At 56.3% G+C, this 57,671-nt stretch carries 54 protein-coding genes and 4 pseudogenes (1 of these 58 running past the window's edge); 37 read left to right on the forward strand and 21 right to left on the reverse strand.

The genetic code is table 11. The annotated features are described in order from the left end of the window. The 5 genes and pseudogenes from PSES9_RS25375 to PSES9_RS0116245 form a co-directional block, all read left to right on the forward strand. Positions 1-282: hypothetical protein (locus tag PSES9_RS25375; protein ID WP_010488696.1), on the forward strand; the 282-nt coding region annotated here is incomplete at its 5' end. A 163-nt stretch (positions 283-445) separates the two neighbouring features. After that, positions 446-1,978, forward strand: a complete 1,533-nt coding sequence (locus PSES9_RS0116235; protein ID WP_029529598.1) for a TolC family protein — start codon at positions 446-448, stop codon at positions 1,976-1,978. Continuing rightward, the gene (locus tag PSES9_RS0116240) at positions 1,959-2,732 is read left to right on the forward strand and encodes an efflux RND transporter periplasmic adaptor subunit (RefSeq protein ID WP_010488698.1); all 774 of its coding nucleotides are present in this window, start codon (positions 1,959-1,961) and stop codon (positions 2,730-2,732) included. Before PSES9_RS0116235 ends, PSES9_RS0116240 begins: the two co-directional genes overlap by 20 nt. Positions 2,733-3,399: 667 nt before the next feature. Continuing rightward, a pseudogene (locus PSES9_RS25725) lies at positions 3,400-3,900 on the forward strand (HlyD family efflux transporter periplasmic adaptor subunit); the annotation flags it as partial. A 189-nt stretch (positions 3,901-4,089) separates the two neighbouring features. Continuing rightward, positions 4,090-6,186: an HlyD family efflux transporter periplasmic adaptor subunit gene (locus PSES9_RS0116245; protein WP_029529599.1), complete on the forward strand. Its 2,097-nt coding sequence runs from the start codon at positions 4,090-4,092 to the stop codon at positions 6,184-6,186. A 50-nt stretch (positions 6,187-6,236) separates the two neighbouring features. Here the strand turns inward: PSES9_RS0116245 and PSES9_RS25080 are convergent, their stop codons facing one another. The 6 genes from PSES9_RS25080 to aroC all read right to left on the reverse strand — a co-directional run bounded on the left by PSES9_RS25080 (position 6,237) and on the right by aroC (position 11,096). Further along, a complete protein-coding gene (locus tag PSES9_RS25080; protein ID WP_157998249.1) occupies positions 6,237-6,386 on the reverse strand; it encodes a hypothetical protein in 150 nt (49 codons plus the stop codon). A gap of 407 nt (positions 6,387-6,793) precedes the next feature. Beyond that, positions 6,794-7,477 (reverse strand): acireductone synthase, encoded by a 684-nt coding sequence (gene mtnC, locus PSES9_RS0116255; RefSeq protein WP_010488702.1) that lies wholly within the window; start codon positions 7,475-7,477, stop codon positions 6,794-6,796. A 64-nt stretch (positions 7,478-7,541) separates the two neighbouring features. Next, the gene (locus tag PSES9_RS0116260) at positions 7,542-8,087 is read right to left on the reverse strand and encodes a 1,2-dihydroxy-3-keto-5-methylthiopentene dioxygenase (RefSeq protein ID WP_010488703.1); all 546 of its coding nucleotides are present in this window, start codon (positions 8,085-8,087) and stop codon (positions 7,542-7,544) included. A 53-nt stretch (positions 8,088-8,140) separates the two neighbouring features. Further along, a complete protein-coding gene (locus tag PSES9_RS0116265; RefSeq protein ID WP_029529600.1) occupies positions 8,141-8,755 on the reverse strand; it encodes a methylthioribulose 1-phosphate dehydratase in 615 nt (204 codons plus the stop codon). A 44-nt stretch (positions 8,756-8,799) separates the two neighbouring features. Continuing rightward, positions 8,800-9,951 carry an MFS transporter gene (locus PSES9_RS0116270; RefSeq protein WP_010488709.1) on the reverse strand — a complete coding sequence of 384 codons (1,152 nt, stop codon included), beginning with the start codon at positions 9,949-9,951 and terminating at the stop codon, positions 8,800-8,802. A gap of 53 nt (positions 9,952-10,004) precedes the next feature. Next, positions 10,005-11,096: a chorismate synthase gene (gene aroC, locus PSES9_RS0116275; RefSeq protein ID WP_010488711.1), complete on the reverse strand. Its 1,092-nt coding sequence runs from the start codon at positions 11,094-11,096 to the stop codon at positions 10,005-10,007. Positions 11,097-11,375: 279 nt separating this feature from the next. On the opposite strand from aroC, the gene PSES9_RS23795 reads away from it, so the two are divergent. Then, the gene (locus PSES9_RS23795; RefSeq protein WP_010488712.1) at positions 11,376-12,332 is read left to right on the forward strand and encodes an alpha/beta fold hydrolase; all 957 of its coding nucleotides are present in this window, start codon (positions 11,376-11,378) and stop codon (positions 12,330-12,332) included. An 84-nt stretch (positions 12,333-12,416) separates the two neighbouring features. Next, entirely contained in the window at positions 12,417-13,211 is a 795-nt protein-coding gene (locus tag PSES9_RS0116285) for a hypothetical protein (protein ID WP_010488713.1), read from the forward strand. 21 nt (positions 13,212-13,232) lie between these two features. On the opposite strand, the gene prmB is transcribed toward PSES9_RS0116285, so the two are convergent. Beyond that, on the reverse strand, positions 13,233-14,162 hold the full coding sequence (prmB, locus tag PSES9_RS0116290; protein ID WP_010488714.1) for a 50S ribosomal protein L3 N(5)-glutamine methyltransferase: 930 nt from the start codon (positions 14,160-14,162) through the stop codon (positions 13,233-13,235). Between the two features lie 451 nt (positions 14,163-14,613). Here prmB and PSES9_RS0116295 point away from each other — a divergent pair, with 451 nt between their 5' ends. The 4 genes from PSES9_RS0116295 (at position 14,614) to folE (ending at position 16,992) form a co-directional block, all read left to right on the forward strand. After that, a complete protein-coding gene (locus tag PSES9_RS0116295) occupies positions 14,614-15,213 on the forward strand; it encodes a cysteine hydrolase family protein (protein ID WP_010488715.1) in 600 nt (199 codons plus the stop codon). Positions 15,214-15,315: 102 nt separating this feature from the next. After that, positions 15,316-15,636 (forward strand): hypothetical protein, encoded by a 321-nt coding sequence (locus tag PSES9_RS0116300; RefSeq protein ID WP_010488716.1) that lies wholly within the window; start codon positions 15,316-15,318, stop codon positions 15,634-15,636. A 99-nt stretch (positions 15,637-15,735) separates the two neighbouring features. Then, on the forward strand, positions 15,736-16,296 hold the full coding sequence (locus tag PSES9_RS0116305; RefSeq protein ID WP_010488717.1) for a Smr/MutS family protein: 561 nt from the start codon (positions 15,736-15,738) through the stop codon (positions 16,294-16,296). A 147-nt stretch (positions 16,297-16,443) separates the two neighbouring features. Next, positions 16,444-16,992, forward strand: a complete 549-nt coding sequence (folE, locus tag PSES9_RS0116310) for a GTP cyclohydrolase I FolE (protein ID WP_010488718.1) — start codon at positions 16,444-16,446, stop codon at positions 16,990-16,992. Between the two features lie 60 nt (positions 16,993-17,052). Here folE and PSES9_RS0116315 read toward each other — a convergent pair whose 3' ends face one another. Next, a complete protein-coding gene (locus PSES9_RS0116315) occupies positions 17,053-17,820 on the reverse strand; it encodes a GntR family transcriptional regulator (RefSeq protein ID WP_010488719.1) in 768 nt (255 codons plus the stop codon). Positions 17,821-18,489: 669 nt separating this feature from the next. On the opposite strand from PSES9_RS0116315, the gene PSES9_RS0116320 reads away from it, so the two are divergent. Then, positions 18,490-19,839: an NCS2 family permease gene (locus PSES9_RS0116320; RefSeq protein WP_010488720.1), complete on the forward strand. Its 1,350-nt coding sequence runs from the start codon at positions 18,490-18,492 to the stop codon at positions 19,837-19,839. Positions 19,840-19,951: 112 nt separating this feature from the next. Next, entirely contained in the window at positions 19,952-20,578 is a 627-nt protein-coding gene (locus tag PSES9_RS0116325) for a LysE family translocator (protein ID WP_010488721.1), read from the forward strand. Between the two features lie 29 nt (positions 20,579-20,607). Here the strand turns inward: PSES9_RS0116325 and PSES9_RS0116330 are convergent, their stop codons facing one another. Together PSES9_RS0116330 and uraH are read right to left on the reverse strand one after the other, a co-directional pair. Continuing rightward, entirely contained in the window at positions 20,608-22,221 is a 1,614-nt protein-coding gene (locus PSES9_RS0116330) for an ABC-F family ATP-binding cassette domain-containing protein (RefSeq protein WP_029529601.1), read from the reverse strand. A gap of 310 nt (positions 22,222-22,531) precedes the next feature. After that, positions 22,532-22,885 carry a hydroxyisourate hydrolase gene (gene uraH / locus PSES9_RS0116335; RefSeq protein WP_010488723.1) on the reverse strand — a complete coding sequence of 118 codons (354 nt, stop codon included), beginning with the start codon at positions 22,883-22,885 and terminating at the stop codon, positions 22,532-22,534. Positions 22,886-23,297: 412 nt separating this feature from the next. On the opposite strand from uraH, the gene puuE reads away from it, so the two are divergent. From puuE to PSES9_RS0116395, 12 genes are all read left to right on the forward strand, one after another. Beyond that, positions 23,298-24,227, forward strand: coding sequence for an allantoinase PuuE (puuE, locus tag PSES9_RS0116340; RefSeq protein ID WP_010488724.1), 930 nt, complete (start codon positions 23,298-23,300; stop codon positions 24,225-24,227). Then, positions 24,227-24,742 (forward strand): 2-oxo-4-hydroxy-4-carboxy-5-ureidoimidazoline decarboxylase, encoded by a 516-nt coding sequence (gene uraD / locus PSES9_RS0116345; protein WP_010488726.1) that lies wholly within the window; start codon positions 24,227-24,229, stop codon positions 24,740-24,742. Before puuE ends, uraD begins: the two co-directional genes overlap by 1 nt. Before the next feature lie 69 nt (positions 24,743-24,811). Further along, positions 24,812-25,807: an allantoicase gene (gene alc / locus PSES9_RS0116350; protein ID WP_010488728.1), complete on the forward strand. Its 996-nt coding sequence runs from the start codon at positions 24,812-24,814 to the stop codon at positions 25,805-25,807. Between the two features lie 113 nt (positions 25,808-25,920). Then, the gene (locus PSES9_RS0116355) at positions 25,921-26,424 is read left to right on the forward strand and encodes an ureidoglycolate lyase (protein WP_010488730.1); all 504 of its coding nucleotides are present in this window, start codon (positions 25,921-25,923) and stop codon (positions 26,422-26,424) included. A 49-nt stretch (positions 26,425-26,473) separates the two neighbouring features. After that, on the forward strand, positions 26,474-27,796 hold the full coding sequence (locus PSES9_RS0116360; RefSeq protein ID WP_010488732.1) for a urate hydroxylase PuuD: 1,323 nt from the start codon (positions 26,474-26,476) through the stop codon (positions 27,794-27,796). A gap of 154 nt (positions 27,797-27,950) precedes the next feature. Further along, positions 27,951-29,306 carry a nucleobase:cation symporter-2 family protein gene (locus PSES9_RS0116365; RefSeq protein WP_010488734.1) on the forward strand — a complete coding sequence of 452 codons (1,356 nt, stop codon included), beginning with the start codon at positions 27,951-27,953 and terminating at the stop codon, positions 29,304-29,306. Positions 29,307-29,738: 432 nt separating this feature from the next. Next, positions 29,739-30,599: an outer membrane protein OmpK gene (locus PSES9_RS0116370; RefSeq protein ID WP_010488736.1), complete on the forward strand. Its 861-nt coding sequence runs from the start codon at positions 29,739-29,741 to the stop codon at positions 30,597-30,599. Between the two features lie 256 nt (positions 30,600-30,855). Further along, the gene (locus PSES9_RS0116375; RefSeq protein WP_010488738.1) at positions 30,856-31,233 is read left to right on the forward strand and encodes a DUF3302 domain-containing protein; all 378 of its coding nucleotides are present in this window, start codon (positions 30,856-30,858) and stop codon (positions 31,231-31,233) included. 2 nt (positions 31,234-31,235) lie between these two features. After that, on the forward strand, positions 31,236-32,195 hold the full coding sequence (locus PSES9_RS0116380) for an HlyD family secretion protein (RefSeq protein WP_010488740.1): 960 nt from the start codon (positions 31,236-31,238) through the stop codon (positions 32,193-32,195). A gap of 286 nt (positions 32,196-32,481) precedes the next feature. Beyond that, entirely contained in the window at positions 32,482-33,951 is a 1,470-nt protein-coding gene (locus PSES9_RS0116385) for an NCS1 family nucleobase:cation symporter-1 (protein WP_010488741.1), read from the forward strand. Between the two features lie 85 nt (positions 33,952-34,036). After that, positions 34,037-34,771, forward strand: a complete 735-nt coding sequence (locus tag PSES9_RS0116390) for an aspartate/glutamate racemase family protein (protein ID WP_010488743.1) — start codon at positions 34,037-34,039, stop codon at positions 34,769-34,771. 46 nt (positions 34,772-34,817) lie between these two features. After that, positions 34,818-36,167, forward strand: coding sequence for an NCS1 family transporter (locus PSES9_RS0116395; RefSeq protein ID WP_010488745.1), 1,350 nt, complete (start codon positions 34,818-34,820; stop codon positions 36,165-36,167). A 44-nt stretch (positions 36,168-36,211) separates the two neighbouring features. Here PSES9_RS0116395 and PSES9_RS0116400 read toward each other — a convergent pair whose 3' ends face one another. Beyond that, positions 36,212-37,033 (reverse strand): transporter substrate-binding domain-containing protein, encoded by an 822-nt coding sequence (locus PSES9_RS0116400; RefSeq protein WP_010488747.1) that lies wholly within the window; start codon positions 37,031-37,033, stop codon positions 36,212-36,214. 62 nt (positions 37,034-37,095) lie between these two features. Continuing rightward, positions 37,096-38,091 carry a GTP 3',8-cyclase MoaA gene (gene moaA / locus PSES9_RS0116405; protein WP_010488749.1) on the reverse strand — a complete coding sequence of 332 codons (996 nt, stop codon included), beginning with the start codon at positions 38,089-38,091 and terminating at the stop codon, positions 37,096-37,098. 204 nt (positions 38,092-38,295) lie between these two features. Here moaA and PSES9_RS0116410 point away from each other — a divergent pair, with 204 nt between their 5' ends. Next, positions 38,296-38,940 carry a TetR/AcrR family transcriptional regulator gene (locus tag PSES9_RS0116410; RefSeq protein WP_010488751.1) on the forward strand — a complete coding sequence of 215 codons (645 nt, stop codon included), beginning with the start codon at positions 38,296-38,298 and terminating at the stop codon, positions 38,938-38,940. A gap of 85 nt (positions 38,941-39,025) precedes the next feature. Here the strand turns inward: PSES9_RS0116410 and PSES9_RS0116415 are convergent. Further along, a pseudogene (locus tag PSES9_RS0116415) lies at positions 39,026-40,736 on the reverse strand (DEAD/DEAH box helicase). Between the two features lie 353 nt (positions 40,737-41,089). On the opposite strand from PSES9_RS0116415, the gene PSES9_RS0116420 reads away from it, so the two are divergent. Then, the gene (locus PSES9_RS0116420; RefSeq protein ID WP_010488756.1) at positions 41,090-41,932 is read left to right on the forward strand and encodes a crotonase/enoyl-CoA hydratase family protein; all 843 of its coding nucleotides are present in this window, start codon (positions 41,090-41,092) and stop codon (positions 41,930-41,932) included. Between the two features lie 101 nt (positions 41,933-42,033). Here PSES9_RS0116420 and PSES9_RS0116425 read toward each other — a convergent pair whose 3' ends face one another. Beyond that, a complete protein-coding gene (locus PSES9_RS0116425; RefSeq protein ID WP_010488758.1) occupies positions 42,034-42,807 on the reverse strand; it encodes a spermidine synthase in 774 nt (257 codons plus the stop codon). 167 nt (positions 42,808-42,974) lie between these two features. On the opposite strand from PSES9_RS0116425, the gene PSES9_RS0116430 reads away from it, so the two are divergent. From PSES9_RS0116430 to PSES9_RS0116450, 5 genes are all read left to right on the forward strand, one after another. Further along, positions 42,975-44,309, forward strand: coding sequence for a flavin-containing monooxygenase (locus PSES9_RS0116430; protein ID WP_010488760.1), 1,335 nt, complete (start codon positions 42,975-42,977; stop codon positions 44,307-44,309). Positions 44,310-44,318: 9 nt separating this feature from the next. Continuing rightward, the gene (locus PSES9_RS0116435; protein WP_010488763.1) at positions 44,319-45,260 is read left to right on the forward strand and encodes a bile acid:sodium symporter family protein; all 942 of its coding nucleotides are present in this window, start codon (positions 44,319-44,321) and stop codon (positions 45,258-45,260) included. Further along, positions 45,257-46,039, forward strand: coding sequence for an SDR family NAD(P)-dependent oxidoreductase (locus PSES9_RS0116440; protein WP_010488765.1), 783 nt, complete (start codon positions 45,257-45,259; stop codon positions 46,037-46,039). Before PSES9_RS0116435 ends, PSES9_RS0116440 begins: the two co-directional genes overlap by 4 nt. 140 nt (positions 46,040-46,179) lie before the next feature. Beyond that, entirely contained in the window at positions 46,180-46,911 is a 732-nt protein-coding gene (locus PSES9_RS0116445) for a sulfite exporter TauE/SafE family protein (RefSeq protein WP_010488767.1), read from the forward strand. Positions 46,912-46,937: 26 nt separating this feature from the next. Next, on the forward strand, positions 46,938-48,737 hold the full coding sequence (locus tag PSES9_RS0116450; RefSeq protein WP_010488770.1) for an N-acyl-D-amino-acid deacylase family protein: 1,800 nt from the start codon (positions 46,938-46,940) through the stop codon (positions 48,735-48,737). A 57-nt stretch (positions 48,738-48,794) separates the two neighbouring features. On the opposite strand, the gene PSES9_RS0116455 is transcribed toward PSES9_RS0116450, so the two are convergent. The 3 genes from PSES9_RS0116455 to PSES9_RS0116465 all read right to left on the reverse strand — a co-directional run bounded on the left by PSES9_RS0116455 (position 48,795) and on the right by PSES9_RS0116465 (position 50,364). Further along, a complete protein-coding gene (locus PSES9_RS0116455; RefSeq protein ID WP_010488772.1) occupies positions 48,795-49,439 on the reverse strand; it encodes a DsbA family protein in 645 nt (214 codons plus the stop codon). After that, positions 49,436-49,879, reverse strand: coding sequence for a disulfide bond formation protein B (locus tag PSES9_RS0116460; protein WP_010488775.1), 444 nt, complete (start codon positions 49,877-49,879; stop codon positions 49,436-49,438). Before PSES9_RS0116460 ends, PSES9_RS0116455 begins: the two co-directional genes overlap by 4 nt. 119 nt (positions 49,880-49,998) lie before the next feature. Next, complete coding sequence (locus PSES9_RS0116465) at positions 49,999-50,364, reverse strand: hypothetical protein (RefSeq protein WP_138943149.1); 366 nt, start codon at positions 50,362-50,364, stop codon at positions 49,999-50,001. Positions 50,365-50,624: 260 nt separating this feature from the next. Here PSES9_RS0116465 and PSES9_RS0116470 point away from each other — a divergent pair, with 260 nt between their 5' ends. Then, positions 50,625-51,971 carry a class II 3-deoxy-7-phosphoheptulonate synthase gene (locus PSES9_RS0116470; protein WP_010488779.1) on the forward strand — a complete coding sequence of 449 codons (1,347 nt, stop codon included), beginning with the start codon at positions 50,625-50,627 and terminating at the stop codon, positions 51,969-51,971. A gap of 52 nt (positions 51,972-52,023) precedes the next feature. Here the strand turns inward: PSES9_RS0116470 and PSES9_RS23800 are convergent. Both PSES9_RS23800 and PSES9_RS25730 read right to left on the reverse strand, forming a co-directional pair. Next, a pseudogene (locus tag PSES9_RS23800) lies at positions 52,024-52,982 on the reverse strand (response regulator). 2 nt (positions 52,983-52,984) lie between these two features. After that, on the reverse strand, positions 52,985-53,323 hold the full coding sequence (locus PSES9_RS25730) for an ATP-binding protein (RefSeq protein WP_443216060.1): 339 nt from the start codon (positions 53,321-53,323) through the stop codon (positions 52,985-52,987). Here PSES9_RS25730 and PSES9_RS25735 point away from each other — a divergent pair. Continuing rightward, positions 53,220-53,735 carry a hypothetical protein gene (locus tag PSES9_RS25735; RefSeq protein ID WP_443216061.1) on the forward strand — a complete coding sequence of 172 codons (516 nt, stop codon included), beginning with the start codon at positions 53,220-53,222 and terminating at the stop codon, positions 53,733-53,735. The genes PSES9_RS25730 and PSES9_RS25735 overlap by 104 nt on opposite strands. Before the next feature lie 158 nt (positions 53,736-53,893). Here the strand turns inward: PSES9_RS25735 and PSES9_RS25740 are convergent. Continuing rightward, positions 53,894-54,289: pseudogene (locus PSES9_RS25740) on the reverse strand (CBS domain-containing protein); the annotation flags it as partial. A gap of 297 nt (positions 54,290-54,586) precedes the next feature. On the opposite strand from PSES9_RS25740, the gene PSES9_RS0116485 reads away from it, so the two are divergent. Genes PSES9_RS0116485 through PSES9_RS24665 form a run of 3 tightly spaced genes read left to right on the forward strand, consistent with a single transcriptional unit; the run spans position 54,587 to position 57,007 of the window. Then, the gene (locus PSES9_RS0116485) at positions 54,587-55,981 is read left to right on the forward strand and encodes an ethanolamine ammonia-lyase subunit EutB (protein WP_010488783.1); all 1,395 of its coding nucleotides are present in this window, start codon (positions 54,587-54,589) and stop codon (positions 55,979-55,981) included. A 10-nt stretch (positions 55,982-55,991) separates the two neighbouring features. Continuing rightward, positions 55,992-56,807, forward strand: a complete 816-nt coding sequence (gene eutC, locus PSES9_RS0116490; protein WP_010488785.1) for an ethanolamine ammonia-lyase subunit EutC — start codon at positions 55,992-55,994, stop codon at positions 56,805-56,807. Between the two features lie 32 nt (positions 56,808-56,839). Next, positions 56,840-57,007: a DUF2897 family protein gene (locus tag PSES9_RS24665; protein WP_010488787.1), complete on the forward strand. Its 168-nt coding sequence runs from the start codon at positions 56,840-56,842 to the stop codon at positions 57,005-57,007. Positions 57,008-57,056: 49 nt separating this feature from the next. Here PSES9_RS24665 and PSES9_RS0116500 read toward each other — a convergent pair whose 3' ends face one another. After that, positions 57,057-57,671, reverse strand: partial view of a transporter substrate-binding domain-containing protein gene (locus PSES9_RS0116500; RefSeq protein ID WP_010488789.1) — the 3' portion only. 156 nt of this gene lie beyond the right edge of the window; 615 of the gene's 771 nt are visible here — the last part of the coding sequence; its start codon lies off the right edge, out of view; it ends in the stop codon at positions 57,057-57,059.

Here is a 57,671-nt window from a genome sequence, read left to right on the forward strand (position 1 = left end):
GCACCTCAGATTTGCCGTCAAGGGTTTATTTTAGCCCAGGCTGAAAAAACCATCGCAACCCAAGAAATCAAGTCACCCGACCTATTTCAAACAGCCAAGTCCAACAGGGGCAGCACAGCAGCCAGCATCATGAGCCAACGGCTCAAGCACGGGCTTGCAGTCAAAGCTAACCATTTGGCATTAAATGAAAAGAAGGGCTGGACAACCCCGGGGGACTACAACTATCTATACAGGAGTGAATCAGCGGCAGAACACTCATGCTGCGATAAAACAATACAATAAATGCGGTTAACTCCGAGGCTTAGCCAAAGCCCGAGCGTGCACCGGCGCAAGGTTAAAGAGCTCACTTCCAACCCATGCTGCTTTTGGGTTGTAAGTTAGCGCTGCGTTATTGCCAATCGATGCTTTACTTACCGTTAATGCCCCTGACAGAGCAAGGATTGCAATGCTAAATCGCCCAGTCAAAACCCTTAGTCTTGCCATCGCAGCGACCCTGCTAACTGCGTGCAACTCCATGGAGCCTCGTCCTTATACGGTAGAGGAGCAACAACAGCGGATCCTCGAAGATCAGGCGCGAATGTACGCTGACCAGGAACCCGTCACCCACCCCATTAGCTTTTATGAAGCGGTCGCTCGGGCACTGAAATACAACCTCGATTACCGTCTCAAGCTCATGGAAAGTGCATTAGCAGCCGACCTGCGCGACGTGTCGAGCCATGAGATGCTGCCCCGCCTTGTAGCATCGGCTGGCTACGCCGGACGCAACAATGACTCAGGCGGTACCTCGATTGGCATTGAAGATCGCCAGCAAAGCTTGCGGGCATCCACGTCTGAAGAGCGTTATCGCGATATTGATAGCCTCGGCCTGAGTTGGAGCCTGTTGGATTTCGGTGTTGCCTATTACCGTACTCAACAAAAAACCGATCAAATCATGATGGCCGAGGAACGCCGTCGTAAAGTCGCTCAGAATGTTCTGCAGGATGTGCGCAATGCCTATTGGCGCGCCCTCGCCGCCCAGCGCCTGATGCCAGAAGTCGATCAGCTGTTACAACGCACCCACAGCGCACTTGCATCTGCGCGCTCGGCTGAGGATCGCGGCTTGCTGCCACGTCAGGAGGCACTCGCATATCAACGCGCGCTTATCGACTCTATCGACCTGTTGAGCGTGCGCCGCCAGGACCTGGAATTTGCCCAGGCCGAACTCTCTGCCTTGATGTCGCTCCCACCTGGCTCAAAAATGGTGCTCAGTGATGAACCCGAGCCCCAGATGCCGGAACTCAAAGCCGACATAGGCAGCCTTGAACAGGCCGCACTGGAAAACCGCCCGGAGATCATGGAGGAATGGTATCGCAAGCGGGTCAATGCCAATGACCTGAAAATCGCCAAGGCACAACTGTGGCCCAACGTCAGCGTCAACTGGAGCTATCAATACGACTCCAACAAGTACCTGTACAACAACAGCTGGTCCGAAACGGGACTGCAGGTATCGGTCAACCTGATTCGCTTGCTGCAACTGCCTGCACTGAATAATGCAGAAGAGTCGCAAACCAAGACCGATGACACTCGCCGCCTGGCCTTGTCAATGGCGATCCTGACCCAGGTTCGCGTAGGTGCCCTGCGCTATCAGTTGTCCCATGAGCAGCTGGAGTTCGCCAACGAAAGCCTGCGCGTCGATCAGAGCCTGCTTAGCTACGCCCGCGCCGCGAAAAGCACAGCCGTTGGCTCGGAACTGGAAGTTATTCGGGCAGAGGGACGCTACCTGCTCTCCCGTTATCAGCGTGAAGCAGCTTACTCAAACACCCAGGCTGCCTGGGGCCGGCTCTATAACTCCATTGGCCTGGATATCATGCCTGAAGTGGTCAAGAGCTATGACGTCAAGACCCTTGCCGATGAGCTGAAGAGAAAAATGGATCAACAGGAACAAGAGAGACTACTTCCTCTGACACAAGGAAGCACCAATGCTTCAACGCAGTCGTAATACCGCCGTGATCGCAGCACTTTTAGCAGGAATCATGGCGACCCCGGTTGTCGCCGAGTCCCCCGTCACCAACCAGGAGCTAACAGACCCATCGGCAATACGCGTGCTGCTCGCTGCCGACCTTGAAACCACACTGTCCAGCCAAATGAATGGTACGCTTGGCGAACTCAATGTCACGCTCGGCAAGCAAGTCAAAAAGGACGCCGTGCTGGCCCAGCTTAACTGCCAGGAGGCCCAGGCCCGCGCCAAAGTCGCCGCTGCTGAGCTGACCATGGCCAAGCAAAACCTCTCGGCAAAACAGAACCTGCGCAAGCTGGATGCAGTGGGCGACCTTGAGGTGGCCATTGCTTCAACCGAGGTTCAGAAGGCCGATGGCGCTCGCCTCATGGCTCAGGCACAAAGCGGCTACTGCGTGGTCAAGGCCCCTTTTGCTGGCCGCGTAGCCAAGATTCATGTCAAGGCCTACCAAACCGTCAGCGCCGGCGCCCCGCTATTTGACCTGGTCAGTGACGGTGCATTGAAGGTTCGCTTGAATGTGCCATCCACACGCTTGCCAACATTGCGCGAAGGCATGCCACTGGAAGTGAGCATCTATGAAACAGGCAAAACCTACACCGCTCATATCACAGCTATAAATGCACGGGTAGATGCCGTCGCCCAGACGGTTGAGCTTGAGGCGCGACTCGATGCCGAACATCCAGACTTGATTGCAGGAATGAGTGGAATTGCCCGTTTCCCAGCCGCAAATGAATGATCGACTGCCTCACCCCCAGCTATTACTGAGCCTTAACGCCCTTCGCGATCGGGCATTGCAAGCCGAGACACTCAACGCCCTCGCCTTCTCAATGGCCAATGACCTTTACCCATTGCTGAAGTACCGACAAGCATTGGTCATGGCTCAACGGGGTGAGAAGCTCGAGCTGCTTTGTGTTTCAGGGCTGGTAAAGCCGACTGAAGACTCGCCCTATTTGATCTGGCTGGGGCGTGCCAGCCGCTGGCTCAGCAAGCAATTGCCGGACAACTCCGCTCAATGGCTTGCCCGCGAGGCTCTCGAACCCCCTGAAGACATTGCCCAAGGTTGGGCTGAATGGTGGCCAAGTGGAGTTTTCTGTGTGCCCGTCGTGGATGCACAAGGACAACGTCTCGGTCTTGTCCTGTTTCTAATGGATCAGCCACCCCAGGAGCCCCTGATACCACTGCTCGACGGCCTCTGGAAAACCTGGTCTTACTGCTGGGCGGCGTTGACCGTGCAACACAAGCTTCTCGGCTGGCGGCCAGGCAAGCGCCAGTTGTTAATCAGTGCAGTGGTGCTGTGCGCCCTGCTGCTTATCCCTGTTCGCCAGACCGTGCTTGCACCGGCGGAAATAGTCTCGCACCAGGCCCAGGTCGTGAGTTCGCCAATCGACGGCGTTATATCGCAAATGCTGGTACGACCCAACCAGCCTGTTGAGGCAGGCACGCTACTGTTCACCCTGGATGAAACCACACTGCGTAATCGTGCCGATGTATTGGCCAAAGAGGTCGCGGTGGCGGATGCTGAACTGCTGGCCGCGAGTCAACGCGCGTTCGATAACATTCAAAGTAAAAGCGAACTGACACTGCTTAATGGCCGCGCTCAGCAACGCCGGGCCGAGCTGGATGCGGTGCGCTCACAACTGCAACGCACCCAAGTCACCTCACCCGCTGCCGGCGTCGCCGTATTCAGCGATCCTAACGACTGGCTCGGCAAGCCGGTGGTCACTGGCGAGCGAATCCTCCAGGTTGCCAACCCCAAAACCCCGGCAATGCGCATTCAGTTGCCGGTTGCCGATGCCATTGCGCTCGAACCCGGGGCGCCAGTCACCTTGTACCTGACTGCATATCCGCTGAGTCCGGTCCAGGGAAAGGTATTGGAAACCAGCTATAAGGCCAAACCGACTGATGAAGGTGTGGTCGCGTACCGGCTCCTGGCCAGTGTCGATGGCGAATCCAAGCATGCGCGCCTCGGCCTGCATGGCACGGCCAAGCTCTACGGCGAATGGCACGGCCAAGCTCTACGGCGACTCCGTGATGCTCGGTTACTACCTGCTGCGCCGACCACTTTCTGCAGTACGGGCCTGGACGGGCTGGTAATGATCGATCCAACCGAGCTGCCCCTGCCTCCGTTGCGTGAAGACCTGCGCTTGAGCGAGGCGGCAATTACCGACAGTGGCGAACCCAGCTGGGTAATTGAAGATACCGTGATCAATCGTTATTACCAGATTGGCTGGCTCGAATTTGAGTGTCTGCTGCGCTGGGGCCAGACGCCTAAACAGATCAGTACTCAAATAGCGGAACAAACCGCGCTGCAACCAGATGCAGAACAGGTTGTTGAGTTCAGCCAGTTTCTTGAGCAAAACCAACTGCTGCGCCCGAATATGCAGGCCACTGATCGCCTCAGCCAACGCAGTGAAGGTAACAGTGGCCTGAGCTGGAAGTGGTGGCTGCATCACTACCTGTTCTTTCGGATTCCACTGCTCCGGCCGCAGCAGCATCTACGAGCGATAAACCATGCCTTTGGCTGGCTACTGAACCGCAAGACCGGGCTGGTAATCCTGATGCTCAGCCTGATGGGCATAGTGATGGTCATGCATCAGTGGGATACATTCACCCATGACGTGGTCGAGTCATTCTCGATGGAAGGCTTGCTTGGCTTCGCCATGGCCTTGATCGTCGGTAAAACCCTTCACGAATTGGGGCATGCCTTGGTTGCGACCCGCCTGGGCTTGCGCGTCGCCCACATGGGCGTGGCATTCGTGGTGTTATGGCCGATGCTCTACACCGATACCGGCGAAAGCTGGCGCCTGCCCAGATCGAGTCAGCGCCTGGCCATTGCCAGCGCAGGGATTATCACCGAACTGTCACTGGCGGGCCTGGCAACGCTTGGCTGGGCGCTGTGCGACCCCGGCCCTCTGCGCAACGCCTTGCTTTATCTTGCCACCACCGGCTGGATTCTCTCGCTGGCGCTCAATGCAAGCCCCTTTATGCGCTTTGATGGCTACTTCATCCTCTCGGATATTCTCGACTTCCCAAACCTGCATGAACGCTCGTCAGCCCAGGCCCGGATATTCCTGCGCCGCAGCTTGCTGGGCCTGGACGAACCCTGGCCAGAGGTGTTCAGCGCAGGCAAGCGTCGTGCGCTGATAATCTTTGCCTTTATTACCTGGATGTACCGGCTGATCCTGTTTCTCGGCATCGCCGTTGCGGTTTACTTGCTGTTCTTCAAGTTGCTGGGCATCTTCCTATTCATCGTCGAACTTTCATGGTTCATCTTTATGCCGATCTGGCGAGAGTTAAAACATTGGTGGCAAAACCGTAGCGAAGTGCGCAGAGGGCGACGCTATGGCTTGGTGACAATACTTGCAGCGGCCATCCTTCTCCTGGCACTACCCTGGCACTCGCAGATTCATATTCACGGTGTTGCCCGCGCAGAACAACAGGTGCAGGTGTTCTCGCCATATCCTGCCCATATCCAGCGGATTCATCCCGAGGGCAAAGTCAGCGCTGGCGACAAACTGGCCATTCTTGACCAGCCAGATATAGCCTCCAAGCTGCGCCAAAGTGAAACCAGCATGCGCAATATCGAGTCCCAGCTCACCGGCCTGCAAGCCGACAGCTCGGGGCTGGGATTGCAAGCTGCGACCCGCCAACGACTGTGGGTAGAATTCGAACAGGCACGCTCGGCTCAATCAGAGATCGACCGACTGGTCCTGAAGGCCCCTTTCGATGGCCAATGGCTGGATATCAATCCGGACTGGAAGGCTGGCCAGTGGATCAGCAACAAGGAACCTATTGGGGTGCTGATCGCAACAGATCGCTGGCAGGCCGATGGCTATGTACAGCAGGATGAGGTGCATCGACTGAGCATTGGCGATCCCGTAAGGTTTTATGCCAAAGGCCAGCCGACACCGGTACCAGGCAAGGTTATCGCCATTGGCAGTACGCGCAGCAGCCAGCTCGCCAACCCCATGCTCGCCTCGCGTTTTGGCGGGCCCTTACCCACCAGGCAAGACAGCAATGACCTGGCCCCGACTGAATCGCTGTTTCATGTACTGATCCAGTTGGACAAAGCCCCGCTTGGCCAGCATGAAACCTTGGGAGACATCCAGGTAGAAGGTGCCAGGCGCAGCCTGTTGGCCGAAGGCATCACCCATTTATTTGCAGTCTTGCTACGCGAAAGTGGTTTTTGACGGCGCAAGGATCAGGCTGCCAGCTTGTGTCCTGCGCTGGATGGCAGGTCTTAACGGCTGAACAAATCGCCAATGCTGGCAACAGGCATCGTTTGCTCGGCCGAGTACCTGATTAATTTGTTATCAGCAGGGTTGTGCGACAAATAGCCTATCGCCACGACCATTGCCGGTATCAGCAGTATTACCAGATAACGAGGCATAACCATCTTCCTCTCATGTAACGGCAGCTTGGCTGCGCGCAATTATTGTTGTTATTACCTGACTACAACCTTGCCGTTAATCTACCCGTAATTTTTTGCAGATTGCGCCAAAAATAAGACAATCCGCGCCGTGATCGATTCCGCCTGCAACCTCTCGCTCAAAATGGCTACAAGGCAATCCACCGCTACCCTTGAGCATAGTCGAGACCGTTATGCCTAGAGCGTTGCAGACCCAAACCAACCCCGCAGACACGCGCCCGCAGCGGCCCATACCCGCGCATAAACGCTGGTGATGACGGCAAAACGGAGAAAATGGAAGGAATGCGAGTATTGAGCAACTCGCGACAGCCAGCGATGCTGACTACCTGAACTGGCGCCAGCTGGGAGCATGGCACCAGAGGAATCAATCAGAAACGAGCGAGGTCAATCACGGCAAAGCTGGCCACGGTTTCATGGCCTGGCAACTCACCGCCTGATCGGGCCAGGCCAATGGTTTGCATGCCCGCTTGCTGCGCCGCATCCAGCTCTTCAACGATATCCGACAGGAATACAATCTCCTGCGCTGGCAAGCCAATCGCCCTGGTGATGTTCTGATAAGAGCTGACTTCGCGCTTGAGCCCGGAGGTGGTGTCGAAGTAGCCGCTGAACAGAGGTCGTAGATCCCCCGCCTCCGAACAGCCAAAAATCAATTGCTGGGCTTGAATCGATCCCGAGGAATAGACATACAGGGCATAACCGGCCTGATGCCAGCGCCGCAGTGCTTCAACGGCATCGGGGTAGACATGCCCCTTGAGCTGGCCGCTTGCGTACCCCTGCGCCCACACCATGCCTTGCAAGGTTTTTAATGGCGTGGCCTTGCGGTCGGCAATAATCCACGCCAGCAGAATCTCGATAACCCGCCCTGTATCGGCGTCGCTCTCTCCCGCCTCGACCCTAACGGCCTGGAGTTGCTCGGCAACTGCAGGCTCCTCGGCATGCTGCAACACAAAGTCCGGCAAATGTTCAGCCGCGAAAGGGAACAACACATCGAAGACAAAGCTAACGGCGCTTGTGGTGCCTTCGATATCGGTAAGTACTGCTTTGATCGGCATCTTGTCTCCAGACAGGTCAAGATCCATAAGTGAATTGACTGGCTCGGCAGGCGTTACCAGCGGCTTAGTCGTCCAGGCCTGGGAATTTAGAGGCAATGTCGTCGCCGGTAAATTGCGCCACCCACCCTTCGGGGTTGTTGAACATGCGGATCGCCACAAAGTGCGGATTCTCGCCCATATCAAACCAATGGCGCGTGCCCGCAGGAACGGAAATCAGGTCATTTTTTTCGCAAAGCACGGCATAGACAAAATCATCAATGTGCAAGGTAAACAAACCCCGCCCTGCAACAAAAAAACGCACCTCGTCTTCAGCGTGGCGATGCTCATCGAGAAACTTGGCGCGCAGCTCAGCCTTTTGCGGGTGATCCGCTGCCAGGCTGACAACATCGACCGTGACATAACCGCGCTCAGTCATCAGTTGGTCAATCTGGCTCCGGTAGGCGGCCAATACTTCATCGGAACCGGCACCGGCTGCAATGGGCGCGCTCGCCTGCCAACGCTCGAAGCGCACACCGACGCTGTCGAGCGTGCTGGCGATGTCTTCAAGGTGGGTCAGTACCTTGTTTGGCAATTCAGGTGACGACTCATGATAAACACTGAGCATACTCATAAGCTGAGTTCCTTCTACGTCTTCGGGGCAAGACTGTGCAGCCCCGTGATGGACTAATTCTTTTGCAGCGCGCGCACCCGCAGTTCGCACTCGAACAAGAATTCGAATGCCTCGATTTGGCGTAGAGCATCACTCATCTGCGCGCCCCAAGTATACAAACCATGGCCACGAATCAAGTAGCCGACACAATCGGGGTGCGCCTCAAGCCAGGGCCGGACCTTGGACGCCAAGCGCTCGATATCCTGGTCATTATCAAAAATCGGCACGGTCACCACCGACTGGTGAGTAACCACGCCACTGAAGGCTTTCTGCAGCTCGTAATCTTCAAACTGCAGGCTATCGCCCTCGGTAAGGCGGGTAAGGACTGTGGCACCAACCGAATGCGTGTGCAGCACCGCACCGATTTCCTTGCGCCACTTATAGAGCTGGGTGTGCAGCAGAGTTTCTGCCGAGGGCTTCTTGCCCTCCTCCAGGCTGTTGCCATCAAGGTCGGTTGCCAGTACATCATTGAACCCCAGCTCGCCCTTGTGTCGACCAGACACGGTCAGCAATGCCTTGTCATCAGCGAGTCGCGCCGAATAATTACTGCTGGTAGCGGGCGACCAACCTTTGCCATAAAGGAAACGCCCGGCATCGATTATCTGTTGCGTCAGGTGCTCGCGATTCAAGTAGCTGTGCTCGGGTTGCTGTTGCTCTGGTTGTAGATCAAGGCTCACGGCCGATCCTCCTGCAAACGAGTGGCAATAATGAGGGCAGCAACAAGCACTGCCAGGCTGGCGAGTGAAAAGGTCCACGCCGCACCCAAGGTATTCCAACTGTAGCCTGCGTAAAGTGCGCCCAACGCACCGCCGACTCCAGCCGTGGCTGCATAAAGCGACTGGCCCTGGCCTTGCTGGCGATCTGCAAAGCTACGCTGCACAAAATGTATGGCAGCGGCATGAAAGCTGCCAAAAGTGGCCGCGTGCATCAGTTGGGCGAGCAGCAACAACCACAGATGATCGGCAAAATTACCCAGCAAAAGCCAGCGCACTGCGGTGATCAGAAAGCTGGCCAGCAACACCTTGCGCAATGAAAATCGCACCAACAGCCTGGCCATGAAGATGAACAGCACGATTTCAGCGAGCACGCCAAGCGCCCACATGACACCAATCACGCCACGGCTATAGCCTTGGTTTTCCAAGTGCAGGCTCAGAAAAGTGTAATACGGACCATTGCTCAGTTGCATCAAGCAAACGCAAAGGTAAAACGCCGCGATGCCGGGGCGGCGCAGTTGGGCAATAAAACCACCGTCGGCAACAAGGTGCGGGTGATTTTGCGGTTGCGCGTTGGGCACCCAGAAGCTGCTCGCAGCGATACCGGCCATGATCAGCATCAGGGTCCAGGGGTAGGCATCGAGACTGACCCACTCAAATAGCTGGCCAAGGCCCACCACCGCGACGATAAAACCGATACTGCCCCACAGGCGGATCTGGCTGTAGCGCGCAGTATGCTCACGCAGGTGTGCCAGGGTAATGACCTCGAACTGAGGCAGCACGGCGTGCCAGAAAAATGCATGCAGCGCCATTACCAGTGCCAGCCAGGCATAGCTTTTATCGAACACAATGGCACTGAAACAAAGCAAGGTCGCAACCGCGCCAAAACGCACAATGGCCAGGCGCTGCCCTGAATAGTCCCCCAGCCATCCCCAGATATTTGGCGCAATACAGCGCATCAGCATGGGGATCGCCACCAGCTCACCGATTCGCGCCGGAGCAAAGCCCAGGTGATCGAAATACAAAGCCAAGAAGGGTGCGGTCCCCCCCAGGAGCGAGAAGTAGAAGAAGTAAAACCCGGACAACCGCCAATATGGCAATGCAGCCGACATTCAGCGGTTGACCAAGACGCGCAGCCGAGTCCTGGACAGGCAGGCCAAATGCCTCACAGCTGCGGCAACACCGGGGTTGTGACCTGAACGTCTGCGTTTTGCGCACGATGGCGCAACAGGTGATCCATCAACACCAACGCCATCATGGCCTCGGCAATCGGCGTCGCCCGAATGCCAACGCAAGGGTCGTGACGCCCTTTGGTGATCATCTCCACTGCATTGCCGTTGATATCAATGGACCGGCCAGGCGTGGTAATGCTCGACGTCGGCTTCAAGGCCAAATGCGCAATGATTGGCTGGCCTGATGAGATTCCACCAAGAATGCCGCCAGCATTATTGCTGAGGAATCCTTCTGGAGTCAGCTCGTCGCGGTGCTCGGTGCCACGCTGGGCCACACAGTCGAAACCGGCGCCGATCTCAACCCCCTTGACGGCATTGATGCTCATCAATGCATGGGCGAGTTCAGCATCCAAACGGTCGAAGATGGGCTCGCCCAGGCCCGGCATCACGCCTTCGGCAATAACGGTGATCTTTGCCCCAACCGAGTCCTGGTCACGACGCAGTTGATCCATATAGGCTTCCAATTCAGGTACCTTGTCCGGATCGGGACAGAAAAATGCATTCTGCTCGACGCTGTCCCAGGTTTTGAAGGGAATCTGGATCGGGCCAAGCTGGCTCATGTAGCCCCGAACGACAATGCCCTGGGTCGCCAGGAACTTCTTGGCGATGGCCCCGGCGGCAACTCGCATGGCCGTCTCGCGCGCAGAACTGCGTCCGCCGCCACGATAATCGCGCACGCCATATTTGTGGTGATAGCTGTAGTCGGCGTGTGCTGGGCGGAATACATCCTTGATCGCCGAGTAGTCCTTGGACTTCTGGTCGGTATTGCGAATCAGCAAACCGATGGAGCAGCCAGTGGTTTTACCTTCGAACACCCCCGAAAGAATCTCGACCACATCGTCTTCCTGACGCTGGGTGGTATGACGGCTGGTGCCCGGCTTGCGCCGATCAAGGTCGCGTTGCATGTCTTCAAGCGACAATTCGAGCCCTGGAGGACAGCCATCAACAATGGCAACCAGCGCCGGGCCATGGCTTTCGCCTGCGCTAGTGACGGTGAACAGCTTGCCGTAGGTATTGCCGGACATGTGCAAAACGCTCCGCGATATTAAAACCATGGGTATGATCGCTGCAGGGCCGGCATTGTGTTCAGGCCCCAGCGCCTACCATGGCAAACAAGACATTAAGGTATCGCGCAAGTATACCTGCGGCGGTGCGACACTTCATCCTCGAACCTTATTGGACAATGTGCGTCGAATAGCTCGGTGATGCCAAGATGCCTTCAGCGATCTCGGCTACAAGCTGGCCGTGCAGGTCAGCCAGCCACGTCCGCTTCATTACTTCAATCCTTAAGGCAGTGCCCAAACATGCTGCGAGTTGTGCTCTTGATGCTTCCTCTATTAGCCGGTCTTGCCCAGGCAGCGCCTACACAGATCTCCCAACGTCCAGTCAGCCTGCAAACCAGCCAGGGCGAATTATTTGGCACCCTGGTCACCCCCAAAAGCAGCACGGCGATTCCTGTCGCCCTGCTTATCGCGGGCTCAGGCCCCACCGACCGTAACGGCAACAACCCTGGCGGCGGTAATAATGACAGCCTGCGCAAACTGGCTTATGCGCTGGCCAAGCACGGCATTGCCAGCCTGCGTTACGACAAGCGCGGCGTGGCCAAAAGCCAACCCGCCACGCCTGATGAACGCAACCTTAGCGTTGAACGCTATGTGGAAGACGCCGTGGACTGGAGCCGCCAACTGAAAGCCGACAAACGCTTTAACAAGCTGGTGCTAATTGGCCACAGTGAAGGCGCATTGATCGCGACCCTGGCCGCTCCCCATGTCGGGGCAGATGCGTTGATCTCAATTGCTGGCAGCGCACGGCCCATCGACCAGGTGCTGCGCGAACAGCTCAGCCGTCGCCTGCCACCCGGGAAGCTGGCTGTCAGCATGCGCATTCTCGATACGCTCAAAGCAGGCAAGACAACCGACGATGTTCCAGATGACATGCAGGTACTGTTCCGGCCGGCTGTCCAGCCATACTTGATCAGCTTGTTCCGCCAGGATCCCGCCCGCGCATTTGCCGAACTGAAGATGCCGGCACTGATTCTTCAAGGTAATCACGACATTCAAGTCGATGTCGCCGACGCCCTGATGCTCAAGGAAGCAAATCCGCAGGCCCAACTAGCCCTGATCGAGGGAATGAACCATGTAATGCGCATCGTTGCCCTCGACCTGAAAGCGCAACTGGCCTCGTACAACAATCCTAAGTTGCCCTTGGCGCGTGAGTTAACCCAACACATTACGGACTTTATTCAGAACTTTCGTACCTGATCGGCTCCAGTTTCCCCAAAAGCTGCCGACAACTCCTGTGCAAGCACCTTACATGCATCACACCTGCGCACAGGATCGCCATTGATGAACACAACCCCAGCACCCGCCACAGGCGAGGCCACAGCAGATCAGCAAACTGAGGCAACAAAGGCCCATCCCTGGTCGGAGCTGGGTGCTGAGCTCTTTCGGCTGTTGCGGCTTGCAGCACTGCCGATTGATCGCCATACAGGTGCGCGACCACTGCGCTTTGTGCAACTGGGCCGTGTCGAGCGTCACAGCCCACAGCTGAGCATGCTGCGGCTGACAATCACCCTTCCCGACCAAACTGTGCGCAAACATATCAACACCCTGGAAGTTTGGATTGATCACCGCTCACGGGAAGTGCGCTTTGGCCCAGACAAAGGCCTGCACCTCGAACCGACCAATCGTGGATTGGGTCGTTTCCTGCTCGCCCAAGGCATTGCCTGGGCAAAACAACATTGCGCGCACTACTTGGTCGAAGGGGGGGCATTGCACGTCAAGGACGCGCCGACCGATGATGCCCGCGCTCGGCGTGACCATTTTCTGCAGACCCAGGGCTTCACCATCGAATACCAGGACCCGCTCCAGCTCAAAGCCAGCTATAGCGCGGCGCGAGTCAGCGTGCTGCACAGTGACTGGCACAACGATAAAGTACAGCTGGTCGAAACGCTCGAAGCCGCTGCCATGCTGCAACGTGCCGACCAGGCGCTCAATGAACAGGAAAACAGGCTGCGCAAACTGGAAGAGCGCACTGCGCAGTACAAACGCGAAGATGGCAGCTTGCGCTTCACCATCGCCTGCCTGGTAACTTTCAGCGTATTTCAGGCAGGCTTATTGATTTGGATCGCCACCCATTAGCCAACCGGCAGCAAGCTTTGGCTATTTGAGCCGAGAGCGAAACAACGCCTGGTGCTCGCGGCAAAGCTTGGCAGGCAATAAAAACACGCCATGGCCACCCTGCTGGAAGTCCAGCCAGGTGAAGTCAACCTCGGGATACAGTGCTTCGACGTGCACCTGGCTGTTGCCCACCTCAACAATCAACACACCGTTATCGTTCAAGTGATCCGCAGCTTCAGCCAGCATGCGCCGCACCAGATCCAGGCCGTCATCACCGCAGGCCAGTCCCAGTGCAGGTTCGTGCTGATACTCTTCGGGCATGTCAGCAAAGTCTTCAGCATCGACATAGGGTGGATTAGAGACGATCAGGTCGAAACGCTGGCCCGGCAAACCGGAAAAACCATCCCCCTGCACGGTGAAAACACGGTCCTCGATTCCATGGCGCTCAATGTTCTGGTTGGCGACTTCAAGCGCCTCGAACGACAGGTCGCCCAGTATCACTTCTGCCTCAAGAAACTCGTAAGCGCAGGCAATACCGATGCAGCCAGAGCCGGTGCACAGATCGAGAATACGTTTGGGCTCGGCTGCCAGCCAAGGCCGGAAGCGGCTGTTGATCAACTCGGCAATAGGTGAGCGCGGCACCAGAACACGCTCGTCAACCAGGAACGGCAAGCCGCAGAACCAGGCTTCGCCCAGCAAATAGGCGGTGGGAACGCGGTCATCAATACGCCGCGCCAGCAAACCCTGCAGATGGGCATGCTCGTCATCTTCGAGGCGACAATCAAGATAGCTGTCTGCAATCTCATAAGGCAGGTGCAGAGCCCCGAGCACTAACTGACGCGCCTCATCCCAAGCGTTGTCGGAACCATGGCCATAGAACAACCCGGCGACCTGGAAGCGAGTCACGGCCCAGCGAATGTAGTCACGAATGGTTTGTAAACGAGTAGATCGGGCGGCGCCAACGTCAGTCACACAGGTTCTCCTTTCTAAATTGATCAGGCAGTTTAACAGCACATGGGAAAGCCCTGCGAATGCACCAGATAGTGCAACGGCGGCAGAAATTAAGTATAAGAATCGCCCTGTGCCCACCGGTGCGGCATTCAATGCTTGAGCTGCACCCGGGATTGAGTTTCAAGCCAAGCGTATAAATCGGCTGGCGCTGGCAATTCTGTGGGCTGGGCACTGGCTTTTTAGGATGGCTTACTGCCATTATCCACCCCCACATAAATCCTTCAGCCTGTTTAACGCCGATGTAGTAACCCCCAGCGCGAGCCCTAAACTGCTCGATATTTCCAATGTCTGAGTCTAGGCGGATAGCTGAACTTTTCACCTGCAACGCATCGCGCATGCAGTAATGGGTTCACAGCAGCGCCAGACAGGCAGACAATGAATAGCGTCGTCAGAGTCAACAAGGAGCCTTTGAATGTCACACCCCAAAACGCTACTGCAGCTAACTGGCCGTAGCCATGCCCCTGCCACCTTGAAGACTGCGACCCTGTTGGTTATCGATACCCAGGAAGAGTACCGCAGCGGTGTATTGAAACTGCCGCAGGTTGAACCAGCGGTGGCTGAAATCGCCAAGCTGCTCGACGCCGCGCGAGCCATGGGTACACCTATTGTTCACGTCAAGCATCTAGGCATCCCCGATGGCGTGCTGGACCCACGCGGCCCGCGCGGTGCACATATCCCCGAGGTGGCTCCGCTACCGGGCGAACTGGTGATTGAGAAACGCCTGCCTAACGCATTTTCTGGCACCGACCTGCATGAGCGCCTGCAAGCACTGGGGCGGCTGGACTTGATTGTCTGCGGTTTTATGACCCACTCCAGCATCAGCAGCACAGTACGTGCCACCAAGGACTACGGTTACCGCTGCACCATGGTCAACGCCGCATGCGCAACGCGCGACCTGCCGACCCTGGATGGACAGGTCATCAGCGGCGCCGAGATGCACCGTTTTGAAATGATTGCGCTGGCTGACAACTTTGCCGCCGTGGTTGAGCAGGCCGACAGCCTACTAAGCTGACCAATACAGGCCGATGGCGAAGACGCAATAACGACTGCTTTGCAGCGAAGGAACCACTAGAACCTGAGCCTGTCACACGCCGATACCCAAAAGGAAATCGGAATGAAGCAATCCGATGGTTTCAATGCCCGCCGCTTGCGCCCCCGCGAGCCGGGCAACTGGCGCCTGCGCTTCGCCGCGGCACTTGCCGCCTTGTTCGCTGCCGGCGGAGTGCTCCTGGCCATGGCAGGAGCCGCAGCACTGCTCGGCCGGCCGTCCGCCCTGGGCAACCTGAATGACTCCCCGGCGGGCTCGGCGGTATTGGTCGTCGCAGGTCTTCTCCTGCTCTGGTTTGGCGTTGCGCTCTGGCGCATGTTTCGCCGCCGATTACGCCGCCCTGGTGACTTGAGCATGTCGCGTCACCTGATGAAAAAGCGCAAGTGACCCTACCCCGCCCCGCAGCCATTATTTGATTATTCAATACAACAAGGCAGCAGAAACAGCGCTGCCTTGGTTACACTAGTGGCCAGTGTGGAGGCCATAATGCAAGACGATGATTTTTCTTTATTCCAAGCCCAACTCAAGGGCGTGAAGCCGATCAAGCATGATCGCGCCGATACCGGCAAACCCAAACTCGACAAGACCAAGCTGGCCACATTGCGCCAGAACGCGACGGTGCGTGACAACAGCATCAAGGTTGATGGTTTGTCAGACCAGTTCGTAATTGACGTCGGCGCCGAGGATCCGCTCTATTGGGCAGCCAACGGCATGCAGGAAAGCCAGATGCGCAAGCTCAAGCTTGGCCAGATTGCCTTCGATGGCAGCCTGGACCTGCATGGCATGAACGTGGAGAAAGCCCGGGATACCCTGTGGGAGTTCCTGGCCGAGGCGTGCAAGCTCGAAGTACGCTGCGTACGCGTTACCCATGGCAAGGCCGCACGAATAGACGGGCGCAAGCCCATGATCAAAAGCCATGTAAACACCTGGCTTCGCCAGCATCCACAAGTACTTGGCTTCACCTCGTGCCAGCCCAAGCATGGCGGCACAGGCGCGGTTTATATCATTCTCAAACGCACCATGATGGACGGGCGTGACGAAGATTGAATAGCGCATAACCCTCGGGATGAGTTAACGCCAAACCTTACTGACGCAAAATCTGTATCAGCTTGGCGTACGCCGCGCTTGCCAGCCGGCAATCCGCACCCTACCCTGCGCGTCTGTGCATATTTGTCAGTCCCAACAGGAAGATCAATGTCCCTGGAACAGAACTACACCCAGATTCTTGGCCAACTTGGTGAAGATGTGTCCCGCGAAGGCCTGCTCGACACGCCAAAACGTGCGGCAAAAGCCATGCAGTACCTCTGTCGCGGCTACCAGCAGACGCTGGAAGAAGTCACCAATGGCGCACTATTCAGCTCTGATGCCAGTGAAATGGTACTGGTCAAGAACATCGAACTGTATTCGTTATGCGAGCACCACCTGCTGCCCTTTATCGGCAAGGCCCATGTAGCCTATATCCCGAGCGGAAAAGTACTGGGGTTGTCAAAAATCGCGCGGATCGTCGATATGTACGCCCGCCGCCTGCAAATCCAGGAGAATCTGAGCCGCCAGATTGCCGAAGCCATTCAGCAAGTGACTGGCGCGCTCGGTGTCGCCGTGGTCATTGAGGCCCAGCACATGTGCATGATGATGCGCGGTGTCGAGAAGCAGAACTCTTCCATGGTCACCTCTGTGATGCTCGGCGAGTTCCGCAAGAATGCAGCCACACGCAGCGAGTTTCTCAGCCTGATCAACAACTGATCCTGCGCCACGAGCAGCCATCAAAGAGTGCATACCAAACTCTTTGATGGCCAAGCCAGCTCAGTTGTTGAGAATAGCCTTGCCCGGCTTTTTCTTGGTTTGCAGCAGGTGCGAGAATACGGCGTGCAAGTCATCCGATGCACTGTCTTCGTCGAGGTTGAGCTTGCTGTCGATGTGATCCATGTGATGCATCATCAGGCTGACCGCGCGCTCGGCATCACGCGCTTCGATTGCATCAATCAGTTGATTGTGTTCATCGTAGGAACAGTGCGAGCGGCTGCCGCTTTCGTATTGGGCAATGATCAGCGAAGTCTGGGATACCAGGCTGCGCTGGAAGCTGACCAGCGGCGCATTCTTTGCTGCCTCGGCCAACTTCAGGTGAAACTCACCGGATAAACGAATACCCGCCCCGCGGTCACCGCGCGAGAAGCTGATCTGCTCATCCTCTACCATCTGGCGCAGTTCATTGAGCTGGTCGACCGTAGCGTATTGCACTGCCAGCTCGGTGATTGCCCGCTCAACCATTCGCCGGGCATAGAATATCTGCCGGGCTTCCTCAACGCTTGGGCTAGCCACTACCGCGCCACGGTTGGGACGCAGCAGCACAACACCTTCATGCGCCAAACGCGACAAGGCACGACGGATGATGGTCCGGCTTACGCCAAAAATCTCACCCAAAGCCTCTTCACTCAGCTTGGTGCCGGGAGCGAGTCGCTGCTCCAGTATGGCATCAAAAATATGTGCATAAACGACATCGTCCTGCGTCCCGGTGCGACTGTTTTTAAGTGCGCGGGACTGCTTTTTGAGTGGCTGCAATTTTTCGTTCATTTGGGCTCGCGTTAGACAGGTTCAGCAATATAAATCGGGATCAGCGCATAGCCTGCAAAACCAGGCAATCCAGGCGCTCCCCCACGCTCATCACTGTTAATAGGTTCTTTATTGCGTAATCCCGGCTTACTGACAAGCAGCACACACGGATAAACACAAAAAAAACGCTTTCATTGTACACAATCCAGCCAATTCCCGCATTTTTTGCACAGATACAATCGGTAGCTAACACATCGCCTCAAGGTTCAGGCTGAGCATTAAATCCATAAACTGACTGATCCCGCTTCAAAGGATGGTCGGCATTGCCAGTTTACTGACCTAAAAGTCAATAAATTTGCTATATCCAAGGCCAGTTTACAGGCTGATTGCACATGAGCCTCAGGTTTAGCCAGCCGAGTATCCTTCTGTTTTTTATCACTTTTATAGACATGGATCAGCATTGGCAGCTATCAAAAGTATGGGTACAGCTATTGATAGCCTGCTTAGCAAGTAAAAACAGTATTTGCATTTTTTGTATACAACAGCATAATCGCGGTGTGTGACTTCCTGACCGCTCGGTCAACAACTTAGCCAGCAAGCACACTCAACCTGCCACCTGCCTCAGAGAGTTAACGTGCGCATAGCGCCAGCTCTGGGTGGCACACAACAAGAGAAATGAGGAGTACCCGCGTGGAAAGCGTAAAATCAGAACAAATCACTCAGCCAAACGCTGGGCTTGGTAAAAACGGATTACTTGATCGTTTTTTCAAGCTGACCGAGCACCGCACCACTGTCAAAACCGAGTTGCTTGCTGGCCTGACAACCTTTGTCACCATGGCCTACATCATTTTTGTAAACCCGAACATCATGGCCGACGCCGGGGTTGATCACGGCGCGGCCTTCGTTGCGACCTGCATCGGGGCGGCCCTGGGCTGTTTCCTTATGGGCCTGTATGCCAACTGGCCCGTAGGCCTGGCGCCAGGCATGGGCCTCAATGCGTTCTTCACCTACACCGTTGTAGGCGAGATGGGATACAGCTGGGAGACCGCGTTGGGCGCGGTGTTTATTTCCGGCGTTCTCTTCATGATCATGAGCCTTTCACGTATCCGTGAGTGGCTGCTCAATAGCATTCCCATGAGCCTACGCTTTGCCATGGGCGCCGGGGTCGGTTTATTCCTCGGTTTGATTGGCCTTAAAACGGCCGGCATTGTTGTCGACAGTCCGGCCACATTAATCACTATGGGTTCATTCGGCGAACCAAATGCCTTGCTTGCTGCCGTGTGCTTTCTGATGATTGCCGTGCTTAGCCACCGCAATGTATTCGGTGCCATTTTGGTCAGCATGCTTGCAGTCACCGCGATCGGCTGGGGCATGGGCCTGGTTGAGTTTGGCGGCGTGGTTTCGATGCCGCCAAGCCTGGCGCCAACCTTCCTGGCAATGGACATCAAGGGCGCATTCAATATCTCGATGGTCAGCGTTATCCTGGCCTTCCTGTTCGTCAACATGTTCGACACCGCCGGCACGCTGATGGGTGTTGCCCATCGCGCCAAACTGGTGGATGACGATGGTCAGATCCAGAACCTGTCCAAAGCCCTCAAGGCCGACAGTACTTCAAGCGTCATTGGCGCAATGGTGGGTTGCCCGCCTGTAACCAGCTACGTCGAAAGTGCTTCCGGGGTTGCTGCAGGTGGTCGCACCGGCCTTACGGCAATAGCAGTTGGCATACTGTTTCTCTGCGCGATGTTCTTTGCCCCGCTGGCAGGCATGATCCCTGCGTATGCCACGGCAGGCGCGCTGATCTACGTGGCAATGCTGATGATGAGCGGCATGGCCCACATCGACTGGGAAGACCTGACAGACACTATCCCCGCCATTGTCACTGTGGTGATGATGCCGTTGACCTTCTCCATCGCCAACGGCATTGCGCTGGGCTTTTTGACCTACGCAACCTTGAAGATACTGACCGGGCAACGTAGCAAAGTATCAGTGTCTTTATATGTGCTCTGCATTATCTTTATCGCCAAGTTTGCCTTCCTCTAGCCGCTTTGCGGCTGGACAACCAAGCCTGTACGGCTGCTAGCCCCTGGCGAGAGCAAGGCTCCAAACCCCGACGCTTGTGCGTCGGGGTTTTTCAACATCTGGAGTAAGTAACATGAGTCTGGAAACCTGGTTATTGTTCAGCAGTGCGGCGCTGGTTGTGATCCTCATCCCCGGCCCCCTTTCGCTTTTGATGGTCAGCAACAGCCTGAACTATGGCCTGCGTCGTTCAATACCCGCATTCATCGGCGGCGTGTCGGCTTCAATCTGCCTGCTAAGCGCTTCCGCCCTGGGCCTGGGCGCCCTGTTGCTGGCTTCGGAAAAACTGTTCTCCGCGCTAAAGCTCGTGGGCGCGTTGTACCTGTTCTATCTCGCCTGGCAGAGTTGGCAAGCCTCGCGCCAGGCGGCCAAGCCGGTCACTGCGGATGAACAGCCCGTCAACCCCAGCTTCAACAGCATGTTCTGGAAAGCCTTTGGCTTGGGCGCGAGCAATCCGAAAGACATCCTGTTCTTCGCCGCTTTTCTGCCCCAATTTCTCTCCACCGATCACTCTCTGGCCCAGCAACTAATGGTGATGATTGCCACCTGGGCAGCACTCGATCTTGCCTGCAAGCTGTTCTATGGTCTTAGCGCCCAGGGCGCGGCCCGCTACCTGAGGTCAGGCAAAGGCCAGGTCTGGTTCAACCGCATTAGTGCCGGCCTGTTTGGCGCAGCTGGAACCGCTTCGTTGTTGAGCCGCTAAAGGACGCTTGGCTGGACTGCATAGAGCCGCTACCAAGGCGCTAGCGTCCAGCCAGCGGAGTCCGGCGCCAGGCGGTGGGTTAATTGCAGCTGCTGCAGAAATACCTCATCGTGCGACACCACCATTAATCCGCCACGATACGCGCAAAGCGTTTGCTCAAGGGCTTGTAGCGAAACAAGGTCCAGGTGATTACTGGGTTCATCCAGCAGCAACAGTTGCGCCGGAACATCGGCATAGAGTGCACAGGCCAGGGCTACCTTCAGACGCTCACCGCCACTCAGGCATCCGCTCGGCTGCATCACCGCATCCGCCTCAAGGCCCAATTGAGCCAATCGCGTACGCAACTCACTTTGATCAAGCCCGGTATTGACCGCTCGTAGTTGCTCAAGTGCCGATTTTTCAGGACTGGAGCCGAGCAACTGTTGATCCAGGTAGGCAAATGCACCGCTTATTTTGCATGCTCCAGCCAAGGGTTGCACAAGACCGGCCATGACCTTGAGCAAAGTCGATTTACCACAGCCATTGGGCCCGGTGATCGCGACACGCTGGGTATTATCCAACACCAGGCTCAGAGTACGTGCAGCCGGTGCGACAAAGGGCAACTCCAAGCGCTCCAATTCCACCAGTCGTGCCTGATGCCCTTGCCCTGCACCTAGTGCCTGCATGCTAATCTCGGCTGCTTGCTCAACCTGTTGTGCCGCCTGCTTGACCTGCTGTGACAACTGCTCACGCTGCACACCCTGCAGTTTAAGCTGCTTGCCATTGCTGACCTCGCTACGTTGCCTGGCACGCCCAAGGAGAATCTTCGCCTGGTTGGCACTGCTGGCCTGCCTGCTTGCGCGGGCGTTTTGGCGTTCGGCTCGCGCTTGAATACAGCGTTGTTTCTGTACTGCATGTTTGCGCTGGAGTTTGCATTTGGCCAGATACGCTTGGGCCTGCTCATGCTCTTGCGCCTTGCATTGCTGATAGAAGGAAAAGCCTCCGCCATAGCTGCGCAGCCCTAATGAGGACAACTCAACCACCCGTTCCATGCTGGCCAGCAATTCACGATCATGACTGATTACCAGCAAGCCCTTGGGCCAGGCCTGTAATTGCTCGATCAATAGCTGGCGACCTTCGCGATCAAGGTGATTGCTCGGCTCATCGAGCACTAGGAATTCGACGTCCGCCAAATAAGCGCCGACCAGGGCAATGCGCATGACTTCCCCGCCACTCAAGCTGGCAACAGGCCGGTCAATGGCAATATGCCCCAAGCCTTGGGCGCCAAGCTCGGCTTCGAGTTGCTGGCGTATGTTCCAGCGCTCGCCCACTGCATCAAAGTCACAAGGATCAACACTGCCCGCAGCAATGCGTTGCAGCGCATCGATAATGCCTTTAACACCCACCAACTCAGCTACACAGGTATGTTTGGAGGTAGATATTTGCTGTGCCAGATAAAACACTCGCCCCGACCGAAAACATCGACCTGAAGTCGCAACGAGTTGCCCGGCGATAATCTTGCCAAGCAGGCTTTTACCTACGCCGTTGCGGCCAACCAAGGCCGTTTTGCGCAGGTCAAGTTGCACACTGAGATCACTGAAAATGGTTCGCCCATCGGGCAAGGTGTAAGAAACGCTGTCGAGCGTGAGATAGGTGTGGGTCATATGCGCCCCCATTTATGGATGCCAGAAACTCCCCCGCTATATGCCTAGCCGGGCTGGAAGTTGGCCGTCAAACAGACGGCGGCATCAATGGCGCATCGGACCAATACCTCTTTTGAGTCAGGCATGCAGTATAAATCATCGGTCGCAAAATCTCATTGACCCGGACCTGGACTGGCCTAAGCCGCGCATGATCAAGATAAGTGCTGGATTTCAGGCAAAAAAAAGCCCGCAGTGTGGTACGGGCAAGGACTCTTCTATCGAGTCTGAGGGTGACAAGCATTCGGGTAAATCGTGATCTATCGAACCCAGGCTAGCTGCCGCGATAGGTTGAATAGCTGTAGGGCGAAATTAGCAAAGGTACGTGATAGTGCTCTTGCTCAGCATCGACACCAAAACGTAGAACAACGACATCAAGAAAGGCCTGATCAGCCAGCTTGACGCCCCGCGCACGGTAATAATCGCCTGCATGGAAGTGCAGTTGATAAACCCCGGTGCGGTAATCGTCGCCCTGCAGGACAGGCGCATCACAGCGACCATCGCTATTGGTTTGCACGGTTGTCAGCAGCTCCAGCTGAGCCCCCTCAACACGAAACAATTCAATTTTCAGATCGCTTCCAGGGCAGCCATGTGCAGCATCGAGTACGTGAGTTGTCAGTCTTCCCATTTGGCTAGGGTTCCCACACTGATCCGCAAGGGATTACAGGTAAAAACCGCACCTCCTTTCTGATGTTTATCGGCCGTAGTGCAAGGCGACAACGCCTTGTGATGGGTTGAGAATAGCATGTAAAAATTTATTTGCGACACTTTTATCTAAAATTGTACACAATATTTTGGGTTTTACCCTGAGCCAATGCCCAGTGCAATTTTTTTCCAAAAACGGCCTTTCGCCCAAACAAAGAACCTTTCAGCGACATGACCTGACCAATCAGGCAAGTTTCTTGCTTTTGAATCAACACTAAAAATAGTGAAATTTTAGATTTACAAAATGCGATACACTTTGTATACAATTGCACAACCCGACCGCATCCCTGATATCTGCATATAGCGGTCGCAACACATTGAGAAGGAAGACTGCAGTGAGCGCTGAATACCCACGCGACCTGATCGGTTACGCCAACAACCCACCGCATCCGCAGTGGCCGAATGATGCCCGCATCGCCTTGTCCTTTGTCCTTAATTACGAGGAAGGCGGCGAGCGCAACATTCTGCATGGCGACAAGGAATCTGAAGCTTTTCTATCGGAGATGGTTTCGGCTCAACCGCTGCAAGGCGAGCGCAACATGAGCATGGAGTCGCTGTATGAGTACGGCAGCCGTGCAGGTGTATGGCGCCTGCTCAAGCTGTTTGCCAAACACGAGATCCCTCTGACCATCTTTGCTGTGGCCATGGCTGCAGAGCGTCACCCCGATGTGATCAAGGCCATGGTCGCAGCAGGCCACGAGATCTGCAGCCACGGCTACCGCTGGATCGACTATCAATATATGGATGAGGCGCAAGAGCGCGAGCATATGCTCGAAGCCATCCGCATCCTCACCGAAATCACGGGCGAACGTCCATATGGCTGGTACACCGGTCGTACAGGCCCTAATACCCGCCGAATCGTCATGGAAGAAGGCAACTTCCTCTATGACTCCGACACCTACGACGATGACCTGCCCTACTGGGATCCAGCCAGCACCGAGCAAAAGCCTCATCTGGTCATCCCGTACACCCTGGACACCAATGACATGCGGTTCACCCAGGTGCAGGGCTTCAACAAGGGTGACGACTTCTTCGAATACCTCAAGGACGCATTCGATGTGCTCTATGCAGAAGGCGTAGAAGGCGCACCAAAAATGCTCTCAATCGGCATGCATTGCCGCTTGCTGGGTCGTCCGGCGCGGCTGGCAGCACTGGCGCGCTTTATTGAGTACGTCAAGAGCCACGACAAAGTCTGGATCACCCGCCGCGTAGACATAGCGCGCCACTGGCATGCCACTCATCCATTCAAGCAGGAGCACGCTTAATGAGCCGCTTTCAGACCCTGACCCCTTCACAGCTAAGCCGCGAAGCGTTCGTCAGTGCCTTCGCTGATATTTATGAGCACTCACCCTGGGTTGCCGAAAAAGCTTATGACCTCGGCGCCGATGAGACGCTGGATGACATTGACGCCCTGCAGCAGCGCATGGCGGATGTATTGCTCAGCGCCAGCCGCGAACAACAGTTGAACCTGATAAATGCTCACCCTGATTTGGCTGGTAAAGCCGCAATTCAAGGTGAGCTGACCGCCTCCTCTACTTCAGAGCAGGCTGGAGCGGGCATCCAGGATTGTACCGCCGAAGAATTTGCCCGCTTTACTGAGCTTAACGACGCCTACAAGGCCAAGTTCGGCTTTATCTTTATCATGGCGGTAAAAGGCAGTAACCGTCACCAGATCCTGGCAGCCTTCGAGGAGCGATTGAATAACTCCCCGGAGCAGGAATTTGCCCGCGCCCTGGCTGAAATCAACAAGATCGCGCTGTTCCGCTTGCAGCAGCTCTAGCTCCGACCGGAGAACTCTGCAAACAGCAACGTGATTATTCTCCTACGCCCTCATACAAGGCAGACATCCATGAAAGCTTATGCCGTACCCTTCGAAAAATACGTCAACCTCGCCGACGCCCGCCTGGGAACCAAGGCTATCTCGGTAACCGATGACTGGTTCGCCGACGTCAACCGCCTTTTCCAGCCGACCCCGGCCGTATGGAAGGAGGGCGTTTTCGATGATAACGGCAAGTGGATGGACGGCTGGGAGTCGCGTCGCAAGCGCTTTGAAGGCTATGACAGCGCCGTGATCCGCCTGGGCGTCCCGGGTTCGATCAAAGGCGTTGATATCGACACCAGCTTCTTCACGGGTAACTTCCCACCTTCAGCTTCGCTTGAGGCCTGTTTCGTTGCCGAAGGCGACCCGACCGACAATACCGAGTGGACCGAAGTCCTTGGCGCCGTCGAGCTTCAAGGCAATAGCCACCACTACCACGAAATCGACAATGCACAGGCATTCACCCACCTGCGCTTCAACATCTACCCGGACGGCGGTGTCGCTCGCCTGCGCGTACACGGCATTCCGTTCCGCGACTGGAGCGCTGTGGGCGATAACGAAGAAGTGGACCTGGCAGCCGCATTGAATGGCGGTCGTGCTCTGGCTTGCTCCGATGAACACTTTGGTCGCATGAGCAACATCCTCAACCCAGGCCGCGGCATCAACATGGGCGATGGCTGGGAAACCGCCCGTCGCCGTACGCCGGGTAATGACTGGGTTATCGTTGCATTGGGCGCCCCAGGTGAAATCGAGCGTATTGTCGTCGACACCCTGCACTTCAAGGGCAACTACCCGGATAGCTGTTCGATCCAGGGCGCATTCGTCAAAGGCGGTACCGACAGCCAGATCGAAACCCAGAGCCTGTTCTGGCGCGAACTGCTGCCTAGCCAAAAACTGCAAATGCACGCCGAACACGAGTTCAAAGAACAGATCAAGGCATTGGGCACCCTGACACACGTGCGTGTGAATGTATTCCCGGACGGTGGCATCAGCCGCCTGCGCCTGTTCGGCAAAGTGAGCAAGTAAGCACAGGCAACAAGCATAGTTTGACCGGCGGGGCCGCAACGCCCTGCCCGCTCTAAATAATAATTATGTGGAGTCGCAGCCAGCAGCGACTCCCAGACAAGAGAATGACCGTCATGCGTAAACTGATCATCGAGCCTTTAAGCAAAGAAGCATTCGCCCCCTTTGGCGATGTCATCGAGACCGAAGGCAGCGAGTATTTCATGATCAATAACGGGTCAACTCGCCGCTATCACAAACTGGCCACAGTCGAGACCGCACAGCCAGAAGATAAGGCGATCATCAGCATTTTCAGCGCTGAAGCGTTAGAGATGCCACTGACCCTGCGCATGTTGGAACGCCATCCGCAGGGCAGCCAGGCGTTTATACCGCTGCTCGGCAACCCCTTTCTGATCGTGGTCGCGCCAGTTGGCGATGCACCTGAATCAGAGCTTGTCCGTGCTTTCCGCAGTAACGGAAAACAGGGCATTAATTACCATCGCGGCGTTTGGCACCATCCGGTGCTTACGATCGAAAAGCGGGATGACTTCCTGGTGGTTGATCGCAGTGGTTCTGGTAACAACTGTGATGAGTACTTCTTTACCGAGGATGCCCAACTGCTCCTCGACCCCCACCAATAAGAGAAGCCCAGGGGACCCGATACAGGGCACTGGGAAAGAGGTAAAGACTGTGGAAGCACATTTGATTGAATGGCTGAACCTGAGCGTGCGCTGGGTTCATATGATCGTCGGTATCGCCTGGATCGGCGCATCCTTCTATTTCGTCTGGCTGGAAAACAACCTTAACCGCGTAAACCCCAAAGACGGCCTTTCCGGCGACTTATGGGCCATTCACGGTGGCGGAATCTACCATCTGGAAAAATACAAGCTGGCGCCCCCAAAAATGCCGGAAAACCTGCATTGGTTCAAATGGGAGGCCTACTGGACCTGGATGTCCGGCGTCACCTTGCTGATGATCGTTTACTACCTCAACCCATCGCTTTACCTGATTGCTCCAGGCAGCGACCTGACTCCTGCCGCAGCCATTGCCATCGGGATCGGCTCGCTGATCACGGGCTGGTTCGTCTACGACATTCTGTGTGACTCGGCCCTGGGCAAAAAACCTGCCCTGCTCGGCCTGGTGCTGTTTGTCCTGCTGGTTGGTGCGGCATTTGGCCTGAGCCAGGTGTTCAGCGGTCGTGGCGCCTATATTCATGTCGGCGCAATCATCGGCACCATCATGGTCGGTAACGTATTCCGCACCATCATGCCCGCACAGCGTGCACTGGTTAAAGCCATTGAAGAAGGCAGCACGCCAGATCCGGCATTGCCTGCCAAAGGCCTGCTGCGGTCGCGCCACAACAACTACTTCACCCTGCCGGTGCTGTTCATCATGATCAGCAACCACTTCCCGAGCACCTACGGCAGCAGCTACAACTGGCTGATCCTGGCGGGTATTGCGATCGCCGCCGTGTTGATTCGTCATTACTTCAACACTCGCCACAACAGCAACAGGTTTGCCTGGGCACTGCCCGCCGGCGCGCTGGCGATGATCTGCCTGGCCTATGTAACAGGTCCGGCTTCGCAGCCGACCAGCACTGTTGCCAGCAACCATGCCGCGATCAAATACGCACCGCTGCCAGGCACTGCCAAGCCCGGCCCAGGCGCTGATAAAAATGCACGCAACCAACCCGAGCAGGCTTCTAGCGAACCCGCTCAGGCCAGCGCTGATACAACTGGAGCCAGCGGGAGCGATAGTTTCGAGCAGGTCGATAGTGTCATCCAGACCCGCTGCACCGTTTGCCACTCAGCCAAACCGAGCAGCCCGATGTTCAGCGCAGCGCCGGCAGGCGTGATGTTTGATACACCGGCCCAGATCCAGCAAATGGCTGCACGTATCCAGGCACAAGCGGTCGCCACCCAAACCATGCCACTGGGCAACATCACACAGATGACCCAGCAAGAGCGTGACCTGATTGGTAAATGGATCGCCGACGGCGCCCAGATCAACTAATCAACACCAATGCCGCACCTGCAAGGGTGCGGCATTTTTGTATCCAGGGCCTGTTATCGAGCGCCCACCTTGCTTGCATAAAACTTAACAGCCATCGCTCGACGCGCATGACTGATCAGCGACTTACAAAAATAAAAGTGCCTGAGGTGTTTGCATGTCCCAGTTGAAATCACCACTGCCTGCTGTTGCGGCAGTCGATCAACGCCTGCCCCTGCTGCAAATGATACTGGTAAGCCTACAACACGTATTGTTGATGTACGGTGGCGCGGTTGCCGTGCCCTTGATCATTGGTGAGGCCGTGGGTTTACCCCGTGAGCAAATTGCTTTTCTGATCAATGCAGACCTGCTTGTTGCTGGCATCGCCACCTTGGTTCAGTCACTGGGCATAGGGCCAGCAGGTATTCGCATGCCTGTGATGATGGGTGCCAGTTTCGCAGCCGTTGGCAGCATGGTGGCCATGGCAGGTACGCCCGGCATTGGCCTTACCGGCATATTCGGTGCCACGATCGCAGCGGGTTTCTTTGGCATGCTGATCGCCCCCTTTATGTCGCGCATCGTCAATTTCTTTCCTGCCCTGGTCACAGGCACAGTGATTACTTCGATTGGCCTGTCGCTCTTCCCTGTGGCGCTCAACTGGGCTGGCGGAGGCAATGCCGCATCGCAATTTGGCGGTCTCCAATACCTTGCAGTTGCAGGCCTGGTCTTACTCTCCATCCTGCTGATCAATCGCTTCATGAGCGGTTTCTGGGTGAACGTGTCGGTACTGATCGGCATGCTCCTGGGCTATATCATCTCCGGCTGTCTGGGCATGGTTGACCTTGGCGGACTGGAACAAAGCCCCTGGTTCCAGGTGGTGACACCCTTGCACTTTGGCATGCCTGAGTTTCAATTGGCGCCAATCTTGTCGATGTGCCTGGTCGTGGTGATTATCTTCGTTGAGTCCACCGGCATGTTCATCGCCCTGGGCAAGATCACGGATGTAGAAATTACACCGAAACTGCTGCGTCGCGGCTTGCTCTGTGATTCAGGCGCATCATTCATTGCCGGATTCTTCAACACATTCACCCACTCGTCGTTCGCGCAGAATATAGGCCTCGTGCAGATGACGGGTGTGCGCAGTCGCTTTGTCACCGCTTCTGCCGGACTGATACTGCTGATACTCAGCCTGCTGCCCAAGGCGGCCTATCTGGTTGCCTCGATCCCACCGGCCGTGCTCGGCGGCGCAGGCCTGGCCATGTTTGGCATGGTCGCAGCCACCGGTATCAAGATTCTCCAGGAAGCGGATATAGCGGATCGGCGCAATCAACTCCTGGTCGCGGTCAGCATCGGCATGGGCCTGGCTCCAGTGGTGCGCCCCGAAATATTCGCGCAGTTGCCACAATGGATGGACTCTATCACCCACAGCGGGATCGCAATGGCTACCCTCAGCGCTGTCTCGCTCAATATCCTGTTCAATGTGCTCGGCGGTACACAGCGCGTATCAGGCAAGCACCACGCCACGGCACACTAGCCTTCCTTCAGAGCTGGGCGCCTGCCTGGCTCTACTCCCTGCAATTGCAAATAAGCTGCTCCGCTCTCAAAAATCAAAATCTGCCGCTGTGTCAGCCTGTGTGACCGGCGGTTCATTTTTTGTGCACAATAATTAAATAAATTGTTTTTCAGCTTGTAAACATATTGTTATAGTCCCTTTATCTTGACCGAATAGACAGCTTTTAGGTCGCCGGGGGACCATGGCTAACCCATGGAACTATTGGCAGGCCCACGACTACAGCCAAACGGTGCTGCAAGGCGTGCGCCTGGGACCGCCCAGCAGGCCATGGGAGGCCACCGTCTTCGCCAAGCCAGCGCTGGGGTCAATAGTCACGAACATATCCTGCCAAGGGCTGCGGCACGGCGCAGGGAGCAATGCGTTATTAAGTCCAAAAACAATAAGGAAAACTTGATGAACCTGAAGCACCTGCCTCACGGCCTAGCCCTAACAGCCGGTTTGATCGCCGGTCAGAACGCACTGGCTGATGACCTGCTGCTATGGCAAAGCAACAGCCTCAGCTACCTCTACGGCAGTAATTTCCAGCGCATGAACTACAACGCCGAAGAACAACGCTCGCAGAGCACCTTTACCTTTGAACACGCCAGTGGCTGGGTCTGGGGCGATGTCTTTTATTTTATCGACTACGTCAATGCCGATAACACCCAGTCGCGTGGCAGTTTCAGCAATAACACCTTCGAGCAAAAGGAACACAACACCTTCTACTACATGGAGTTTTCACCGCGTGTCAGCCTGAGTTGGCTGAGCGGCCAAGACCTGTCTGCGGGCCCGCTTAAGGACGTGAAAGCCGCATTCACCTACGAAAAAGGCGAAGGTGGTCCCGGCACCGAGAACTACCTGTACGGCTTAGGCTTTGATTGGGATGTGCCGGGTTTTGCCTTCTTCCAGACCAACCTGTATCGGGTAAAGATCAACAAGCAGGTGTTCTTTGCCGACAGCAATAGCAATGGCTACACCACCCAACTGACGGTTGCAGGCGCCTACCCCTTTGCTGTCGGTGATCAAAGTTTCCTGGTCGACGGCTACGTCGACTGGCGCGCGCCATCCGATGAAGCCGGAACCCAAACCTCGGTCGGCTCATCGATTCAGATCAAGTGGGATGCTGGCAAGGCGCTGTTCAATCAGGAAAGCAAGCTATACATCGGTACCGAGTTGAACATGTGGCATAACAAATACGGGGTCAAGCCGGTCGACGGTTCTACTGATGGCTTCGACCAGACAGCTGTCCAGGCCTTGGTGAAATACTACTTCTAAAAACCCAATGCTCGACCAAAAGGCAATTACGCAACAGCGTAGTTGCCTTTTTTATGGGTAAAACCAAACGACAGGCGCTTGTCTGGCCTATTCTTGATGCCGTGTGATGGCATAATAAAAAGTGCTGCTTTTGGATGCAGACTTGGTGCCGACAGACGCCTTGCCACTCTTGGTATGCACGCCCGTCAAGACGCTTGCCCAAGGGTTATGCTGCAGAGAGTTCAACCTAATAACCACTCAATTACAGGGACGCAAAATGCTTGACTATGTCGCCTTGGGCCTGATTCTTTTTGTGGGCGTGGTGCTGTTCTACGGCATTATCGCGCTGCATGATATCCCCTACGAGATTGCAGTTAGTCGCAACCACCCCCATCAAGACGCCATTCACGCCACGGGCTGGGTCAGCCTGTTCACCTTGCATGCGCTTTGGCCATTCTTGTGGATCTGGGCCATGCTCTATCGCGAAGACCGTGGTTGGGGCCTATCTGATGGCCAGTCGCCCAAGAACCATATCGAACACCTAGAAGCCCAGGTCGCGGATTTACAGCAGCGCCTAAGTGCACTTGAAGCGACGACAACTTCAGTGCCAGCCCCTGAACAGCCCTCTTCGACTCATCAGAGCGAGGAGCGCTGATCATGGAAACATTAATGGTCCTGACCTATGCCGCATTCTGCATTGCAGTTTTCAAGGTGTTCAAGATACCGCTCAATAAGTGGACGATTCCAACAGCGGTACTAGGCGGCATATTGCTACTTGGCTCGCTGATCTTTGCCATGAACTACAACCACCCCTACTCCGAGGCCACACGCTCGTACTTTGTCTCTACCCCGATAAACCCGGCAGTTAGCGGCATAGTTGCCGAGGTACCGGTAAAACCGAATCAACCGCTGAAAAAGGGCGATGTGCTGTTCCGCATCGACTCGACCCCCTTCCAAGCCAAGCTTGACTCGCTGAAAGCCCAACTCGTTTCCGCCAGGGCCGACCAGAATCGTGCGGCTGAACTGGTTAAGCGCAATGTAGGCAACCGCCGGAATCTCGACCTGGCCAGAGCCAGTGTCGAAGACCTCAACGCGCAGATTGTGGCAGCCCAGTACAACCTCGACCACACCACGGTTCGTGCACCAGCGGATGGCTTTGTCACGCAGGTCTCGCTGCGCCCGGGAGTGCGTGCCGCACGCTTCCCAATATCGCCGTCGATGATTTTTATCCCGGACGAGCAGCGTTACTACACCGCCTGGATGCGCCAGAACAGCCAGCTACGCCTGGAAGTCGGTGATGACGCCGAAATTGCCTTTGACGGCATTCCGGGACAGGTCTTTTCCGGCAAGGTCAGCGCTATCTACAAGGTGATTGGCGAAGGCCAGGTCCGTCCAAGCGGCGATATGATCCGTTATTCCAATGCACCACCACCAGGCCGGGTCCCGGTATTTATCGAGATTACCGATCCCAAGTTTGATCAGTACCGCGACCGCATGCCGGGTGGCGCATATGCGCAGGCGGCCATCTACAGCAAGCACCTTGAGGATCTGGCGATAATGCGCAAGATACTGCTGCGCATGGCATCCTGGCTCAACTACATCTTCCCGTTCCATTAAAACTCGCCCTCGAAAAACGCCCCAATCGGGGCGTTTTTTTTGCGCGCCGCACAGCCTTGGTGCTGCAAACCCTAACATCCGCCCAAGTCATGTCAGCTGACCGGACCTGATTAGTGTGCAAAAAATATAGTTTTTGTACGTAATTTTTCATGTTTTGTTGCCTCTAGTATCCATTAATGTGTACAACGGCAGACTTACACCACGCGTTAACGGACAAAGCGGCACAGTTCATGCTCATACAGGCCAACTACCTCAAGTCATCGACCGAAGCATAAAGGACGTTCAAATGCCCGATGAAAATCTAAAAATAAAAAACATCGAACCTAGCCTCTACAACGAAGACCTGGCCCCGCTGGAACACCACAAGCGAACATGGGGCAGCTTTGAAATATTCAATGTCTGGTCCAATGACATCCAGAGCCTGTTTGGCTATACCCTTGCGGCAACCTTGTTTATCTCATACGGACTGAGTGGCTGGGCCGTATTGTCAGGCATCGTTCTTGCCGGTTTTATCGTGATGTTGCTGGTACAACTCACGGGCAAGCCCAGCGTCAAGTACGGTATTCCCTTTCCGGTAATGGCCCGTGCCAGCATGGGTGTTCGTGGTGCAAACTTCCCCGCAGTGGTGCGCGGTATCGTCGCCATTTTCTGGTATGGAGTGCAGACCTACTTCGCCTCAACCGCTGTAGCGCTGCTGCTTAACTCATTATTTGCCACGGGTAACGAGAGCACTTTCCTGGGCATGACAGCATTGGGTTGGCTGTCGTACGTGATTGTATGCATCTTTCAGGTAGCGTTGTTTATCCGCGGCATCGACTGGATCACCAAATTCCTCAACTGGGCCGGACCACTGGTCTATGCGGTCATGATCGCCTTGATGATCATGATCTGGTACAAAGCCGGCCCATCGCTGCTGAGCGAGCTGAGCACTATTTTCCGCGGCACCGGTGACTACAAAGCCGGACCGGTTGCTGCATTCGCCGCAGTCGTTGGCACCATGGTGGCTTATTTTGCCGCTGTGGTTATCAACTACGGCGACTTTGCCCGCTTCGTCAAAACCGAAAAGCAAATGACCCTGGGCAACTTCCTTGGCTTGCCGGTGAGCCTGGCAATTTTCTCGATGATCGCCCTGGTGATCACAGCCGGTACCGTCGTGGTCTTTGGTGAAACACTGACCAATCCGACCGACATTATCGCCCGCGTCGATAACCTGACCCTGACAATCATCGCTGCTGTCACCTTCTTTGCCGCCACGGTTGGCATCAACCTGGTCGCCAACTTTATTCCACCCGCCTACGACATCGCCAACCTGGCACCTGACCGCATCAGTGCCCGCACCGGTGGTTTCATCACTGCCGCCATTGCGTTTTTTATTGGCGCCTTGTGGGTCTCGTTTATCAGCCAGGTCGGTATTGCCGGTTTCGTTGATACCCTGGGCGCAGTCCTCGCCCCGCTCTACGGCATTCTTGTTGCCGACTATTACCTGATCAGCAAGCAAAGGCTCAATTTGCAAGATCTGTTCAGCGCAGAGGAAGGTGCAAGCTATTACTACGATGGTGGCTGGAATCGTAAGGCGATGCTCGCCTTTGGCGTTGCCTCCATCTTCTCCATCGCCACTGTCTGGGTACCAAGCCTGCAAATTTTCAATGGCTACTCATGGCTGTTCGGCGCCCTGCTCGGCGCAGCGTTTCATTACCTGTTGATGCGTGGCCATGGCGCCAGTATTCGCACTGCAACGACTGAACCAAGCAATTGACCTTCAAGCACCGTCGCTCAGCCAAGGCCGGGCGATAACGACTGCATAGGGTATTGACCCGCGCTCTACCAAGGACCTGGCGACTATGAAAATACGTGTAATTAACCCCAACACTACTGCCAGCATGACCGACAAAATCGGCGAAGCTGCAAAACGAATTGCCGCGCCCGACACGCAGATCATCGCCTGCACCCCTGCCAGTGGGCCTGTTTCAATTGAAAGCCATTTTGATGAGGCAATCAGCGCTGTCGGCGTTATTGAACAGGTCATGGCGGGTGAACGTGACGCCACTGATGCCTACATCATCGCCTGCTTTGGTGACCCAGGCCTGCTTGCCGCCCGCGAACTGACCCGAGCGCCTGTTATTGGTATTGCCGAAGCGGCATTCCACCTGGCGACGATGATCAGCACCCGTTTTTCGGTCGTCACCACGCTGGGGCGTACCGGCATTATTGCCGAGCACCTTCTACAGTCCTATGGGTTTGCTCATCATTGTCGTCGCGTGCGCGCTGCGGAGATCCCAGTGCTGGATCTAGAAGACGATGGCGCTCGTGCGCTTGAGTTGATCATCAACGAGTGCCTGCGCGCCAAGAAGGAAGACAACATAGGCAGCATCGTTCTTGGCTGTGGCGGCATGGCCGACCTGACAGGGCAAATCAGCGACGCGGTGGGGTTACCAGTAGTTGAAGGGGTAACTGCCTCAGTCAAGCTTGCCGAAACACTGGTCAGCCTTGGCCTGGGCACAAGCAAATTCGGTGACCTCGACTTTCCTCGGGCAAAAGCATTTACGGGGCAGTTTAGCGATTTCAGCGCTAAATAGAATCGACCACGCCTAACGTCAGTACATCTAACAATAAGGAATGACAATGGACAGTCTAAGCACTGCGGCTCAAGGGCAAGTCACGGCGACCAAGGCACCTGGCGAAGAGTCCCTAGCGCCTCAACAACAGCGAATCATGGGCAGGATCTCCTACCTCCTCGCCTGGTTTGGTGGCTGTGTATCAATCGGAACATTTGCCATGGGTTCGAGCATTGTCGGCACCCTTAACTTACTGCAGGCATGCGTGGCCATTGGCATTGGCTGCCTGGTTATTGGTGTGGCCCTGGCATTTAATGGCGCGGCCGGCTACAAGTACGGTATTCCATTCATGGTGCAGGCGCGCAGTGCATTTGGCTTCAGTGGCACACGCTTTCCGGGTTTGGTTAGGGCAGTGCCAGCGATTGTCTGGTACGGATTTCAGAGCTGGATTGGTGCAGGCGCCTTGAATGCGGTGTCCTCGACACTGTTCGGTTTCGACAACCTGGTGCTGTTCTTTGTAGTTTTCCAGTTTTTGCAAATTGGCCTGTCGATGTATGGTTTCCAAGGCATCAAATGGTTGGAAAATATTGGCAGTGGCTTCATCCTGCTATCGCTGATCTATATGTTCTACAGCGTGATCAACCGCTACGGTGCCGAAATCACCACCAATCTGGTCAATATCGAAGGCACCTGGGGGCTACCATTTTGGGGTGCGACAATGCTTTTTCTGGGCATATACAGCACTATGATGCTCAACGTCAGCGATTACTCGCGCGAACTCAAACAAGGCACTGGCCCAGGCTTGCTGACCGTCATCTACGCCATGTCGATCCTGCCATGCACACTGTTTATGGGCTTGATTGGCTTGATGGTCTCAGGCGCTACCGGTGTTTCCGACCCCATACAGGTGTTTTCCAGCGCCGTTGACAACACCCCGCTACTGGTCGCTACCCTGCTGTTTATCGCCTTTGCCCAGGTGACCACCAACGTTTTGAATAATGTGGTACCACCAACCTACATTCTGATGGACGTGTTCAAGCTGCGCTTTCGTACAGCCACAGTGCTGGTCGGTTTACTGGCGTTCTGTACCTTCCCATGGGAATTGGTCAAGGACGAATCATCTGCTGGCCTGCAAATATTCGTGCAGACTTACTCTGCATTCCTCGGCCCCATCTTTGCAGTACTAGTGGTTGATTACTTCATCCTGCGCCGACGCACCCTCGATATCGCCAAACTATACGACGAACAAGGTCCATATCGCGGTGTTAACTTCGCAGCCATCATCGCCTCACTGCTTGGTGCCGTTGTAGCACTAAGCCTTTCATCGGTGTCCTGGTATGCCAGCCTGATTCCAGCAGGTTTAAGCTATTACCTGTTGATGCGTCATTGGTCTATATGTGCACGCTTTCGCCAATAGAAAACAAGGCCTGCAGAACCCGAGGTTGCGCAGGCCGAAGTGACTTATCCGCCCGCAGCTGCCTTGGCTTTTTGGCGCTTGAGGAAATCGACCTTCCATTGCTCCATGCCCATGAATTCAGAGTCTAGGTTGGCCTCGACCTGGTATTTGTCTTTCAGGGCAGCCACTTCAGCGCTGTGCTCGATCAAAAAGCGATCGAAGCGCTGAATCAACTCAGGATATTTGATGCTGGAAAGCTCAAAGCTGCCCCGTGTATGGGGCAGCTTTGGGTCAAACACCAAAGCCCCAGGCCGTGCACGAATAGTGTCCAGGTAATGCGTGGCCACCACCACATTGAAATAGGCACCGTCAGTGTCCTTCTTCAGGGCTTGCTGGATCATTTTGCGCAAGTCGGCGCTGTAGCTGAGGCTAACCTGCTTGTTTTCGACTTGCTGCTCATAGGCCCAAGGCGTCCAACCCTCGACAATCGACAAGCGCTTTAACGCCGTCAACGGCTGTCCAACCCGTGCGGGCGCGACCAATACACCATCAACGTAATCAACCACTGGCTGGCTGTAGCTCAAGGTCTTGCCTGCTTTGTACGCCTGGGCCCAGAGATCGCTGTCTGGGTATTTGAAATCCACCTGTCCTTCCAGCAATGCCGGCAACAACTGGTTAACCGGCAATGGACGATACTCCAGCTCGATACCGCTGCTGGTGGCGAACAAGTCCAGAACCTCGCGGGCGAAGCCCTGATAGTGGCCCTGTTTATCAATGCTGTAGTGCGGAGCAAAGGACAGGGCCTCGACCCCGACCACATAGCGCTGCGCGGCAACAGGGGCAGATACAAGTAAAATCGACAAGCAGCAGAGGTGACGGTGCTTCACAGCAACCCTCCTGGTTATTGTTGTTGGTTTGGGTGGTGCCACAGGGCATTTTCTGGAGACGACTAGCCGCCAGTCATACTCATAAACCTGACGACCTGGACTTGCTCATCAGTGGCGAAATGATGCCGCTCAGGCTTTAGCTTGAGTGCATCCTGCAAGGTATTGCGCAGCAGTTGGCTATTGCCGGGGTTGTTGCGCATAAGCTGTTTTAAATCCAGGGCTCCCTCGTTACCCAGGCACAGCACCAGCTTGCCTTCGGCAGTGACCCTGACCCGATTACATGCACTACAAAAGTTATGGCTATGCGGGGAAATAAAGCCTACCTGGGTCTGGCTACCCTCAACCTGCCAATAGCGCGACGGCCCGCCCGTGACCTTGGCGCTGCGTCTCAGGACAAAACGCGATGACAGACGTTGGCGCACCTCATCACTGGAGCAAAACGTCAACTGGCGTTGATGGCTGGTGATAGCGCCCAACGGCATCTCTTCGATAAAACTGATATCCAGGCCACGAGCGACCGCGAACTCCACAAGTTCAACCACCTCATCATCATTGCGGCCGGTCTGTACCACGCAGTTGAGTTTGATCTTGTGGAAGCCTTGCGCGCGTGCGACATCAATCCCGGCAATCACTTGCTCGAGCCGATCGCGCCGGGTGAACTCGGCGAAGCGATCCGGCCTTAACGAGTCAAGGCTGACGTTAAGCCGATTGACCCCGGCCGCATGCAACTGCGGCGCAAGTTCGGCCAATTGCGAGCCGTTGGTGGTAATTGCCAGGTCCTCAAGCTCCGGTCGCTGGCCCAGGCGCTGTAGCAGGCCCAGCAGGTTCTTGCGCACCAGTGGTTCGCCGCCGGTGATGCGGATGCGCTTGACGCCCAGGCCAATAAAGGCATCCGCAACCGAATAGAGTTCTTCGAGGCTAAGGATCTGCGAACGCGGCGCAAACACCATGTCTTCGCTCATGCAATAGGTGCAGCGAAAATCGCAACGGTCGGTAACCGACAGCCGCAAATAAGTGATGCGCCGACCAAAGGGATCGACCAATTGGGCGTTTTGCACAGCAAGCCTCCAAAATCCCTGAAGCGAAACACGCTAAAGATAGGCGAACGATACAAGCAGATAAGACGGGCATTGTACAGAATTACCTGACTTTAAAGTCAGAATATTCCAATTAGACCAGCCAACTTGAGCCAGTCGCAACGCCGGTGCTAACATGCCCGACCGCCGCCCGAGGCCGGGCGCAACATGGACATTTAGAGGCTTATGACCAGTATCCGCGAGCGCAACAAAGAGCTGATTCTGCGAGCTGCCAGCGAAGAATTCGCCGATAAAGGCTTTGCGGCGACCAAGACCAGTGATATCGCCGCCAAGGCGGGCTTGCCAAAGCCGAACGTCTATTACTACTTCAAATCCAAAGAGAACCTCTACCGCGAGGTGCTTGAAAGCATTATCGAGCCATTGCTGGCAGCCTCTGCGCCCTTCAACCAGCCAGGCCAACCGGCTGAAGTGCTGACCGGATACATTCGCTCGAAAATCCGTATCTCACGCGACTTTGCCTTTGCCTCCAAAGTCTTTGCCAGCGAGATCATGCACGGTGCGCCACACTTGAGCAGCGACCAGACCGAACAGCTCAATGCGCAAGCCAAGCACAATATTTCCTGTATCCAGCGCTGGATTGATCAAGGCCTGATGGCCAAGGTCGACCCCAACCACCTGCTATTCAGCATCTGGGCTGCCACCCAGACTTATGCAGATTTCGACTGGCAGATATCCACCGTGACCGGCAAGGCCAAACTCGACGATGCTGATTATGATGCCGCCGTCGATACCATTACCCGCCTGGTACTCAAGGGCTGTGAAATCAAGCAGCACACCGCCGACGCATCGGAACAAGTCACCAGCACCTGAGCCTGCAATCACGAACCCGGCAGGCTGTAGCTGAGAATTACAGACATAAAAAAACCCGCACTTGGCGGGTTTTTTATGTCGAGGATTAATCCTCGCGATAACGACGCAGCTTGAGCGGCTTGCCCCCGACGCGAGTGTCCTTGAGCTTGCCAAGCAAACGATCGAGGCCCTCTTCCGGCAACTCAACCAGGCTGAAGCTCTCGCGAATCTGGATACGACCAATGGCTTCACGTGCCAGGCCACCCTCGTTGAGGATTGCACCAAGCAGGTTTTTCGCAGCGATACCATCACGCGCACCCAGCGCGGTACGGCAACGAGCACGGCCCTCTGCCAAAGGCATAGGCGCACGGCGCTCACGATCACCACGAGCTGGACGCTCGCCACGATCAGGACGATCACCACGGTCACGTGGACCGCTGCTCGGAACCAAAGGCTGCTCTTTCTCGACATCGGCCAAGGTCAGTGCCTGGCCGTTGGTCGCTTTGCGCAACAGTGCAGCTGCCAGCGCACGCGGGCTGCAACCGATATCGGCAGTCAGGCGGTCAAGCAGATCGCCATGGCTTGCTTCGGCATCGGCAACCAGTGGCGCCAGGCTGGAGGTCAACTTCTTGATGCGGGCATCGAGAACCTGCTGGGCGTTTGGCAATTTGACTTCACCGACCTTCTGCCCGGTTACGCGCTCAATTACCTGCAGCATGCGGCGCTCGCGCGGCGTTACCAGCAACAGTGCGCGACCTTCGCGACCGGCACGGCCAGTACGGCCGATACGGTGTACATAGGACTCTGGATCGTACGGCATGTCGACGTTGAATACGTGGGTGATACGCGGAACGTCAAGGCCACGGGCAGCAACGTCGGTAGCAACCACGATATCCAGGCGACCATCCTTGAGCGAGTCGATAACACGCTCACGCTGGTTCTGGGCAATGTCACCGTTCAGCGCAGCCGCTTTATAGCCTTTGGCTTCCAACGCACTGGCCAGGTCCAGGGTCGCTTGCTTGGTGCGCACGAAGGCGATCAAGGCATCGAACTCTTCAACTTCGAGCAAACGCAGTACAGCGTTTACTTTCTGGTCGGCGTGGATCAGCAGGTGAGCCTGTTCGATACGTGCAACAGTCTGGGTCTTGGCAGCAATCTTGATGTGCTGTGGCGACTTCAGGTGCTTTTCAGCAATGGCGCGGATCGAGTGTGGCAAGGTTGCCGAGAACAGCACGCTCTGGCGGCTTTCTGGCATGGCCTGGAAGATCACTTCCAGATCATCCATGAAGCCCAACTTGAGCATTTCGTCCGCTTCGTCGAGCACCAGGTGCTGAATGGTCGAAAGTACTTTTTCATCGCGGCGCAGGTGGTCAACCAAACGACCTGGGGTTGCAACTATAACCTGCGCCCCCTGACGGATAGCCTTGAGCTGCGGGCCCATTGGCGCGCCACCGTAGACGGCAACGACATTCAAGCCTGGCATCTGCTTGGAATAGGTTTCGAACGCGGTAGCCACCTGCAAAGCCAGCTCACGGGTCGGCGCGAGAATCAGCGCTTGTGGCTCACGCTTGGCTGGGTCGATGCGGCTCAGTAATGGCAGCGCGAATGCTGCAGTTTTACCGGTACCGGTTTGTGCCTGGCCGATCATGTCGTGGCCGGCGAGAATAACAGGGATGGCTTGCTGCTGGATCGGAGAAGGTTCTTCGTAGCCAACTGCGGTCAGGGCTGCGAGAATATTTTGGGTAAGTCCGAGCGCGGCGAAGCCGCCGATTTCCTGGGTCATGGGTCTGCCTCTAAGTGCATCCGCAAAGACCCATGCTCCAAAGCTGCGCATGCCGTGTAAGACCCTGGGGTCACCCTGGCAGCCGTGTCGGCGGGGATTTGCGAAAACGTATGATAATTGAATCGTCAAGGATAGCCCGTTATACGGACTGGCTGCCGAGGAAAGCCCCCCAGCGAGTTGCACTACCTGAACGCGGCCAAGAATTGACCGGCGCGCACTATACCGGAAAAGCTGACAAATGTGACGGTTTTCCGTTAATTAAACTCAAACACTGCCAAACGGTCATATTTTTAAGCCCTGTCCACACAGCCGCTGCAGTTCGTGGACAAGCTCAATCATGAAGGCTATACCCCAGTAAACCTCGAATATGTAGAAGGATCTTTGCTTATGAGCGCAAGCAACGCCGGACAGGTCAGTCGTGAAAAACGCGACCACGTAATGTTGATTGGCCTGGATCGATGCGCCAAACGTAATGCCTTTGACCTCGATATGCTCAACGACCTTTGCATGGCTTACGGTGAGTTCGAACGTGATGATGATGCACGCGTAGCCTTGATATTCGCCCATGGCGAGCATTTCACTGCCGGTCTCGACCTGGCCAGCATAGGGCCGGAGTTCACCTCTGGATGGCAAGTGCCTGCTGGCGGGGGGGGGGCGCGGCCGGAGTTCACCTCTGGATGGCAAGTGCCTGCTGGCGGTTGCGACCCATGGGGGGTGTTTGGCGGCCCACGGGTGAGCAAGCCGGTGATAGTTGCAGCAAAGGGTTATTGCTACACCATTGGTATCGAATTGATGCTGGCCTCTGATATCAACCTGTGCGCCAGCAATACCCGTTTTGCGCAAATGGAGGTTCAACGCGGCATCTTCCCATTCGGTGGCGCCACCTTGCGCCTGCCGCATATCACCGGCTGGGGCAATGCAATGCGCTGGCTGCTGACCGGCGATGAATTTGACGCCCATGAAGCCTATCGCCTGAGCCTGGTCCAGGAAGTACTCGCCAGTGAGGAGTTGATGCCACAGGCCTTGTGGCTTGCGGGGCGAATTGCCGCACAAGCGCCACAAGCCGTCCGCGCGACATTGGCGTCTGCCCGCCAGACGGTTCGTGAAGGCGAAGCAGCGGCAGCGGCCAGCTTGCATCCAACCCTGATGAAGCTGATGAAAACCGAAGATGCCAAGGAAGGCCTCAAAGCCATGCTTGAACGCCGCCCTGGAGACTTCAAGGGCCGCTGAACCCATTAGCCAATCTCCATTGGATACATACTGATGTTGTTTGCGCGCCGATGGACAAGCTGCGCTTGTCGCATCCTACGAGCGCAGAAACACCAGCTTGGCTAACTGGCGGGGCGCAACGCAGTGATCAAGGGCTGCAGCGAATAGCCAAGCTCTGGGGCCAGGCGTTCGGCCCGTGCCTGCAAGCCAGGCATGTCCAGTACCTGATCAAGTTCGGCGGGAACCAGCAACATCACATTGCCCTCTTTGACCGGACACTCCCAATAATGCCGATTGAACAGCCCGCGCAGTAAAGCTGCGCCCAATGGCTTGCCATCATCGGTTGCCCACTGGTTGATAATCAACCAGCCACCGGGGTTGAGCTTGCGCTGGCAATCCTCAAGAAAACGCCACGCCAGATGGGCAACTCCAGGGCCGTGGTCGGTGTACAGGTCAACGAAAATCAGATCCGCGGTTTTAGCACGGGGCAGCAGGTCCATGGCATCGCCAATACGCACGGTCAACCTCGGGTCGTCATCAAGACCGAGGAACTCCATGGCCAGGCGCGGGACATCGGCGCGCAACTCGATGGTTTCAACATCATCGAGCGGCAGGAACTTCAGGCATGCCTGGGTCAGGTTACCGGCGCCCAACCCCAGAAACAGCGCCGTTTCCGGTGACTCATGGGCCAGCGCCCCAAGAAACATTGCCCGCGTATAGTCGTACTCAAGCCAACTGGGATCAGCGCTGAAGACGCAGCTCTGCTCAATCGCATCGCCGAACTCTAGAAACCGGTATTCACCGATTTCAACCACACGAATCACACCGAATGCGTCATGCACTTCAGCCAGCAAACGCTCTTCTTGCAACTCATCTTCCGGAGGTAATCCAGGCATAACCCGCTCTCTACCGTGACATCCCTGACCAGGATATGTCGGGGAAAGGCGCCGATTGTCATTGAAGTAGGCCCCCGCGGTCACGCAATAATTAACCCAGTTATCGAGCATTGCGCGGCATGCGCGGCTATCGGCCTTAACAACAATAACAACGCCAGAGGTTACATATGTACGCCATTATCGGCGCAGGCCCAATGGGCTTGTGCACTGCACGCCAACTGAAAAAGTATGGCATCGACTTTATTGGCTTCGAGCTTAACGGCGATGTGGGCGGCTTGTGGGATATCGATAACCCGCACAGCACCATGTACGAGTCGGCCCACCTGATCTCATCAAAGGGTACGACCCAGTTCAGCGAGTTTCCGATGGGCGAAGATGTGGCGCCCTACCCGCATCATAGTCAAATGCGCCGTTACTTTCGCGACTATGCCGAGCACTTCGAGCTGCGCCCCCATTACCACTTCAACACCCGCGTTATTGAAATCCAGCGCTTGGACAAAGGTTGGAAGCTGATCAGCGAACATGACGGCGAGCAACGTAGCTGGCAGTTCGATGGCGTGCTGATCGCCAACGGCACCCTGCACAAACCCAATATGCCAAAGCTGCCGGGCACCTTCAGCGGCGAACTGATGCACTCCAGCGAATACTCAAGCCCCGAGGTATTCAGCGGCAAACGCGTGCTGATTGTCGGTTGTGGCAACTCGGCCTGTGATATTGCGGTCGACGCGGTGCACCGCGCAGCCTCGGTTGATCTTTCGGTCCGCCGCGGCTATTACTTCCTGCCCAAGTTCATCCTGGGCAAACCGACAGATACCTTTGGTGGCGCTGTCAAGCTACCGCGCCCCATGAAGCAGTTTATCGATGGCCTGTTGATCCGCGCCCTGGTTGGCAAGCCGTCCAATTACGGTCTGCCTGACCCCGACTACAAGCTCTATGAATCGCACCCGGTGATGAACTCACTGGTTCTGCACCACCTGGGTCATGGCGATATCAAGGCGCGGCGTGACATCGCGAGGATTGATGGCCAGCAAGTGACGTTCAGCGACGGCCAAACCGCCGAATACGACCTGATTCTGCAAGGCACCGGCTACAAGCTGGATTACCCCTTTATTGCCCGTGAACACCTCAACTGGCCAGCCCAGGTCGGCGCCCCGCAGTTGTACCTCAATGTCTTTCACCCCGAGTACGATGACCTGTTCATGATGGGCATGGTCGAGGCATCCGGCCTTGGCTGGCAAGGGCGCGACGAGCAGGCGGAATTGGTGGCCTTGTATATCCATCAATTGCAGCAAGGCAGCGCGGCGGCCAGGGCATTCCAGGCAATCAAGCGCGAGCGCGCGAGCATTCGTCTCGACGGAGGCTATAACTATCTTGAGTTGGAGCGCATGGCCTACTACGTGCACAAAGACACTTATCGGCAAAGTATCGCCAAGCACAGCGCAGAGCTAAAAAGTGAACTGGCCAGCCAGTCAGCAGCGTTTATCAGCAGCAGCGCGCAGTAGGGATCGTTTGTGGAAAACGTAGCGATTCAATTCGACCCATCGAGCCTGATCCTGATCAACCTCATCCTGGCGGTGATGATGTTTGGTGTTTCCCTTGATCTCAAAATCGATGATTTCAAGCGCATCGCCCGTGAGCCCAAGGCGCCAGCCATCGGCTTGGTTGCGCAGTTCATTCTGCTTCCGGCATTGACCTGCCTGGCCTGTTGGGCGTTGAAGATCGAGCCCATGCTGGCAATGGGCATGGCGCTCGTTGCTGCCTGCCCCGGTGGCAGCTTCTCCAATATCATGACCTGGATGGCGCGCGGCAATGTGGCGGTGTCGGTGAGCATGACGGCAGTATCCAGTGTGGCTGCCAGTGTTTTAACCCCGCTCAACTTTGGCCTGTACGCCTGGCTAAACCCCTATACACGCCCGCTGCTGACCGAGATATCGATTGATCCGCTGAATTTACTATTGATGGTGCTGCTGGTGCTTGGCTTGCCGCTGGTACTTGGCATGTGGGTTGGCAAAGGCTTCCCTGGCCTGTCGAAGCGTATCGAAAAACCCCTGCGCATCTTTGCATTGCTGGTCATGCTGGCATTTGTCGGGATCGCCTTTAGCAAGAACTTCGAGCAATTCCTCAGCAACTTCCATCTGTTCTTCTGGTTGGTAGTCGCACATAACGCCCTGGCACTGTCGACTGGCTATATCAGCGCCCGCTTGAGTGGCTTGCCAGCGGCTGATCGCCGTGCAATCACCCTTGAGGTCGGCATCCAGAACTCGGCGCTGGGGCTGGTGATCATATTCACCTTCTTCCCCCAGGCCAGCGGCATGTTGCTGATCGCTGCATTCTGGGGTTGCTGGCACTTGGTCACCGGCCTGAGCCTGGCTTATTTGTGGTCACGCAGGCCACCCGCTGACGCCATATCCACCCTCAATAAACTGACGCCAGCCGGAGAAAAACAGTTATGAAAGTCGTCCTTATAACTGGCGCCGCCAGCGGCCTCGGCTGGGAACTTGCGCGCGCCTGCCATGCCCGAGGTCATGCCCTGCTGCTGACAGACATCGATGCTGTCGGCCTGGCTGAGCGTATTGAGCAACTCGGTGGCGAACAGGTGCTGGGCATTGCTGGCGACATCACCGACCCTGAGACTCACGGCCAATTGTTGCAAGCCTGCACAGAGAAATTCACACGCCTTGATCTGTTGATCAACAACGCGGGCATTACCCATCGCTCACCCACCGTCAAGACTCAAACTGCGGTCTTTCACAAGGTCATGGCCGTTGACTATCACGCGCCATTGGAACTCACCCTGAGCGCCCTGCCCTTGTTGCGCGAAAGCGCTGGCCAGGTCGCGGCAATTGGCTCAATGGCCGGTTGGATGCCAGTGCTGGGCCGGGCAGGCTATTGCGCGGCGAAAAGCGCACTGAGCCAGAGCTTCGAGGTGCTGCGCGCAGAAATCGCGCAACAAGGTATCGGCCTGTTGATGGTTTACCCAAGCTTTCTCGACACCCCCATTGACCGTAATGCGCTGGGCGCCGATGGCAAACGCGCCGGGCATGCGCGCTCGACCATCGGCCAGATTCGAGGCGCAGACTGGATGGCTGAACAAATACTGGTCGCCCTGGAGCAACGCCGCGAACGCTTGTTTCCTGATCGTGGCAGCTGGCTTGCCAGCTTGTTGTGGCGAATCGCTCCGGCCTATTACTACAAGAAAATGAGCCAGCGGTTTGCCGGAGAAATGGAATAAGGCTCATCAATCACCATCACAGAGAAATCCATGCGGCATGACCAGCGCCCCTTGAGCATCCACCGATGGCTGGGAGTGGACAAGGTGCTTAACGCCCTGAAAGTTTCTGTAACTCAATACCCGCTTAAAAGAGAAACCTAATGGAACTGGCTTGGATTGCCCTGGGCATATTCATATTGCTCGCCTATACGCTTGAAGCCGTTACCGGCTTTGGCAGTATCGTGATTGCCTTTTCACTCGGCGCACTGCTGCTGCCAATCGAGCTGCTGTTGCCGATCCTGGTACCGCTCAATATCTGCATGACCGGTTACTTGAGCTGGCGCTACCGCAAACTGATTGACCTAAAACTGTTGCTTGGCATGATCCTGCCAGGCATGGCAGTCGGCACCATTATTGGCTATGCGTTGCTGCCGGTAATCGATGCCCAGTTGGCCAAGCGCGCTCTCGGCGTGCTGATACTGGTGTTTGCCGGGCGCGAGCTGTTGCGCCTGCGCACATCAAGCGTCAGTCATGCGCGACCACTTTGGCAAAACCGGATGATCACAGTGGCCGCAGGTATTAGCCACGGCCTGTTTGCTTCTGGCGGCCCCTTGCTGGTCCATGCGCTGGCCGGAAACACACTGGATAAAAGCCGCTTTCGCGCCACTCTGGTTTGCGTCTGGTTCAGCCTCAATTCGTTGCTGACCCTGGCCTTTATGCTCGACGGCAGGCTCTATCCGACGCTGCCTCAGGTCGCGTTCTACGCACCACTGTTACTCATCGGCGTCTGGCTGGGCGAACGCCTGCACCGGCATGTCAATGAGCAGTATTTCCGCATAGCCATTTACAGCCTGCTGTTGGTAACCGGCTGTCTGTTGCTGATACCGCGTTAAGCAACCTCTGAGTCCCTGGAGCCTTTATGAACTACGACATAATTATAAAAAACGGTTTGTACTTCGACGGTAGCAACCAGCCCGGCCAGGTTCGTCACCTCGGTATACGTGATAATCGCATCGACGCGGTCAGTCTCAGCGCACTGGATGAAACCGGCTGCGAGCAGGTTATAGACGCCACTGGAAAATGGGTGACGCCCGGTTTTATCGAGATTCACTCGCACTATGATGCCGAGGTCATTGCCGCGCCCGCACTTAAAGAATCAGTGCGCCATGGCGTGACGACCGTCACCGTCGGTTCCTGCTCGATCAGCATGGTGCTGGCGGATGCCGAAGACTGCTCCGACCTGTTTACCCGGGTCGAAGCGGTACCACGCGAGTACGTGCTACCTATACTGCAACAGAACAAGACCTGGCGTGATGCGGCCGGTTATCGCCACTTTTACAACCAGCATCCGCTAGGTCCGAACCTGTGCTCATTTCTCGGCCATTCCGAACTGCGCGTTGCAGTAATGGGGCTTGAGCGCGCGACGAGCAAGGTCAAACCCACCGAAGCCGAGCTGCAACGCATGGAGCAACTGCTTGAAGAGGCGCTAGATGCCGGCTGTCTCGGCCTGTCGGTCATGACTACCCGGCTAGACAAGATGGATGGAGATCGTGCCTGGTCAAGCCCGCTACCCTCCACCTTCGCCAACTGGCACGAGTTTTCGCGCCTGTTCGCCATCCTCCGTCGCCGCAACGCGCTGATGCAGGGCGCGCCCGATGCAGTCACCAAGATCAATGTGTTCGCCTTTCTCTGGCAAGCCCACGGCTGGTTCAGGCGCCCGCTGAAGAGCACCATGCTCACCGCGCTGGATCTCAAGTCCCAACCCATGCTGCACCGCTTCACCCGCTTTTCGGGCTGGGTGGCCAATAAATTGCTGCGCGGGAATTTTCGCTGGCAAACCCTGCCTGCGCCGTTCACCTTGAGTCTGGAAGGGCTTAATGTGAACGCATTCGAGGAATTCGGTGCGGGCGAGATACTGCGCAACCTGAAGGAGCCGGATGAGATTTACGCCAAGGTCAATGACCCCGCGTTTCGTACCCTGTTCAAAAAACACGTCAAGGCCATTTTCACCATTGGTCTATGGCACCGTGACTTCTCGGACTGCTGGGTTACCGGCTGCCCGGATGCTTCGATGATCGGTAAAAACTTCGAACAGTTGGGCCGTGAGCGCGGTGTTGATGCAGTCGATGCCTACTTCGACATCGCCACCCAGTATCGCGACCAGCTCAAGTGGCAGACCTGCTACGGCAACCATCGGCCAGAGGTCATGCACAAGTTGCTCGCCAGTGACTGGACCCAGCCTGGTTTTGCCGACTCCGGCGCGCATTTGCGCTCTATCGCCCAATACAACTTTGCCCTGCGCCTGCTCAAGTATGCACGCGACGCCGAACTGGCAGGCAATGCCTTTATGGATACCGGACGCGCAGTACACCGCGTCAGTGGCGAGCTTGCCGACTTTATCGGTATCGACGCGGGCTATATTCGCGTTGGTGATCGTGCCGACGTTGTCATTATCAACCCCGAAGGCCTGACCGATGCCCTGGACGCAATTTGCGAGGCGCCAATGGAGGTGCTGGGCTTGCAGCGCGTAGTGAAACGCAATGACGAGGCGGTTGAATACACCCTGATTAACGGTCGCATTGCCTATCAACGCGGCCGGGAATTCGCCGATGAACTAGGCAAGCAGCAAGGTTTTGGTCAGTTCCTTGAAGGTCGGGACGTTCTGGCGCGTCAACCGACAGCACAACAGGCAGGCCTCAAACCCGCCACAACCTGCTGACCCAGTTGCAGAACCCGCTGACATGGCTTGTACCTGTCAGCGGGCATTGCCATGGGGTTATTTGACCTGGGCAACCTCCTCCTCGACCAGGTTTATCAGTTGCTCAGAGCCAAAGCTGGGTAGCGATCTACCGTTCACGAAAAAGGTTGGCGTCTGCCTGATACCCACCGCTTTTGCATCGGCTGCGTCTTTTTCCAGGGTCGAGGTGATATCCGCGCTCATCATTTCTGCCTTGGCCTTATCAACATCCAGGCCCGCCTGTTCGGCTGCCGCCCAGGCCATTGTGACTTGCGGATCATCATGCCACTGCGGCTGAGAAGCCATCACGGCCTCCAGCACCTGCGGATAAACGCCCTGCTTACGGGCGGTTTCGAGAATGCGCGCAGCAGTTTCCGAGCCCTCATGAAACAGCACATAACGTAGCACCAGGCGTACATCATCGGGGTTGTCCGCCAGCAGCTTCTTCACCAAGGGAAAGAAGGCGCGACAGGCCTCACAGGAAGGGTCGAAAAATTCGACAATAGTCACTGGCGCGCTGGCAGAGCCGATCACCGGCGAGTGAAAGCGAACCAGCGAACTGGCCGCTGCTGGTGGCGTTGCAGCCTGCTCCGGGGCTTGCGCCGACTTGAACCACAGGGCGCCCCCAGCAAAGGCGATGACCAGCACGCTGGCAATCACCAGCACAGTTAAACCTCTGTTCATTGGGTAGATCTCCGGGAAATCATCAAAAGAAGCATGCAGATAAGGCTGAATACGATCAGCGACAGCACAGGCAGCGCGATAGCACCGAAAATGGCCATATTGCTGCTGGAACACGAACCACCTGCCCCGCAGGGCTGGATGCTGTCGCCGAAAACACCGAAATACAGCAGGCTGTGGTAAAGCGCGACTAACCAACCAAGGCCGGCAATCGGCAAGGCATAGCGCCACACGGTGGCGTCGGAGCGGTAACAGGCGACACCCAGCACTATCGCCAGCGGAAACATGAACACTCGCTGAAACCAGCAAAGATTGCAGGGCGCCTGGCCCATCACCTCACCGATAAACAGCGCACTCAAGCTGGCCACCAGCGCCAGCGCCCAGGCGCAGAGCAGCAAGTGCCAAGCGCTGAACAGCTGGGCCTTGTTGGATGGGGCGATCATGCTCGCCACCTGCTGGCAACAGGCAGGCACGCCAGCCACACAGCCTGGCTGTGAAGAAAAGGAAATTGCATAAGTTGATCCCAAATTACAGGTATCTGGAGCCGCGGTGCGGCGGTTAATCAGATCAGCAAGAAGGATCGCGGCGGGCGTTCAATCGGTTCGATAAAGCCCATGGGCTGGCGGTGCAGGATGCTGGCACTCGGCACCTCGACGCGCGGCAATGCAGCGACCAGATAGGCCGCAGCCAATGATGGCGGCTCGTGGGCATGATCGGCAGTTGAAGAGGATTGATTATCGGCTGTGCACAACACGCAGGAGCTGGATGTTGCCAGGCTTTTACCGGCATCAAGGCCTGCCACGGCGTTTGCCACGGCTGTTGGCGCTTCAATCCCCGTTAACAAGGCACTGGTCTGCCAAAGCCAGACCATCAAAAAGGCCAGGCTCAACGCACGAAGCATTCTCAGGCTGAAGGTGCAGCGGGGCATTGAATCATCCATGGGTTGCAAGACGAGCGCAGCCAGCAAATCAAGATAGGCTAAAACCGGTTCGCTCAATTGCCTGCATTCGAGCATAGCCCTGGATTATCCGGCAAGCGTCCTTGCAGGCAATTGATTACCGATTGCTACAAGTAGCAGCCGACGCCCGCCACAATCGATAAACCCTGGCTATCACACTGATATTTTTGAAGCGCTCAGCCAATCGGTTACCATGCATGCCTGCCTAACCTATTGAATCGAGAATCGCGATGTCACAACCTTGGAGTCCCGATAGCTGGAGAGCCTGCCCAATCCAGCAGCAACCGCAGTACCCGAATGCAGCCCACTTGGCTAAAGTCGAGCAAACCCTGGCCGGTTATCCGCCATTGGTATTTGCAGGCGAAGCCCGAGAATTGCGTCGTCAGTTTGCGGAAGTGACTCAAGGTCGTGCATTTTTGCTGCAAGGCGGTGACTGCGCCGAAAGCTTTGCCGAGTTCAGCGCCGCCAAGATCCGCGACACCTTCAAGGTGTTGCTGCAAATGGCAATCGTGATGACCTTCGCTGCTGGTTGCCCGGTGGTAAAAGTCGGTCGCATGGCTGGCCAGTTCGCCAAGCCGCGTTCAGCCAATGATGAAACTATCGACGGCACCACCCTGCCCGCCTACCGTGGCGATATAGTCAACGGCATCGGTTTTGACAGCGCCAGTCGCGTGCCGGACCCGGAGCGCCTGCTTCAGGCTTATCACCAGTCCACAGCATCACTGAACCTGCTGCGTGCATTTGCCCAAGGCGGCTTCGCCGACCTGCATCAGGTTCATCAGTGGAACCTCGACTTCATTGCCAACTCGGATCTGGCCGAGAAATACAGCGCCCTTGCCGACCGCATCGATGAAACCCTGGCCTTTATGCGTGCCTGTGGCATGGACGCTTCGGCACAGGTGCGCGAAACCAGCTTCTTCACCGCCCACGAAGCCCTGCTGCTGGGTTACGAGCAAGCCTTTGTCCGCAAGGACAGCCTCACCGGGCGTTTCTATGATTGCTCCGCCCATATGCTCTGGATTGGTGATCGCACCCGCCAGCTCGATGGCGCGCACGTTGAGTTCCTGCGCGGCGTGGAAAACCCGATCGGGGTCAAAGTCGGGCCAAGCATGGGCAGCGAAGACCTGATCCGCCTGATCGATATCCTCAATCCCGAGAATGACCCAGGTCGCCTGAACCTGATCGTGCGCATGGGCGCCGACAAGGTCGAGGCCGGCCTGCCGCGCCTGATACAAACCGTGCAGCGCGAAGGCCGCAACGTGCTCTGGAGCTCTGACCCCATGCATGGCAACACCATCAAGGCTTCAAGCGGCTACAAGACCCGCGACTTTGCCCGGATACTTGCCGAAGTTAAGCAGTTCTTTGCCGTGCATCAGGCTGAAGGCACCTACGCAGGCGGCATTCACATCGAGATGACCGGGCAAAATGTCACCGAGTGCATTGGCGGTTCACGGCCCATCACCGAAGACGGTCTGTCTGATCGCTACCACACTCACTGCGACCCACGGATGAATGCTGATCAGTCCCTGGAGCTGGCCTTCCTGATTGCCGAAACCCTGAAACAGGTTCGCCGCTAAAGCCATTGATGCTGTGCTCGAGCTTCACCCCGAGCACAGCAGGCTTGTCTTTCTAGGCACTTAGCCGCTCACGCAAGCGGCCCAGCATGCCGAACAAACTGCCTACCCGCTCGCGTTCCGGCTCATTGGTCGGCACCTGCGCCAGGCGCATCACTGCAGTTTCAGGTTCTGCACGCCAGATAATGGCTTGTTCAACAGCGGCGCCCAGGCCTTTTTCAAACATCCCGCGCCGTATCGGCTTTGGCAGATAACGAAAGATCTGCGCCTCGTTGTTCAGGGCAGATAACGAAAGATCTGCGCCTCGTTGATCAGCTTGAGTAGTGCCTGGGTATCGCAAAACGGCGTGACCACGATACTCAACAAACGCGGATGAGCCTGTGCCAGGGTTTTAAGCAGAGGCGCGGTGTCGTCCCCGGCCAGCTTCAAATCACTGACCAGCAGCTCAACCGGCTCGCTGTTGAGAATGTGCATCGCCTCGGCAATATTGCGTACGCGCAACAAACGATGACCGCCCTGCTGGCAAAATGCATCAACCAGGGCCAGGGTCTCGGCATCATTGTCCAGCAGCAACACATTGAGCCGGGCGCTCATGGCACTAATCGACGCTAACTCGACAGGCGTGCTAGCCGCCGGTTGGCGCAGGGCAATTTCAGCCGCCTGGCGCAAGGTGAACGCCATTTCCTGAGGGTCCCAGGGCTTGGTCAGGTAGCGAAAGATACCGCCGTTATTCAGTGCATCAACGGCGGCATCCAGGTCTGAATAACCGGTCAAGAGTATGCGCAAGGTATTGGGTGCCAATTCACGGGCCTGGGCAAGCAATTCTGCGCCGCTCATGTGTGGCATGCGTTGGTCGCTGATCAGAATATGCACCGGTTGGTCCTCCAGCCGCTGCAAGGCGCGGTGCGGGTCACTTTCGGTCAAGACCTCGTACTGGCGGCGAAACTGCACCGCCAGGCTGCGCAATATGCGTTCTTCGTCATCGACAAACATGATGCGTGGCAAATGGCTCATATTCAGGCACTCCGTTGAAGTTGAGCCGCCTGTGGTCGCGGCAGGCGAATCAAAAAGCGCGTACCGCGCCCAGGCTCAGAGGCCACACGAATCAACCCGCCGTGGTCCTGAACAATCTTGAAGCAGATAGACAACCCCAAGCCGGTGCCCTGGCCAACGGGTTTGGTGGTGAAGAAAGGATCAAATATCCGCGCCACCACATGCGCTTCCATGCCCTTGCCACTGTCCTGCAGGGAAATAAACACAGCGTCCTCATCGGCCCAGCTCTTGATGACAACCTGGCCAAAGCCCTCAATGGCTTGTACCGCGTTGTTGAGCAGGTTGAGCAGGACCTGGTTGATTTGTGACGGGGCGCAGGAAATCAGTGGCAGCTGGCCAAGGTGCAGGCTGATTTCGGCTTTGTCCTTGGTGTTGTTACGGGCAATCAACAAGGCGCTGCGAATACAGTCGTTGATATCAACCTCTTCGCTCATCGCCCGGTCAAGCCTGGCGAAATCCTTGAGCCCGACCACCAACTCGGCAATCTGCTCCAGGCCATACATGGTGTCGGCAAACAATTGCTGCATATCAGCACTGAGCAACTCAGGCGCTGCAGCTTCACGGGCCTGGGCCGCGAGTGCAAAAGCATCAGCAAGCTGCTCTTCGGTGGTATCGGGGTTGGCCATGCAGTCTGCCAGGCGAGCTTGCGCATCGGTCAGTTCGAACAACGCCGCGCCCAGCTCATTCATCAATTGGACATTGTTTTTGACATAGCCCAGCGGAGTGTTCAATTCATGGGCAACGCCGGCCACCATTTGCCCAAGCGATGCCATTTTCTCCGACTGGATCAACTGCGCCTGGGACTCCTTCAGGTCATGGAGCGCCTTGCGCAGCACCGTGTTGCGCTGAGCTATGCGCGACTCCATGGCCTTGAGCAAGTCGAGCACTGTGCCCAAGCCCTGGTAATGGCCAGCCTGATCAACCAACACGAAATCCTCTGTGATCGGGTATTGCAGTTGTCCGGTGATCTGCCTGGCGGCCTCTTCCAGGCTGGTCGCCAGGCTGACCACCAAGGGCTGGGCGTTCATTATCTCGGTAACGGGATGCCGGCCACGCAAGTCACGGCCAAATCGCTGCATGAAGATGTCTTGCAAGGCGGTTCGACTGACCAGCCCCAGCGGCTTTCCCGCGCTGTCGACTATTGGCAGCGATAGAAAAGCCTTGTGCTGGGGGGTTAACAACCGGTCGGCGACATCGGCAATACTCATGTCCGGCGCAAGTGGCTCAACCGCTTTGAGCAACTGCGTAAGTGCGCTGGCAGTGGGCATCAGGCAACTCCTTGCTGGATTAGACCTGTCATTTAAGCAGCGTCAAGTTGCCATCATGTGACATCGTTCCCAACCCGGCAGACTGCAACGGCGCTGTCATCACCCAGTCATATTGGCCTAGACCAGTGCAACCTGAACCGCCCACGCACCAGCATGAATCAAACCTTGGCAGCGCTATGGGCTTCCCGGCTTGGATTCACAGCAATACAAGCCCCTGGCACGGCCACTGCAAAGGCAATTCAAAGCAAGGGTTTGCAGCGTTTGCACTATCACCGGCACTACACCGAGGCCCATCAATTGCCTTACCAAACCTCAATAGGCGCCCTGCGCTACCGTTTTGATGACCTTAAAAGCCTGCTCGGCAAAGCCAGTCCGGCCCGCTCCGGTGATTATCTGGCAGGCCTTGCAGCCGCGACCTACGAAGAGCGCATGGCCGCGAAAATGGCCCTGGCCGAGTTGCCACTCAAGCAGTTTCTCAATGAAGCGCTGATTCCTTATGAGCAGGATGAAGTCACTCGCTTGATCATTGACCGTCATGACAAGCAGGCTTTTGCGGCTATTAGCCATTTTACCGTTGGGGACCTGCGCGACTGGCTTCTGCTCGACAGCACGGACAGCCAGGTGCTGGCCGCCGTCGCACCCGGCATAACCCCGGAAATGGCGGCCGCGGTCAGTAAATTGATGCGCAACCAGGACTTGATCCTGATTGCGCGCAAATGCCGGGTCGTCACCGCGTTTCGCAACACTATCGGCCTGCCTGATCGCTTATCCGTTCGTCTGCAACCCAATCATCCGACCGACGATGTCCGCGCAATAGCGGCCAGCATGCTTGACGGGCTGTTGTATGGCTCCGGCGACGCCACGGTTGGAATAAACCCTGCCAGCGACTCATTGTCGACGCTGATGCGCCTGTGGCAGATGATGGATGAAGTTCGCCAGTATTTTGATATCCCCATGCAGAGTTGTGTGCTGACACACGTCACCACGCAAATCCAGGCCATCGAGGCTGGCGCGCCTGTCGATCTGGTCTTTCAATCCATTGCCGGCACCGAGAAAACCAACAGCAGCTTTGGCATCAACCTGAACCTGCTGCGTGAAGCACATCAAGCCGCGCAGTCACTAAGGCGCGGCACTGTCGGTGATAACCTGATGTACTTTGAAACCGGCCAGGGCAGCGCCTTGTCCGCAGGCGGCCACCACCAGGTTGACCAGCAAACCTGTGAGGCCCGCGCCTATGCCGTCGCCCGTGAGTTCAAGCCACTGCTGGTCAACACCGTGGTTGGCTTTATCGGCCCCGAATACCTGTACGACGGCAAACAAATCATTCGCGCGGGCCTGGAGGATCACTTCTGCGGCAAATTGCTGGGCCTGCCGATGGGCTGTGATGTGTGCTACACCAACCATGCCGAAGCCGATCAGGATGATATGGACACCCTGCTGACGCTGTTCGGCGCTGCAGGAATCAACTTCATCATGGGCATTCCGGGCGCCGATGACATCATGCTCAATTACCAGAGCACCTCCTTTCACGACGCGCTCTATCTGCGCAGTGTCATGGGTTTGAAGCGTGCGCCTGAGTTCGACGCCTGGCTGGCGCGCATGGCCATCACCGAGACCAATGGCAAGCTGCGCGATATCGGTCGCGGCCACCATCTGCTGCAACAACTGCAGCGTATCTCTGGCGCCGCCTGAGGCATTGACGATGAGCGACGACCTGATCCAGACCAACCCATGGGATCAACTGCGCGCCCATACTTCTGCGCGTATAGCCCTGGGCCGCGTGGGCTCGAGCTTGCCTACCCGTGAAGTGCTCGCCTTTGGACTGGCCCACGCCCAAGCCCGTGATGCCGTGCATCGGCCACTGGACATCAACGACCTCAAGCAACAGTTGAAAACCCATGGCTTTCGCACACTGCAGGTTCATAGCAACGCCGCGGACCGGAACAGCTATCTACTGCGCCCCGATTATGGACGCCACTTGCACGATGACAGCCGGGTTTATCTTGAGCATGAACTGGCCGCCCCGGAACTGGCGATTGTGATAGCCGATGGCCTGTCAGCCATTGCTGCGCAGCGTCACGCATTACCCTTACTGCTGGCCTTTCGCGAACAGTTCGACACTGACTGGCCCAATACCCCGGTGGTGCTTGCAGAACAAGGTCGCGTGGCGATCGGCGACGGTATCGCCGTCGCACTGCGAGCGCACCTGGTTGTGGTGTTGATTGGTGAACGCCCCGGCTTGAGCTCACCGGATAGCCTGGGTATCTACCTGACTTACCAGCCCAGGCTCGACAGCATGGACAGCCAGCGCAACTGCATTTCCAATGTGCGCCCGCAAGGCCTGCCTTATGCCCAGGCGGCCGCCAAGCTTGACTACCTTGCCCGTGAATCATTGCGCCTGCGGCTTTCAGGGGTGACCTTGAAGGATGACAGCAACCTGGCCAACGCGCCCGGCCAAGCAACCGCTAAGGTATCAAGTGACCAGCCACCGAATGACAGTCTGCAGATCCCAGAGTAAGCTAGTTGTTCACCCCTGATTGGGAGCCGAGCATGCCTTGGTATATCTGGTTATTGATTATTGTCGTTTTAGGTTCCATCGTTGGCGGCCTGATGATGCTCCGCGACACAGCAAAACCGTTGAACCTGACCGATGAGCAGCTTAAGCGCATCCACAAACGTAATATCGAGCAAGACGCCAAGGATGCCCAGGACTCCTAGCGCTTAGTAGGCCCGGCCTGCTCAGCTAGGCTCTGGGCGGGCTCAATGGCTAGTTGTCCTGGCGCACGACCTTGATGTCGTAGGGTGCAAAAATTGCGTCCAGCTGCCCTGACTGGCGCAAGTCTTCAAGCAACTGACTAAAACGCTGTGCGCTGATGGGCGCGTTGTTGCGCAAGATCGCATGGTGGGCATAAACCTGGTCGACCCGCTCGGATATCAACAGGCCCTTTGCATACTTGGGATAGCTCTCGAAAAAAGCCTTCAGGTACGAACGCGTCACCAGAGCAATATCAGCTCGTCGGTGGACCACCATCATGATATTACCGTCAAGGGATCGACTAACGATGGCATTATGAGCTTTAGCCAGATAGCCAGGGTCAGTGTTGAACCCTGCGAACGCATAGTGATAACCGCTGAACAAAGCCAATCGTTTACCCAGGATCTTGTCGAAATAAGCCTGCTGGCGTCCCTGCGCGGTGCGCGCGACAAACACCTCGGCGTCTTCAAGCCCCATATCGACGCTCTGGTTGGGAATATCCTGCCAACCCCAGCGTGGATTCTCGAATAGGCTGATATCCACCCGGCCATTGTTCAGGTCAGCGTAACGCCGCTGCAAGGAAGTCGGGACAATGATGAATTCGAACTCAGCCTGCTGGTTGTTCAG

The sequence above is a fragment of the Pseudomonas sp. S9 genome (genome assembly GCF_000222125.1).
Taxonomy (GTDB): Bacteria; Pseudomonadota; Gammaproteobacteria; order Pseudomonadales; family Pseudomonadaceae; genus Aquipseudomonas; species Aquipseudomonas segetis.

Coding starts and splice junctions, on each gene's coding strand:
- PSES9_RS0116315 (WP_010488719.1), bottom strand. CDS start 17,820: ATGAACGAAAAATTGCAGCCACTCAAAAAGCAGTCCCGCGCACTTAAA.
- PSES9_RS0116380 (WP_010488740.1), top strand. CDS start 31,236: ATGGAAACATTAATGGTCCTGACCTATGCCGCATTCTGCATTGCAGTT.
- PSES9_RS0116420 (WP_010488756.1), top strand. CDS start 41,090: ATGAGCGCAAGCAACGCCGGACAGGTCAGTCGTGAAAAACGCGACCAC.
- PSES9_RS0116325 (WP_010488721.1), top strand. CDS start 19,952: ATGAGTCTGGAAACCTGGTTATTGTTCAGCAGTGCGGCGCTGGTTGTG.
- PSES9_RS0116395 (WP_010488745.1), top strand. CDS start 34,818: ATGGACAGTCTAAGCACTGCGGCTCAAGGGCAAGTCACGGCGACCAAG.
- folE (WP_010488718.1), top strand. CDS start 16,444: ATGTCCCTGGAACAGAACTACACCCAGATTCTTGGCCAACTTGGTGAA.
- alc (WP_010488728.1), top strand. CDS start 24,812: ATGAAAGCTTATGCCGTACCCTTCGAAAAATACGTCAACCTCGCCGAC.
- PSES9_RS0116240 (WP_010488698.1), top strand. CDS start 1,959: ATGCTTCAACGCAGTCGTAATACCGCCGTGATCGCAGCACTTTTAGCA.
- eutC (WP_010488785.1), top strand. CDS start 55,992: ATGAGCGACGACCTGATCCAGACCAACCCATGGGATCAACTGCGCGCC.
- PSES9_RS25080 (WP_157998249.1), bottom strand. CDS start 6,386: ATGCCTCGTTATCTGGTAATACTGCTGATACCGGCAATGGTCGTGGCG.
- PSES9_RS0116445 (WP_010488767.1), top strand. CDS start 46,180: ATGGAACTGGCTTGGATTGCCCTGGGCATATTCATATTGCTCGCCTAT.
- PSES9_RS0116245 (WP_029529599.1), top strand. CDS start 4,090: ATGATCGATCCAACCGAGCTGCCCCTGCCTCCGTTGCGTGAAGACCTG.
- mtnC (WP_010488702.1), bottom strand. CDS start 7,477: ATGCCGATCAAAGCAGTACTTACCGATATCGAAGGCACCACAAGCGCC.
- PSES9_RS0116375 (WP_010488738.1), top strand. CDS start 30,856: ATGCTTGACTATGTCGCCTTGGGCCTGATTCTTTTTGTGGGCGTGGTG.
- PSES9_RS0116390 (WP_010488743.1), top strand. CDS start 34,037: ATGAAAATACGTGTAATTAACCCCAACACTACTGCCAGCATGACCGAC.
- PSES9_RS0116235 (WP_029529598.1), top strand. CDS start 446: ATGCTAAATCGCCCAGTCAAAACCCTTAGTCTTGCCATCGCAGCGACC.
- PSES9_RS0116285 (WP_010488713.1), top strand. CDS start 12,417: ATGAACACAACCCCAGCACCCGCCACAGGCGAGGCCACAGCAGATCAG.
- PSES9_RS0116295 (WP_010488715.1), top strand. CDS start 14,614: ATGTCACACCCCAAAACGCTACTGCAGCTAACTGGCCGTAGCCATGCC.
- PSES9_RS0116410 (WP_010488751.1), top strand. CDS start 38,296: ATGACCAGTATCCGCGAGCGCAACAAAGAGCTGATTCTGCGAGCTGCC.
- PSES9_RS0116465 (WP_138943149.1), bottom strand. CDS start 50,364: ATGCCCCGCTGCACCTTCAGCCTGAGAATGCTTCGTGCGTTGAGCCTG.
- PSES9_RS0116365 (WP_010488734.1), top strand. CDS start 27,951: ATGTCCCAGTTGAAATCACCACTGCCTGCTGTTGCGGCAGTCGATCAA.
- PSES9_RS0116300 (WP_010488716.1), top strand. CDS start 15,316: ATGAAGCAATCCGATGGTTTCAATGCCCGCCGCTTGCGCCCCCGCGAG.
- PSES9_RS0116450 (WP_010488770.1), top strand. CDS start 46,938: ATGAACTACGACATAATTATAAAAAACGGTTTGTACTTCGACGGTAGC.
- PSES9_RS0116305 (WP_010488717.1), top strand. CDS start 15,736: ATGCAAGACGATGATTTTTCTTTATTCCAAGCCCAACTCAAGGGCGTG.
- uraH (WP_010488723.1), bottom strand. CDS start 22,885: ATGGGAAGACTGACAACTCACGTACTCGATGCTGCACATGGCTGCCCT.
- PSES9_RS24665 (WP_010488787.1), top strand. CDS start 56,840: ATGCCTTGGTATATCTGGTTATTGATTATTGTCGTTTTAGGTTCCATC.
- uraD (WP_010488726.1), top strand. CDS start 24,227: ATGAGCCGCTTTCAGACCCTGACCCCTTCACAGCTAAGCCGCGAAGCG.
- PSES9_RS0116385 (WP_010488741.1), top strand. CDS start 32,482: ATGCCCGATGAAAATCTAAAAATAAAAAACATCGAACCTAGCCTCTAC.
- PSES9_RS0116460 (WP_010488775.1), bottom strand. CDS start 49,879: ATGATCGCCCCATCCAACAAGGCCCAGCTGTTCAGCGCTTGGCACTTG.
- aroC (WP_010488711.1), bottom strand. CDS start 11,096: ATGTCCGGCAATACCTACGGCAAGCTGTTCACCGTCACTAGCGCAGGC.
- PSES9_RS0116430 (WP_010488760.1), top strand. CDS start 42,975: ATGTACGCCATTATCGGCGCAGGCCCAATGGGCTTGTGCACTGCACGC.
- PSES9_RS0116260 (WP_010488703.1), bottom strand. CDS start 8,087: ATGAGTATGCTCAGTGTTTATCATGAGTCGTCACCTGAATTGCCAAAC.
- PSES9_RS0116330 (WP_029529601.1), bottom strand. CDS start 22,221: ATGACCCACACCTATCTCACGCTCGACAGCGTTTCTTACACCTTGCCC.
- PSES9_RS0116470 (WP_010488779.1), top strand. CDS start 50,625: ATGTCACAACCTTGGAGTCCCGATAGCTGGAGAGCCTGCCCAATCCAG.
- PSES9_RS0116355 (WP_010488730.1), top strand. CDS start 25,921: ATGCGTAAACTGATCATCGAGCCTTTAAGCAAAGAAGCATTCGCCCCC.
- PSES9_RS0116455 (WP_010488772.1), bottom strand. CDS start 49,439: ATGAACAGAGGTTTAACTGTGCTGGTGATTGCCAGCGTGCTGGTCATC.
- PSES9_RS23795 (WP_010488712.1), top strand. CDS start 11,376: ATGCTGCGAGTTGTGCTCTTGATGCTTCCTCTATTAGCCGGTCTTGCC.
- PSES9_RS0116270 (WP_010488709.1), bottom strand. CDS start 9,951: ATGTCGGCTGCATTGCCATATTGGCGGTTGTCCGGGTTTTACTTCTTC.
- PSES9_RS0116370 (WP_010488736.1), top strand. CDS start 29,739: ATGAACCTGAAGCACCTGCCTCACGGCCTAGCCCTAACAGCCGGTTTG.
- PSES9_RS0116440 (WP_010488765.1), top strand. CDS start 45,257: ATGAAAGTCGTCCTTATAACTGGCGCCGCCAGCGGCCTCGGCTGGGAA.
- PSES9_RS0116425 (WP_010488758.1), bottom strand. CDS start 42,807: ATGCCTGGATTACCTCCGGAAGATGAGTTGCAAGAAGAGCGTTTGCTG.